This window comes from Halalkalibacter hemicellulosilyticusJCM 9152, assembly GCF_000513115.1.
GTDB lineage: Bacteria > Bacillota > Bacilli > Bacillales > Bacillaceae_D > Halalkalibacter > Halalkalibacter hemicellulosilyticus.
Genome location: NZ_BAUU01000023.1, coordinates 1 through 57,671 on the forward strand (window position 1 = coordinate 1; position 57,671 = coordinate 57,671).

At 40.0% G+C, this 57,671-nt stretch carries 55 protein-coding genes, 1 tRNA gene and 1 pseudogene (1 of these 57 running past the window's edge); 54 read left to right on the forward strand and 3 right to left on the reverse strand.

Annotation, left to right across the window (positions count from 1 at the left end; genetic code table 11):
• Window positions 1-252: 252 nt before the first annotated feature.
• The gene (locus tag JCM9152_RS14455; RefSeq protein ID WP_035345728.1) at window positions 253-723 is read right to left on the reverse strand and encodes a carboxymuconolactone decarboxylase family protein; all 471 of its coding nucleotides are present in this window, start codon (window positions 721-723) and stop codon (window positions 253-255) included.
• A gap of 184 nt (window positions 724-907) precedes the next feature.
• Here JCM9152_RS14455 and JCM9152_RS14460 point away from each other — a divergent pair, with 184 nt between their 5' ends.
• The 12 genes from JCM9152_RS14460 (at window position 908) to JCM9152_RS14505 (ending at window position 17,658) form a co-directional block, all read left to right on the forward strand.
• Complete coding sequence (locus JCM9152_RS14460; protein WP_035345731.1) at window positions 908-1,768, forward strand: sigma-70 family RNA polymerase sigma factor; 861 nt, start codon at window positions 908-910, stop codon at window positions 1,766-1,768.
• A gap of 447 nt (window positions 1,769-2,215) precedes the next feature.
• Window positions 2,216-4,582, forward strand: coding sequence for an AraC family transcriptional regulator (locus JCM9152_RS14465; protein ID WP_235715724.1), 2,367 nt, complete (start codon window positions 2,216-2,218; stop codon window positions 4,580-4,582).
• Window positions 4,583-4,596: 14 nt separating this feature from the next.
• A complete protein-coding gene (locus JCM9152_RS14470; RefSeq protein WP_035345733.1) occupies window positions 4,597-5,256 on the forward strand; it encodes a YesL family protein in 660 nt (219 codons plus the stop codon).
• A 376-nt stretch (window positions 5,257-5,632) separates the two neighbouring features.
• A complete protein-coding gene (locus tag JCM9152_RS14475; protein WP_035345846.1) occupies window positions 5,633-7,180 on the forward strand; it encodes an extracellular solute-binding protein in 1,548 nt (515 codons plus the stop codon).
• A gap of 548 nt (window positions 7,181-7,728) precedes the next feature.
• Window positions 7,729-8,655: an ABC transporter permease gene (locus JCM9152_RS14480; RefSeq protein WP_035345848.1), complete on the forward strand. Its 927-nt coding sequence runs from the start codon at window positions 7,729-7,731 to the stop codon at window positions 8,653-8,655.
• A 33-nt stretch (window positions 8,656-8,688) separates the two neighbouring features.
• Window positions 8,689-9,063, forward strand: a complete 375-nt coding sequence (locus JCM9152_RS24310; RefSeq protein ID WP_439644210.1) for an ABC transporter permease family protein — start codon at window positions 8,689-8,691, stop codon at window positions 9,061-9,063.
• Window positions 9,064-9,134: 71 nt separating this feature from the next.
• On the forward strand, window positions 9,135-9,557 hold the full coding sequence (locus JCM9152_RS24315) for a carbohydrate ABC transporter permease (protein WP_439644211.1): 423 nt from the start codon (window positions 9,135-9,137) through the stop codon (window positions 9,555-9,557).
• 395 nt (window positions 9,558-9,952) lie between these two features.
• On the forward strand, window positions 9,953-12,127 hold the full coding sequence (locus JCM9152_RS14490) for a glycoside hydrolase family 88/105 protein (protein WP_035345735.1): 2,175 nt from the start codon (window positions 9,953-9,955) through the stop codon (window positions 12,125-12,127).
• A gap of 19 nt (window positions 12,128-12,146) precedes the next feature.
• Entirely contained in the window at window positions 12,147-13,355 is a 1,209-nt protein-coding gene (locus JCM9152_RS23390) for a hypothetical protein (RefSeq protein ID WP_235715725.1), read from the forward strand.
• A gap of 1 nt (window position 13,356) precedes the next feature.
• On the forward strand, window positions 13,357-14,583 hold the full coding sequence (locus JCM9152_RS23395; protein ID WP_235715726.1) for a glycosylhydrolase-like jelly roll fold domain-containing protein: 1,227 nt from the start codon (window positions 13,357-13,359) through the stop codon (window positions 14,581-14,583).
• A gap of 514 nt (window positions 14,584-15,097) precedes the next feature.
• Window positions 15,098-16,186 carry a D-alanine--D-alanine ligase gene (locus tag JCM9152_RS14500; RefSeq protein ID WP_035345737.1) on the forward strand — a complete coding sequence of 363 codons (1,089 nt, stop codon included), beginning with the start codon at window positions 15,098-15,100 and terminating at the stop codon, window positions 16,184-16,186.
• 104 nt (window positions 16,187-16,290) lie between these two features.
• Window positions 16,291-17,658, forward strand: a complete 1,368-nt coding sequence (locus JCM9152_RS14505; RefSeq protein WP_035345739.1) for a UDP-N-acetylmuramoyl-tripeptide--D-alanyl-D-alanine ligase — start codon at window positions 16,291-16,293, stop codon at window positions 17,656-17,658.
• A 45-nt stretch (window positions 17,659-17,703) separates the two neighbouring features.
• On the opposite strand, the gene JCM9152_RS14510 is transcribed toward JCM9152_RS14505, so the two are convergent.
• Window positions 17,704-18,408: a GOLPH3/VPS74 family protein gene (locus JCM9152_RS14510; protein WP_035345741.1), complete on the reverse strand. Its 705-nt coding sequence runs from the start codon at window positions 18,406-18,408 to the stop codon at window positions 17,704-17,706.
• A gap of 196 nt (window positions 18,409-18,604) precedes the next feature.
• Between JCM9152_RS14510 and JCM9152_RS21980 the strand changes: the two genes are divergently transcribed.
• The 9 genes from JCM9152_RS21980 to rsmI all read left to right on the forward strand — a co-directional run bounded on the left by JCM9152_RS21980 (window position 18,605) and on the right by rsmI (window position 25,495).
• Window positions 18,605-18,772 carry a sigma factor G inhibitor Gin gene (locus JCM9152_RS21980; protein ID WP_158318443.1) on the forward strand — a complete coding sequence of 56 codons (168 nt, stop codon included), beginning with the start codon at window positions 18,605-18,607 and terminating at the stop codon, window positions 18,770-18,772.
• A gap of 127 nt (window positions 18,773-18,899) precedes the next feature.
• Window positions 18,900-20,345: an aminotransferase class I/II-fold pyridoxal phosphate-dependent enzyme gene (locus JCM9152_RS14515; protein WP_035345743.1), complete on the forward strand. Its 1,446-nt coding sequence runs from the start codon at window positions 18,900-18,902 to the stop codon at window positions 20,343-20,345.
• Window positions 20,342-20,974 (forward strand): dTMP kinase, encoded by a 633-nt coding sequence (gene tmk, locus JCM9152_RS14520; RefSeq protein WP_035345745.1) that lies wholly within the window; start codon window positions 20,342-20,344, stop codon window positions 20,972-20,974. Before JCM9152_RS14515 ends, tmk begins: the two co-directional genes overlap by 4 nt.
• Window positions 20,975-21,064: 90 nt before the next feature.
• Window positions 21,065-21,394, forward strand: coding sequence for a cyclic di-AMP receptor DarA (darA, locus tag JCM9152_RS14525; RefSeq protein WP_035345747.1), 330 nt, complete (start codon window positions 21,065-21,067; stop codon window positions 21,392-21,394).
• 13 nt (window positions 21,395-21,407) lie between these two features.
• The gene (holB, locus tag JCM9152_RS14530) at window positions 21,408-22,397 is read left to right on the forward strand and encodes a DNA polymerase III subunit delta' (RefSeq protein WP_035345749.1); all 990 of its coding nucleotides are present in this window, start codon (window positions 21,408-21,410) and stop codon (window positions 22,395-22,397) included.
• A gap of 4 nt (window positions 22,398-22,401) precedes the next feature.
• The gene (locus JCM9152_RS14535; RefSeq protein WP_035345751.1) at window positions 22,402-23,220 is read left to right on the forward strand and encodes a PSP1 domain-containing protein; all 819 of its coding nucleotides are present in this window, start codon (window positions 22,402-22,404) and stop codon (window positions 23,218-23,220) included.
• 16 nt (window positions 23,221-23,236) lie between these two features.
• Window positions 23,237-23,590 carry a DNA replication initiation control protein YabA gene (gene yabA / locus JCM9152_RS14540; RefSeq protein WP_035345753.1) on the forward strand — a complete coding sequence of 118 codons (354 nt, stop codon included), beginning with the start codon at window positions 23,237-23,239 and terminating at the stop codon, window positions 23,588-23,590.
• Between the two features lie 282 nt (window positions 23,591-23,872).
• On the forward strand, window positions 23,873-24,628 hold the full coding sequence (locus JCM9152_RS14545; RefSeq protein WP_035345755.1) for a tRNA1(Val) (adenine(37)-N6)-methyltransferase: 756 nt from the start codon (window positions 23,873-23,875) through the stop codon (window positions 24,626-24,628).
• Window positions 24,629-25,495, forward strand: a complete 867-nt coding sequence (gene rsmI, locus JCM9152_RS14550) for a 16S rRNA (cytidine(1402)-2'-O)-methyltransferase (protein ID WP_035345757.1) — start codon at window positions 24,629-24,631, stop codon at window positions 25,493-25,495.
• A gap of 64 nt (window positions 25,496-25,559) precedes the next feature.
• Here the strand turns inward: rsmI and abrB are convergent, their stop codons facing one another.
• Window positions 25,560-25,847: a transition state genes transcriptional regulator AbrB gene (gene abrB, locus JCM9152_RS14555; RefSeq protein ID WP_035345759.1), complete on the reverse strand. Its 288-nt coding sequence runs from the start codon at window positions 25,845-25,847 to the stop codon at window positions 25,560-25,562.
• A gap of 199 nt (window positions 25,848-26,046) precedes the next feature.
• On the opposite strand from abrB, the gene JCM9152_RS23400 reads away from it, so the two are divergent.
• The 33 genes and pseudogenes from JCM9152_RS23400 to spoIIE form a co-directional block, all read left to right on the forward strand.
• Entirely contained in the window at window positions 26,047-26,223 is a 177-nt protein-coding gene (locus JCM9152_RS23400) for a hypothetical protein (protein WP_235715727.1), read from the forward strand.
• Window positions 26,217-26,999 (forward strand): DNA double-strand break repair nuclease NurA, encoded by a 783-nt coding sequence (locus JCM9152_RS14560; protein WP_235715728.1) that lies wholly within the window; start codon window positions 26,217-26,219, stop codon window positions 26,997-26,999. The genes JCM9152_RS23400 and JCM9152_RS14560 overlap by 7 nt, the downstream gene beginning before the upstream one ends.
• Before the next feature lie 12 nt (window positions 27,000-27,011).
• On the forward strand, window positions 27,012-28,841 hold the full coding sequence (locus JCM9152_RS14565) for an ATP-binding protein (protein ID WP_035345761.1): 1,830 nt from the start codon (window positions 27,012-27,014) through the stop codon (window positions 28,839-28,841).
• Window positions 28,842-29,208: 367 nt separating this feature from the next.
• Window positions 29,209-31,185: a methionine--tRNA ligase gene (metG, locus tag JCM9152_RS14570; protein ID WP_035345763.1), complete on the forward strand. Its 1,977-nt coding sequence runs from the start codon at window positions 29,209-29,211 to the stop codon at window positions 31,183-31,185.
• Window positions 31,186-31,314: 129 nt separating this feature from the next.
• On the forward strand, window positions 31,315-32,085 hold the full coding sequence (locus JCM9152_RS14575; RefSeq protein WP_035345765.1) for a TatD family hydrolase: 771 nt from the start codon (window positions 31,315-31,317) through the stop codon (window positions 32,083-32,085).
• 223 nt (window positions 32,086-32,308) lie between these two features.
• Window positions 32,309-33,532, forward strand: coding sequence for a resuscitation-promoting factor (locus tag JCM9152_RS14580; RefSeq protein WP_035345767.1), 1,224 nt, complete (start codon window positions 32,309-32,311; stop codon window positions 33,530-33,532).
• A gap of 211 nt (window positions 33,533-33,743) precedes the next feature.
• Entirely contained in the window at window positions 33,744-34,301 is a 558-nt protein-coding gene (gene rnmV / locus JCM9152_RS14585; RefSeq protein WP_035345769.1) for a ribonuclease M5, read from the forward strand.
• Window positions 34,298-35,176, forward strand: a complete 879-nt coding sequence (gene rsmA / locus JCM9152_RS14590) for a 16S rRNA (adenine(1518)-N(6)/adenine(1519)-N(6))-dimethyltransferase RsmA (protein ID WP_035345771.1) — start codon at window positions 34,298-34,300, stop codon at window positions 35,174-35,176. Before rnmV ends, rsmA begins: the two co-directional genes overlap by 4 nt.
• A gap of 49 nt (window positions 35,177-35,225) precedes the next feature.
• Complete coding sequence (yabG, locus tag JCM9152_RS14595) at window positions 35,226-36,104, forward strand: sporulation peptidase YabG (protein WP_035345773.1); 879 nt, start codon at window positions 35,226-35,228, stop codon at window positions 36,102-36,104.
• Between the two features lie 296 nt (window positions 36,105-36,400).
• A complete protein-coding gene (gene veg, locus JCM9152_RS14600; protein WP_035345775.1) occupies window positions 36,401-36,667 on the forward strand; it encodes a biofilm formation stimulator Veg in 267 nt (88 codons plus the stop codon).
• Window positions 36,668-36,924: 257 nt separating this feature from the next.
• Complete coding sequence (locus tag JCM9152_RS14605) at window positions 36,925-37,101, forward strand: small, acid-soluble spore protein, alpha/beta type (RefSeq protein WP_035345777.1); 177 nt, start codon at window positions 36,925-36,927, stop codon at window positions 37,099-37,101.
• A gap of 154 nt (window positions 37,102-37,255) precedes the next feature.
• On the forward strand, window positions 37,256-37,615 hold the full coding sequence (locus JCM9152_RS14610; RefSeq protein WP_035345779.1) for a hypothetical protein: 360 nt from the start codon (window positions 37,256-37,258) through the stop codon (window positions 37,613-37,615).
• Window positions 37,561-38,385, forward strand: a complete 825-nt coding sequence (yidC, locus tag JCM9152_RS14615) for a membrane protein insertase YidC (RefSeq protein WP_035345781.1) — start codon at window positions 37,561-37,563, stop codon at window positions 38,383-38,385. The genes JCM9152_RS14610 and yidC overlap by 55 nt, the downstream gene beginning before the upstream one ends.
• Window positions 38,386-38,695: 310 nt before the next feature.
• Window positions 38,696-39,562, forward strand: coding sequence for a 4-(cytidine 5'-diphospho)-2-C-methyl-D-erythritol kinase (ispE, locus tag JCM9152_RS14620; protein WP_035345783.1), 867 nt, complete (start codon window positions 38,696-38,698; stop codon window positions 39,560-39,562).
• Window positions 39,563-39,617: 55 nt separating this feature from the next.
• Entirely contained in the window at window positions 39,618-40,460 is an 843-nt protein-coding gene (gene purR, locus JCM9152_RS14625; RefSeq protein WP_035345785.1) for a pur operon repressor, read from the forward strand.
• 4 nt (window positions 40,461-40,464) lie between these two features.
• Complete coding sequence (locus JCM9152_RS14630) at window positions 40,465-40,842, forward strand: RidA family protein (RefSeq protein ID WP_035345787.1); 378 nt, start codon at window positions 40,465-40,467, stop codon at window positions 40,840-40,842.
• 234 nt (window positions 40,843-41,076) lie between these two features.
• A complete protein-coding gene (gene spoVG, locus JCM9152_RS14635; RefSeq protein WP_035345789.1) occupies window positions 41,077-41,370 on the forward strand; it encodes a septation regulator SpoVG in 294 nt (97 codons plus the stop codon).
• A 205-nt stretch (window positions 41,371-41,575) separates the two neighbouring features.
• On the forward strand, window positions 41,576-42,940 hold the full coding sequence (glmU, locus tag JCM9152_RS14640; RefSeq protein ID WP_035345791.1) for a bifunctional UDP-N-acetylglucosamine diphosphorylase/glucosamine-1-phosphate N-acetyltransferase GlmU: 1,365 nt from the start codon (window positions 41,576-41,578) through the stop codon (window positions 42,938-42,940).
• 30 nt (window positions 42,941-42,970) lie between these two features.
• Window positions 42,971-43,921: a ribose-phosphate diphosphokinase gene (locus JCM9152_RS14645; RefSeq protein ID WP_035345793.1), complete on the forward strand. Its 951-nt coding sequence runs from the start codon at window positions 42,971-42,973 to the stop codon at window positions 43,919-43,921.
• An 85-nt stretch (window positions 43,922-44,006) separates the two neighbouring features.
• A complete protein-coding gene (locus JCM9152_RS14650) occupies window positions 44,007-44,639 on the forward strand; it encodes a 50S ribosomal protein L25/general stress protein Ctc (protein WP_035345795.1) in 633 nt (210 codons plus the stop codon).
• A gap of 135 nt (window positions 44,640-44,774) precedes the next feature.
• Complete coding sequence (gene pth / locus JCM9152_RS14655; RefSeq protein ID WP_035345797.1) at window positions 44,775-45,332, forward strand: aminoacyl-tRNA hydrolase; 558 nt, start codon at window positions 44,775-44,777, stop codon at window positions 45,330-45,332.
• Window positions 45,333-45,396: 64 nt separating this feature from the next.
• Window positions 45,397-45,624 carry an anti-sigma-F factor Fin gene (gene fin, locus JCM9152_RS14660; RefSeq protein WP_035345799.1) on the forward strand — a complete coding sequence of 76 codons (228 nt, stop codon included), beginning with the start codon at window positions 45,397-45,399 and terminating at the stop codon, window positions 45,622-45,624.
• Window positions 45,625-45,818: 194 nt separating this feature from the next.
• Window positions 45,819-49,352: a transcription-repair coupling factor gene (mfd, locus tag JCM9152_RS14665; protein WP_035345801.1), complete on the forward strand. Its 3,534-nt coding sequence runs from the start codon at window positions 45,819-45,821 to the stop codon at window positions 49,350-49,352.
• A gap of 155 nt (window positions 49,353-49,507) precedes the next feature.
• Window positions 49,508-50,047, forward strand: coding sequence for a stage V sporulation protein T (spoVT, locus tag JCM9152_RS14670; RefSeq protein WP_035345803.1), 540 nt, complete (start codon window positions 49,508-49,510; stop codon window positions 50,045-50,047).
• A gap of 197 nt (window positions 50,048-50,244) precedes the next feature.
• Window positions 50,245-51,840, forward strand: a complete 1,596-nt coding sequence (locus JCM9152_RS14675; protein WP_035345805.1) for a polysaccharide biosynthesis protein — start codon at window positions 50,245-50,247, stop codon at window positions 51,838-51,840.
• Between the two features lie 6 nt (window positions 51,841-51,846).
• The gene (gene yabN / locus JCM9152_RS14680) at window positions 51,847-53,313 is read left to right on the forward strand and encodes a bifunctional methyltransferase/pyrophosphohydrolase YabN (protein WP_035345807.1); all 1,467 of its coding nucleotides are present in this window, start codon (window positions 51,847-51,849) and stop codon (window positions 53,311-53,313) included.
• Window positions 53,310-53,567 carry an RNA-binding S4 domain-containing protein gene (locus tag JCM9152_RS14685; RefSeq protein WP_035345809.1) on the forward strand — a complete coding sequence of 86 codons (258 nt, stop codon included), beginning with the start codon at window positions 53,310-53,312 and terminating at the stop codon, window positions 53,565-53,567. The genes yabN and JCM9152_RS14685 overlap by 4 nt, the downstream gene beginning before the upstream one ends.
• Before the next feature lie 147 nt (window positions 53,568-53,714).
• Window positions 53,715-54,026, forward strand: coding sequence for a sporulation protein YabP (gene yabP, locus JCM9152_RS14690; RefSeq protein WP_035345811.1), 312 nt, complete (start codon window positions 53,715-53,717; stop codon window positions 54,024-54,026).
• On the forward strand, window positions 54,023-54,601 hold the full coding sequence (gene yabQ, locus JCM9152_RS14695) for a spore cortex biosynthesis protein YabQ (RefSeq protein WP_035345813.1): 579 nt from the start codon (window positions 54,023-54,025) through the stop codon (window positions 54,599-54,601). Before yabP ends, yabQ begins: the two co-directional genes overlap by 4 nt.
• A 19-nt stretch (window positions 54,602-54,620) precedes the next feature.
• Window positions 54,621-55,001: an FtsB family cell division protein gene (locus JCM9152_RS14700; protein ID WP_035345815.1), complete on the forward strand. Its 381-nt coding sequence runs from the start codon at window positions 54,621-54,623 to the stop codon at window positions 54,999-55,001.
• Window positions 55,002-55,076: 75 nt separating this feature from the next.
• A complete protein-coding gene (locus tag JCM9152_RS14705) occupies window positions 55,077-55,562 on the forward strand; it encodes a S1 domain-containing RNA-binding protein (RefSeq protein ID WP_035345817.1) in 486 nt (161 codons plus the stop codon).
• Window positions 55,563-55,912: 350 nt separating this feature from the next.
• Window positions 55,913-55,986: transfer RNA gene (locus tag JCM9152_RS14710), tRNA-Met, on the forward strand.
• Between the two features lie 411 nt (window positions 55,987-56,397).
• Window positions 56,398-57,671 (forward strand): annotated as a pseudogene (spoIIE, locus tag JCM9152_RS14715) (stage II sporulation protein E); it runs 1,181 nt beyond the window's last position.

Genomic DNA, 57,671 nt, shown 5'->3' on the forward strand with positions numbered 1-57,671 from the left:
ATGTGTACCAATGGTTAAGCACGAGGCGCAGAAGAGCTCTGGGATATTAAGCTCTCAAGATGAATAAAACTTAAAATTGTACATTTTCGAACCTAAAATAACTCAAAGAACTCTGCCTGCTATTCTGTTTTTTAATGGAGGGAGCTTTAAAAAGTTCTGATTTGTGTTACGGTAATTGTTGAAGGGGGCGTAACTTTATCGCTATTGTTCGCCCCAACTGACGTGCTTGATAAGCGTAGTCATTAATTGTATTTAATCGGCTGAATGCTCAACTATCTGTTTTGTAGGTATGTTAAGACGATTCCATAGGTTGGCTGTAGCTAACCCAACAATAAGAGTAGCTAACGCCTGTTCATCATAGTATTTTGTAGCTTCGTTATAGACTTCATCAGGCACAGGGTCTGTTTGATCGCTAAGTTGGGTAACTGCTTCGCTAAGTGCTAAAGCAGCACGTTCAGCATCGTTAAAGTGTCGTGTTTCACGCCATGCTGCAACAGTGAGGAGGCGGATTGTTGTTTCGCCTGCTGCAAGCGCATTACGTGAATGGAGGTCTACGCATACGCTGTCCCTATTGATTTGACTCACCCGAAGGTAGGAAAGGAAGAGAGTCTTACTCGGAATACCGGTCTTCTCTGCGGATGAAAACAAGGCTTTACCTAAGGATTGTAAGACTTGATTTACATCGGGTATGATCGTTACGGGATTATTCATTCTTGATTGCATATAAAAAACTCCTTTGTTTTTTATTGGAGCTAAAATCTGCCCCTTTACTACAATGACGTATCAAATATCAGGAATGTGACAAATCTTCAAAAGTCCGTAAATAAAAATTTAATATTTTGTCACATCAGTAAAGTTTAATTCGTCATAATTTATAAAGGCTAAATTTATTAAAGGAATTGATACAATGAGCGAACATGAATGGATAGCGGAGCAATTCGAAGTACATAGGAACCATATGAAGGAGGTTGCTTACCGAATGCTTGGGTCATTGAATGACGCCGAGGATGCGGTACAGGAAACATGGTTGCGACTCAGTCGTTCTAATATGAACAGTATTGATAACTTGAGAGGATGGCTGACCACAGTTGTTTCACGGGTATGTCTCGATATGCTACGATCTCGAAAATCAAGAAAAGAGGAATCAATTGAAACGCAATTGCCTGATATGATCACTAACCATCAGGCTAGAATTGATCCTGAATTTGAAACCGTGCTAGCTGAATCTGTCGGTCTTGCACTATTAGTCGTGCTTGACTCTCTGAATCCGTCAGAACGAATTGCGTTTGTTCTACATGATATATTTGGTATCCCTTTCAATGATATTGCTTCTATTGTAGGGAAATCTGAGACAGCAACTAGGAAACTGGCGAGCCGCGCACGTCGAAGGGTTAAAGGGGTGAAAGAAACGACTGTTGAACAAGATAGGCAAGGTGAACTTATCAATGCTTTTCTTACGGCGGCCTATTCAGGTGATTTTGAAACGTTGATAGCGGCACTTGACCCGGATGTTGTGCTCTATGATGATCGAAAAGGAGCAACCAAAGTAACCCGTGGTGCAAAGGCATTGGCAAAGCAAGTGTTAGGACGTGCACAGTCTGCTCAAATAGCCATTGTAAATGGGTCAGTTGGTGTCATTGTAGCACCTAGAGGAAGGCTGCTTTATGTACTTACATTTATCATTTCAAATGGAAAGATCACTAAAATTGACTTGGTCTCCTCTCCTGCACGTATCGAACAACTTGATCTGAAAGTGTTTAGGAGCTAGAGGATGTAATCGGAAAACAATAGAGGGATGAAAAGCTTGCTCTTATAGGGCAAGCTTTTTAATAACCAATAATAATAAATGAGGCTTATATCTTCGCTTCTCATTTTAAGTTTATTGTTAGTTTGCTCGCTCATCTATTTTGTATTTGCTTATAAAGATAGGAAGAATAGACAGAGCTACTGATTGAAAATCCAAATAAACAAACGTAGTGAGCATAAACAAAAAAGTGACATTGTCGGAAAAAAACGTTCATTATATGATTGAAAGAGATATATTAAAAAAGGAGAGGTGACAAAGAAAAAGAAGACCCTGGTCGAAATCGGAACCTCTGACATTAACAGGATTGTTAATGAAACAAGCTTTTACAATACAACTTTTCTAGTGTACTATAGTAGAAAAGAAAGGGCTTACAAAAAGCCGATTTCGTATATAATCGGGGGAATTGAGTTGATCAAAAATCTCAAACATTCTCAGAGAAATAAGTTTGGATGGAAGAGTCAATATTTCAGAAAAAATTTCATACTCATTCTCTTCATTACATTTATTCCAGGACTGATGATTGGGTTAGGGATTTATTGGTTTGGGGTGAATGAAGTAGAAGATTCATTAAAGGAAATGCATGAAAATCAAATATTTGAACGGGCGCAAAATATTGATGATCAATTTGACTATTTGGAAAAATCCCTTTCTCATTGGGCGTATGACCCACGGTTTAACTCTTCGTTACTAAATTTAAATTATGTTGTTGAATTCCAGGAGACACGTGATATTGTTCAAACGTTACATGTCCTGCAAGGATCACATCCACTTATTGACCATGTAGAATTATTTGTGGACTCAGCTGTTCCTGTACTGTTTAGTCCTCATTATAATGTGTTAGAGGCCGATGAATACGAGTTCTATCAGTCAATATTAGAACAGCATAAAAATATGAGCTGGAACCGCCTTTATAGCATACCAGAGGAATCAAATATTGAGGATCCACAACCACTTGTGCTTATTCATAGCATCCCTGGAAATAGTAACGCACCTTTTGGTTCGATTATTGTAACGTTAGACCGGCAGAAAGTGGCTGATCTAATAAAAACATTAACACCTTACAATGAAGGGGCTACTTTTCTATTAAATGATGCGAATCGTGTGCTAGTATCTGAGAATAGTACTGAGGAGGCTTCCTTCGTAAGTAGCTTGAGAGATAGTGTATTAGGGAAGGCGGATTCAGATCAGGAAGGTTCTTTTGTATTTAGTGGTCAGGATGAGACATTCTCTGTTTCGTATGGAACGATGAAAAGAATGGACTCGGAATGGACCTATGTTTCAGCAGCACCGATGTCCTCTATAACTTCTCCAATCGTTATTGTTTCGACGATGATTATTTCTGTTAGTTTAATCGGATTATTACTTGCGCTCATCCTATCATGGGTTGCATCAAAAACGATTTATAGTCCTATTGCTAAGCTTGTTAAAGTGTTAGATAAAGATTCAAAATGGACTGATCATAATCATAAAGATGAATTTAAGGTAATCGAAAATCAATTTAGAGAAATGTCAATGGAAAGTCAATCATTAGAAAATCGTTTAACGACTCAATTGCCACAATTAAAAAATAGTTTTCTATTACAATTAATTCAAGGTTATTTGTATCATTACAAAGAAGAAGAACTTAAAGAACGCATGCAAAATTACGGTTGGGAATTAGATAGTCATCAATTTGTTGTCATGGATATTCAAGTATTAGGGTTAAATGAGTCAAAAACGACGATTATGAAACAAGATGAAAGCCTTGTTGCTTTTGCTTTAACGAATATTACCGAGGAAGTGTCTCAGGAGTATTTTGAGCAATGTAATGTGATTAATTTCTATGATTTGTCTGCGGTTCTTCTTATCGTGTATCCCATTAATAATGAGGTAAGGAAGAGCTTACATGAATTCTCAAATCAAGCTATGGATGTTCTTAATCGCGTTTTAAAAAGGCAAATTACGATTACGATTAGTCAGCCAACAGAAAGCATTAAGCGCATTCCTTATTTATTTGAAGATGTTCGGAAAGGAAAACGCTACCGGAACTTTGAAAAAGAAAATCAAGTGATTGATCTTGAAACATTTGAAACATCAAATGATGTAAGTCAACTTCATTATCCGTTTGAAATCGAGAAGGAGATTTTACAGGCGATTCGAATGGGACAGATTCATGAATCAGAGCAGCTTATTCGAGAGTTTATCGAAGAGCTAAAAGGCAAAGGGGTTAAAGAGATTAATATCCAACCTTGCATCACACAGTTGTTTGGAAGTATCCAACATGAGATTTTGCACTCTAGTATTCACCCATATGACCTTTTTCAAGGAAAAAATATGTATGAGGAAATTTCCCATATTGGAGATCCTGAACAAATGATTAATTGGTTAACATTTGAAGTAATTACTCCATTCATTAAAGCGTTAGAAGGCAAAGTGAACATTGAGATGAAACAGCTTGTTGAAAAGGTGTGCACGTATATTAAAGAACACTATATGGAGGATATTTCTTTAGAAAGCTGTGCAGAGGAAGTTAATACAAACCCATATACATTAAGCAAAGCGTTTAAAAAAGTAATCGGTGTCAATTTCATTGATTATGTAACAAAGTTGAGGATCGAGAAAGCGAAGGAATTACTTTTAAATACGAATATGAAAATGAATGATATCGCAGAGCAAGTTGGCTATCGTCATAGTTATTTTAATCGTATATTTAAGAAGCATATAGGCATCCCACCTAGTCAATATCGAAAGCAGAGGATAAATGAATTTATCCAAGATGGCACCGAGCGAAAATAAAGGAGGGAATGCAAATGAACCAAGGATCGATGAGTGGATTTATTACGTATTTTTATCGGTTTGGCGATTATTTCATGGTTCTTTTATATGTGAATTTGTTGTGGATTTGCTTTACGCTTCTTGGTGGAATACTTTTTGGATGGGCACCAAGTACAACAGCTATGTTTGCAGTGTTACGAAAAAGAATTATGGAGAAAAATGAACCGATTTTTTCAGAATTTTGGAAGGTGTATCGTCAAGAATTTCTAAGAGCAAATGGTTTAGGATTAGTCGCTTTAGTAGTAGCTTATATTCTTGCTGTAAATATTCAATATTTTGCAGTAGAGACGGCTTGGTTGTTTATTGCTGTACGCTATATGATTATTGCGATTATGATCATTACGGCTATTATGCTCCTGTATGTGTTTCCTTTGCTCGTCCATTATGAAACGACGTTATATCATCATATAAAAAACTCTTTATTCTTAACGATTTATCAGCCGGTTCGAACAATTGTGACCGTAGGATTATGTTTATTAGTTGTCCAAATACTGGCGATCTTTCCGGTCTTTATTCCATTCTTTGGGGTAAGCTTATTTGCTTTCGTTGTCATGTGGACAACCTACTATACATTCCGGCATGTGGAAAGAAGGCAAAAGGAAATACAGGAAGAATTAGAGAATCAAGAAACGTAAACGAACATGCATGATTTAGTTGGGTGAAATGCCCAATTGAATCATGCTTATTTAAATTAAAGTTACTATCAAAAATGTACAACAACCTTTGTTAATCAACGATAAAACGCTGAGGCAACAGCGGTGCAAAAATGTTATAAAAAACAAAAAAATGATAAGAAAGGGCTTACATTATTGATTTCATGCGGATTTTCTGATTTTTAAAAAATGACCAAGAAATGAACATTGTCGGAAAAATGTAAGCGTTTTATATTTGGTGTGAACCAAGAGCTATTAGATGTGTAGCTAGTAACCAATAAGGGGGGACACTAGTAAAAAATCATTTTTGCTCATCACTATGGTTCAAAAAAATCAATGTAATCATAAGGAGGAACAAATGAAAAAATCACTACGTTTATTAGTACCGTTTTTCGCTTTCATACTATTAGTAGCACTTATTGGATGTAGTAATGATGCAAGTCAAGATGCAAGTGATGATTCCGGTGATTCAACTGAAGAAACAGAAGATACTTCTGAAGAAAGAATGGAAGTAACCATCATGACGACGGCTTTTGCTCCAGATCCTGTAGATAGTGATAGTCCTGCTTTACAAGCAATTGAAGACTATACCAATATGGATATTAATCTACAATTGGTTGCGAATGCTAATTATGATGACCGTTTTAATGTAACGTTGGCATCCGGTGATCTTCCTCATATTATGATGGCTACAAAAACAGCAAGTTTTATTAATGCAGCTAGAGACGGTGCATTTTGGGATATAACCGATTATTTAGATGACTATGATAATTTAAGTCAAGCAAATGAGATTGTTCTAAATAATATTTCAGTAGACGGGCGAATTTATGGTGTGTACCGTGAAAGGCCATTAGGGAGAAATGCGGTAACGATTAATAAAGAATGGTTAGATAATCTAGGCTTAGATATTCCTCAAACAATTGATGAGTTCTATGAAGTGTTGAGAGCGTTTACGTATGATGATCCGAACCAATCAGGTGAAGATGATACGTATGGAATGGTCGTATCTGAATGGCATGGACCATGGGATGTGATGCAACTATGGTTTGACGTTCCTAATGAGTGGGGCTTCGATGAAAATGGTGAATTGTTACCAGACTTTATGTTTGATGAATATATGGATGCTTTAAACTTCTTCAAAAAGATTTATGATGAAGGGTTAGTAAATGAAGACTTTGCAGTAATGGACTCAGGACAATGGTTTGATCCAGTTGTTAACGGTACAGCTGGTGTTGTAGTGGACGTTGCTGACCAAGCAAACCGCTTACAAAATCGCATAACAGAAAATTACACAGATGATGAAATTATATTAGATGTATTTGGTGCGGTTGAAGGCCCTAATGGATTCCGGAATAAGCCGACACCTGGTTATCATGGAATGTTAGCTATTTCAAGAACAGCTGTCCAAACAGAGGATGAGCTACGTCGTGTTTTACAGTTTTTAAATGACCTAAATGATGAAGTACCACAAAACCTATCTTACAACGGTGTCGAAGGTATTCACCATGAAATTATTGATGGAGAATTAGTGATTACAGCTCAGCAAGATGGTGGAGAGCTGTTTGATAAAGAAGTGATGGACCTTAATCAATTCCAAATGGGTATTCCTGAAGCTAGATTTCTAAAGGGTCCTCAAACAGCATTACAAGAAAAAGCGGACCAAGTAATGGAAGAAAACTTAGATATTGTTGTTCCAAACCCTGCTGAACCATTAGTTTCACCAACTTATACAGAAAGAGGGACACAATTAGATAATATTATTGAGGATGCCCGAATTATGTATATCGTTGGTCAAATTGATGAGGCTGGCTTACAAGATGAAATTGAATTATGGTTACGTTCTGGTGGTACTGAGTACATTGAAGAAATCAATGAAGCTTATCAAATTGCACAAGATGCACAGTAAGTAGACTAAAAAGAGGCTGGGACATTACAAAAGTGTTTAGTTGAGAATTCGAACATGTAGAGAACGTAGCGGATGAAATATACGTAGACTCCTTTGGGATTGAAGAGGCCACTGAAAAAGTCCTTTTTAGTAACTCAAAGAAGAGTAATGGCTCCGCTCGTTGCGCGCTTGATATGAGAAACCCACTCATATCAAGGCTTTCAAAATCGGGCAACGGCTACGCACACTACTTAAAGGCCTAAAAAAGTGAAAATCGCACTTTTTCAGCGGCCTCATGGAAAGTGAAGTATATTTCAGGAGCGATGAATGTGCTCCACTCTGTATTTGTTCGCTTTTTCATTTATTAAAATACTTTTGTCCCAGTCTCTTTTCTTAAAAGATAAGCATGTATAAATTCTTAGTCGTTTAATCAAAGTGGTGTCGGCTTCGTACGTTACACGTTGATCTGTAACGACTACGTACGATGCAATTGAGAAAAGACGCCGTGCTTTTTTCTTATAGAAAGGAGAAGGAAAATGCCGAAAGTAAATGTAAATCCATCGACACAAATGGAACCTATGCAAGTGCATAAATTGACAAAATGGCAAATGCTTAAAAGAGATAAATGGATTTATTTTCTATTACTACCTGGACTTATTTGGTTTATTGTTTTTAAGTATGTTCCAATGTGGGGAACGCTTATTGCCTTTCAAAATTATTCGCCCTTTTTAGGCTTTTGGGGGAGTGAATGGGTAGGATTTACTCATTTTGAACGGTTATTCCAAAACCCTGATTTTTACCGGATTTTACGTAATACATTGATCTTAGCTTTATATGAAACAATCTTTGTTTTTCCTGCGCCGATTATTTTAGCACTTATGTTAAATGAAATTCGGTTCAATCCATATAAACGAACGATTCAAACGCTAGTTTATTTACCAAATTTCTTGTCTTGGGTTATCGTAGCTAGCTTAACATATGTATTCTTCACAACAAGTGGTGGGATTGTCAATGTGATTGTTGAGAATATCACAGGGAACACGATTTTCTTTTTAGGAGATCCAGAGTGGTTCCGTACGATGATCGTTGGACAACAAATTTGGAAAAATGCCGGTTTTGGAACGATTATTTTCTTAGCGGCATTAGCCAATGTGAGTAAAGAACAATATGAGGCAGCGATTGTTGATGGTGCTGGCCGATTTAGACGAATGTGGCATGTCACATTGCCAGCGATCAGGCACGTTATTGTCATTTTATTAATTTTAAATATGGGGAACTTCCTTGATCAAGGGTTCCAGCAAATTTATTTAATGACGAACTCATTAAATCGTTCTGTTGCTGATGTGTTTGATGTGTACATTTATTTCTCAGGTATCACTCAAGGAGCGTTTAGCCATAGTACAGCAGTTGGTCTATTTAAAGGCGTTGTTGGAATTGTTTTAATTTTGACGACGAGATATATTGCTAAGAAGTTAAAGCAAGAGACATTATTTTAAATTGTCTAGCTTAGAAATGGAGGGATAGTGGTTATGAAATCACATAACACACCACTAGGAAGAGTTTTCGATGTGTTTAACCATATCATTCTAGCCTTAATTGCACTTGCGATGATTATACCGTTTATGTATGTGATTGCCGGTTCCTTTGCGACGGAAGCGGAGCTAGCGCAAAGACCGTTCTTTATTTTTCCAGAAACCTTTACGATGGGTGCTTATCAATATATTTTCTCAACAGCGACGTTTGTGCGAAGTATTGGTGTATCCGTCTTTGTGACAGTGGCTGGAACCGTTGTTAGTCTAGCCCTTACGTTAACGATGGGATATGCGCTATCGAAAGCACGAATTATTGGGCATCAATTTTTCATTTACCTTGTCATCTTCACGATTATTTTCCAGGGTGGATGATTCCAACATATCTCTTAGTACGTGATCTAGGTTTATTAAATTCGTTATGGTCACTGATTATGCCGATTGCGATGAACCCGATGTGGTTAATTATCGTTATTTCCTTCTTCCGCACACTTCCACGTGAGCTGGAAGAATCTGCACGAATTGATGGATGTACCGATATCGGTGTCTTTTGGAAGATTGCGTTGCCTTTATCAAAGCCGATTATCGCCACGTTTACACTATTTTATGCGGTGCAATATTGGGGCGACTATTTCAATGCGCTTCTTTATATTTCCGATTCCACGAAATATCCGGTTATGCTGTTATTGCAAAACATTATGACGATGGCTGATATGCGTTTCGGTGAAGTCGATGCGCTTATTGAGGCACCAGATGAATCGTTAAAACTGGCTGTTATTGTTGTCGCGACGATTCCAATTATGTTTGTTTATCCATTTTTACAAAAGCACTTTGCTAAAGGAATGCTGTTAGGGTCGGTGAAAGGATAAAGCTAGTAGGGAAAAAGCAGATGAAGAGGATAGGGGATAAGTAAAATGTCCCTCTTAAGAAGAACAATTAAATGGAAAAACATCCTGCTCTGATTACCGCTTCGGACATACACTCCGCTTTTTGCGGTCGGCTAGTGAGCCTCCTCATGCTAGCACTTTGCGGGGGTCTTATGAGGGCACCAAAAAAATTGAAAACCAACCTTTTTCAATGCCCTTCCTTTCCTCCCGCAGGAGTCTTCGTGTATGTCCTACGCTAGTATGGATGAGTCAACTTTCCCTTTGTGAGAGAGGAAATAAAGTTCTGAACGTTTTTATCGATCAAGTTAGAACTCTTATTGGTGAAGTTAAATCCTATCCTCATCTCTAGTTCCAATGATAGTGTGGGAGTGATAGATATGGAGAGCTATATTCATGTAAATGAAAGTCTTTTTACGAAAGTTAATCAGCAAATAGAAGAAGCATTGACGACGATTACGAATCGATATATTGGGCAAAACCCAGCGCATCCAATGGTCTATCGAGCGTTTAGTAACGATGGGTTGACGCGATTAAAGGATTACCGATATGAATTTAATTTTGGCGAACGATTCCCTCAGTGTCAAAATGGGCAGTTTATTTATGCGTGGGGAAAGCTCTGGCAGGATGAAGAGGCTGAATTCATGTTTGCGCTCAATTGCTTTGGTCCGGTGCATATTCATTTGAACGGTGAATTTGTGTATCGCTCAACGATTGTGGAGGAGTTAGATCCAAAGAAAAGGGTAGGCTTTCGTTTCACATTGAAAAAAGGCTGGAATCATTTTGTGCTTCGCTTTGAGAAAACCACATCAGGAATCGGCGGTATATTTGGAACGGGTTCATTTAAACGACATCCGATGCATGTTCTTTCTCCAACATATGAACGAGAAGGGCAGGAGGGGTGGATTTTCACAGAGCCACTCGCTCAACCGTTAGAATGCTTGCCTGATGAGGAGACGGCATCTAAGATAGACTGGCTTCCTGCTATCGATTGGATAGAAGATCAGCGCTTACAAATGACGAGAATGTTTGGAAGTGAGACCGGTCAAGTCGCTGTTGCATGGACGAAGCTAGTGGTCCCTTATACGAGTCAGCAAGAGATTACGTTAAAAGGGTATGCCTATGGTGCGTTGACACTATCGGTTAATGATCAAATTGTTTTTGAAACAAAGGAAGATCAAGAAATTGCAGTTTCTTTACCATTGTCTTATGGGGAGTACGACATAACGGTGATATGTACGTGTGTGAGTGAAGAGTGGGGCTTTGAGCTTGATCCTGTACAAGAGAATGTCTCCTTTACGCTTCCATACCCTGTAAAAGGGGCAAGAGAAAATTGGCTCTATTTAGGAACTTTTGCGACAGAGGAGAACGTGGATGTAAAAGAAGCGAAACGATTTGATACAGTCGTAGAAAGTACAAAGGGCCCAACGTTTTGGCGCTTAGATCAACCGAATACGTGGGTGAGGCCCTATTTAGAAAATCGTCTATTTGGAAAATGGGATTATCCGTTAGGGGTGACGCTATACGGCCTTATCCAAACAGGGAAAGAATTAGAGCGAACGGATATCGTCCATTATGCGCTGCAACATATTGAGACGAGCACATCATTATATCAATACTCTTTGTGGGATAAGGAGCAATACGGTGCAGCCGGGGTGAATAATCAGCTGTCGGCGATCGACAGTCTGGATGATTGTGGTTCTTTCGGTTCAACGATGCTTTTGGCAACCGAAATAAGAGACATTCGGGATGCGAATAGGATTGCCGATGATATTGCTCATTATATAACGAATGTCCAAGATCGACTATCTGATGGAACGCTTTATCGGCGCTTTGGTAGTGTTTCGTTCATGAAGGATACGATTTGGTGTGACGATCTTTATATGAGTACGCCATTCTTATGCCGCTATTTTAAAAAAACTGGTGAGCTCTCCTACTTAGAAGATGCTGCCAATCAGTTTCTCCATTATAAACAATTAATGTATATGCCGGAAGAGAAGATCATGTCGCACGTGTATGATTTCAAGTTTGATACGGCAACGAAAGTACCGTGGGGACGAGGAAATGGTTGGGTATTATTCTCACTTTCAGAATTGCTAGAAGTGTTACCAGAAGATCACTCAAAGCGCCCTGCATTAATCAGCTTCTTTCGTGAGCTATGTGAAGGCTTCCTTGCCTTACAAGGGGAACATGGCTTATGGCATCAAGTATTGACTGATTCAACATCATACGAAGAAACATCTTGCACATCGATGTTCATATATGGGTTTGCACGGGGTGTGCGTCATGGCTGGTTAATCGATCCCAAACCGTATATAGAGGCATCCTTTCAAGGCTGGGAAGGGATGACCAGAAGAGCGATTGATCAATATGGCAATGTGTATGGTGTCTGTCAAGGCTCTGGGTATGCGTTTACGATAAGCTATTATCGTGATGATTTATCGTGGATTTTAAATGATACGCACGGAATTGGGATTGTCCTGTTAGCTGGAATTGAGCTATTAAAGTTAAAAAAGTCATTACATGAACGTAATGCAGTATTGGTTGAACGATAAAATGGAACCGAGGTGACCTATGAAATTAGACTTACATGAAGCCTTTCAAAACCCGGGTCATGAATTTTCACCGATTCCGTTTTGGTTTTGGAATGATCAATTAACGAATGAAGAGATTAAAAGGCAAATTCACGAGATGGACGAGAAAGGGGTCAATGGCTTTGTGCTACATCCTCGTATCGGCATTCCTAAGGATATCGGCTATTTGACTGATGCCTTTATGGGTTATGTGAAAGTCGCTGTTCAGGAAGCGAAGAAGCTAGGGATGTCAGTGATTTTATATGATGAGGCGATGTATCCCTCTGGGTCGGCGAAAGGGATGGTCGTCAAACGTAATCCGTCATTTGCTAGTAGAGGGTTACAGGTTATCGAGCTACCTTGTGAGGTAGAAAAGGAACATACGATCGATCTAACTGAAGAGGATCGACTGATTGCCGTTTTTGCTGCGGAGAAAGTAGCTGAAAACGAACTGGAGCCAGATTCGATACAAGAGCTTGAGCCTCATGAGCAGACTGTTCGATTTGATGCGCCTCAAGGTGATGGACGATGGGTCATTCTGGCTTTTATCGAAACGAATTCGGGGGGGAATATACGAGGTATCCATTTCGGTGAGGACGATGGAGAGGAGCATGCTCCGCCATCTGCTGATTTACTAAATCCCGAAGCGGTTAAGGCGTATATCGATCTCACGCATGAGCGTTATTATGACGCGCTTCAAGACGAGTTCGGCCAAACGGTGATCGCGATGTTTACCGATGAGCCTGATATTGTAGGGCGCAATGCCAAGGAAGGCATCAAGCCGTGGACAGGTGGTTCATTTGCCTGGTATGAGCAATATGGAGGCAAGAAGAGTGACCTACCAGCATTATGGTATGACGTGGGAATAGAAACGGCCTCCATACGTAAGCGTTATGAGCAAGCGGTCTATCAACGACTTTCAACCGTGTATTATGAGCCATTAAGCCGCTGGTGTGAAGAGCATGGGATTGCTTTAACGGGTCACCCAGCGGAAAGTGATGACATTGGCTTACTCGACCATTTTCAAATACCTGGACAAGATGTCGTTTGGCGGTGGGTCGCACCGGAAGATAACAAAGGAATAACGGGACGCCATTCAACGGCCGGAAAATGCTCCGCCGATGCTGCACGACACCGTGGGAGAAGAAGAAATGCCGATGAAGTGTTGGTGTTTGTAGCAAGAAGGTGGATGGGATCTTTCCCCTGGTGATATGAAATGGTATTTCGATTGGCTATTTGTCAGAGGAGTAAACCTGATTATCCCCCATGCCTTTTATTATTCCATTGATGGCAAGAGACGGAGCCATGAGCGTCCGCCAGATGTTGGGATGCATAGTAGCTGGTGGCCTTACTACCGGTTTTTTAGTAATTATATTAAGCGTGTAAGCTGGCTTATGACCGATAGTGTGAACACGACGAAGGTCGCGGTTCTTTGTCGAGAGAATCACTTGCCGTGGGAAATGGTGAAGCCCTTCTATGAACAGCAAATTGAATTTAATTATGTCGAGGAAGCCCTCCTGTTGTCTAAGGCTGAAATGGCGGCTGGCTTGATTCAAATTGAGGCACAATCGTACTCGACCGTTGTTATAGACGGGCGTTATTTGCTTGAGGAAAAGACAAAGCAACAGTTACGAGACTGGATAAAGCAAGGGGGTACGGTGATTACCGTTGGCGAAGAACAAATCGTGGAAGGAGCGATCATCGTTGCAAAACCTGAAGAAGGAGCGAATCGGTTAATCGAGTCCGAACAGCAAACGGTTCGATTAAATCCACGATGCCCCGACATTCGGATCAGTCATGTTGAAAAGGGAGATCGCTTCTTCTACTTGCTTGTTCATGAAGGCGAAGAGTCATTCAATGGTACGGTCACAATACGTGAAACAGGTACAGTTGAGTTGTGGGATGCATGGAAAGGAACGATAGAGGAGCTTGGTCAAGCGAAGGAGGTTCCTCTCACCTTACATCGACGTGAGAGTATCATCCTAATGGTCGATCCGAATAATCGAGAGTCGATCATTAGAGATCCTGAGCCAATAAAGGAACCGATTAAAATGATCGAACTCAATCAAGAATGGACGGTAACAGGAGAAGCATTCGAAAGACAGACGACCGCGTTACAATCATGGACAGAGTGGCCGCAAATGACCTATTACTCAGGAACGCTCACCTATAGGACGACTCTTCACTTGCAGGAACCGATTGAGAAGGCCGTTATCGATTGTGGTGAAGTCGAAGAAATCGTCAAGCTGACGGTGAATGGAGAAGAAATAGGTGTGAAGATGTGGGCACCTTATTCGTTTGAGGTAGCGGGTTTGTTACGTGAAGGAGAGAATGTGATCGAGCTAGCTGTGACGAACAGTAAGGCTAATGAAATGGATCGGTTGGCTTTGCCTTCCGGGTTGATCGGGCCAGTTACGGTTGAGGTGTTTGGGGAGTAACATCCTATATTGATGGACTTGAATATCAGATTTCAGGCAATCTTAAGAAGCTGTGGGAGCTGAAGAGGAAGGGTTTAATAGCCTTGTGATGATCAATAAACTTATTATGTAGTTGTAAATCATTGATTCAAGCACATTCCCACTCAAATTTGGCCAACCATAAATCGAGAGAGCTTCGCAAAGCAAACAGCAGCTATCTACGTATATTTCATTTGCTACGTCCGCGCATTGCTCAGATTTCTCAGCTGAACACGTTTTAGTCTTCTTCTCTACATTTCTTTACAGTCTAATCATTTAGGGTACTAGGTTCAAGTCTATATCTTTCACTTTATTACACTCTTTGTTTTACACAAAAAACTTCCCCAAATTCATCCCAAAAGAAAATGTTTTGACATACATTAGTGAATAATAGGCTAATGAACTAGTGTGAGCGTATAAATGAATGAAAAATGAGTCTTTCATTTGGGAGCGGTAGTGTTACAATATAAAGGGAAAATGGATGTGGAGGTTGAATATGAAAATAAAACTTGGGTTATTATACGGTGGGAAATCGGCTGAACATAAAGTATCATTACAAACAGCAAAGGCAGTTATTCAAGCATTAGACTTAACCAAATATGAAATTCATCCTATATATATTTCTGAAACAGGTGAGTGGATCAGAGGAGAGCAGCTACAACGTCCAGTCGAGGATGTGAAGGAGCTCCAATTAAAAGAAGGAGAAGTCGTTTCTCCAGTTGCACTAAACTCAGAAATCTTCCCGGTTTCAATCAACCATGAAACGAAGGCTGATAAGATTGATGTTGTTTTTCCATTGCTTCACGGTCCGAATGGGGAGGATGGGACGGTGCAAGGCTTATTAGAGCTGTTAAATCTCCCTTATGTTGGCAATGGCGTACTAGCATCTGCTGCTGGTATGGATAAAGTAATGATGAAAAATATTTATGAGCAGGCAGGAATTAAGCAAGCGAATTATGTATCCTACATTCGACCTGATTGGGAAAAGGACACGGAAGTAGCGTATCAAAACGTCGAACAAACACTTGGATACCCGTGCTTTGTGAAGCCAGCGAATTTAGGCTCAAGTGTTGGGATTAGTAAATGTAACGATCGAGAGAGCTTAGAAAATGCTTTTAAGGAAGCCTTTGAATATGATCGTAAAATTATAATTGAGGAAGGAATCGACGGACGCGAAGTGGAAATTGCCGTTTTAGGAAACGATGACCCGCAATGTTCAGTTGTTGGTGAAATCGTCCCGAAAACCGATTTCTATGACTATAAGGCGAAATATGAAGATGGAGACACGGGACTTATTATCCCTGCTGACATTACTGAAGCGGAATATAAAGAAATCAAGCGTGTAGCGATACAATCGTTCAAAGCGCTCGACTGCTCTGGGCTCGTTCGTGCCGATTTCTTTTTGACGAAGGACGGTGACGTGCTCATGAATGAAGTGAACACGATGCCAGGCTTTACACCATTCAGTATGTTCCCGATGCTGTGGCAAGAATCAGGCGTGCCATACTCCGAGCTCATTGAGAAGCTCGTTCAGCTAGGAGTAGAGCGTCATGAGGAGAAACAGAAGATTAAATATACCTTTTAAGACACATATATAGTAATGAGGTTGACTCGATAGTGAGTCAGCCTCCTTTTACATAACGTATAATTAGAAGTGGATGAATCATTTTTCCATAAGGAGCGATTGCAATGATAAAGAGGACATTTAAGGATATTGCTAAATGGGTGAACGGTGATGTGGTTGAAGGAGATATTAGCTCTGTAGAAGCAGTAGGCGTTTCGACAGATACAAGAACGATTCAAAGAGGGAACCTATATATCCCTATCGTTGGTGAGAACTTCAATGGTCATGACTTTGTTAGTACTGCTATCGATAATGGGGCAGCTGGAGCACTTTGGCAACGAAATCAGCCGAATCCCCCTGCTCATATACCGCTTATTTATGTAGAGGATACGCTATTGGCGTTGCAAGACTTAGCTAAAAGCTATATGGCAAGCCTGTCTACAAAGGTCGTTGGTATTACGGGTAGCAATGGGAAAACAACGACGAAGGATATGGTCACGTCTGTACTCGCGACGATGTATAAAGTTCAGAAAACAGAAGGAAATTACAATAACCATATAGGATTACCGTTAACGATTTTGCGATTAGAGGGAGATACGGAAATTGCCGTGTTGGAAATGGGCATGAGTGGGCGTGGAGAAATTGAACTTCTTTCGTCCATTGCTAAGCCAGACGCTGCGATTATTACAAATATCGGAGAGTCTCACTTACAGGATTTAGGCTCTCGTGAAGCGATTTCCGAAGCGAAGTTTGAAATTACAGCAGGCTTGCGGGAAAGTGGAATGCTTATCATCGATGGTGATGAACCATTATTAACAGAAAAAGTCGTAAATAGCCCGTATCAGGTGACGACGGTTGGTCGTTCTAAGGAAAGTGACTATTACCCAATGCAAATAAAGCAGAAGAGCGAAGGTACTTATTTTACGATAGATGGTGAGGGAGAGTTCTTCATTCCTGTTCTCGGTAAGCATAATATTCATAATGCTCTTTCAGCGATTGCGCTTGCGAAGACGTTAGCGGTATCGAACGCTAATATTAGAAAAGGGCTAGAAATGATGAAGATAACAGGGATGAGAACGGAATTGCTCGAAGGAAAAGCTGGAGTGAGGGTCATTAATGATGCGTACAATGCTAGTCCAACTTCCATGAGAGCTGGGATTGAACTGCTGCAGGATTTACAGGGCTATAAGAAAAAAATAGTTGTGCTCGGTGATATGCTCGAGCTCGGTGAAAAGGAAGAATCATTCCATTATGATGTGGGAAAAGGGATTGACAAAGAGAAAATCGATTATGTTATCACATTTGGTGCACTCGGCAGAAAGATTGCGGACGGGGCGAAAGAGAATTTTTCAATTGAGAGGGTCCATGCTTTTAATGACAAACAAGCATTGATTGAAACATTGAAGCGGATCGTTGAAGAGGGAGATATTGTCTTAGTGAAAGGATCCCGTGGTATGAAATTAGAAGAGGTTGTTGATGCATTGGCTAAATAGTAAATAAGGATCTTGGCATATGCCAGATCCTTATTTGTATATTTTTTAAGATGACGCTGAGCTTGAAGCAGCGACTACTGCTGTGGTTGTCACACTTGTTATAACGGCTGCTTGCATGGCTTGCATCGTATCAGAAACGGCTTTGCCGTGTGGGCTCTTTTTCATCAACCTGTTAATCTTTTCTTTTGCTAGCTTGTATTCGTCTTTTGAGAAGAGTTGCTTGTCAATTTGGCATGCTTTTAGTAAACCAATTAAGCTAAAGATTTGCTCTTCCATCTCTTGATCTTCATTGGATAGGACGGCCTTTCTCAATTTTTCACGAATGCTATCTTCTCTGCCAGACTGAGTGGAAGGATACACGTTTCTAGTGAAAAGAAATAACACCTTTTGTTCATCCTTTGTAAGAATTCCTTTTTCAATTAGGCGTTCAATGAAGGGGATATGTTTCTTATGCCAGTTTATGTGAAATCCGAGTGTTTGTACAACACGTTGCAGCTTAGGTGTTTTTCCGTGGTATTTGTCTTTTAAATAAAGCAAAGAGTCGTTTAAAAGCTCATCTTTACAATTAGCATTCTGTGGAATATGGATGGTTTTGTCTTTTTCATTATAATCTAAGCAACGTTGCATTGTTAATTCCATTAAAATCGCACCAGCTAAGCCATAGTGAATGGATTGTGATGCATTCATGTTTATTTTCCCTGTTTGATCATCTAAAGCAATTAATAATAGTTTTTCGGCAAGGGTTAACATACGTCCAACCTCCTTAATGATAAAGGCACTAAAAAAGGTAAAAACCAACCTTTTTCAGAGTCCTTTCCTATACTAAATATACGAAAAGATTAGAAGGAAGGTTTCAGGTATGGATAGGCACAAAGCATATTCCTGCGAATAACGTATAGTATGAGACTTTCCTTGTTTGCCGACAATGGAGTAAGAGGTGATAAAGGTGGTTCGTATCCAATGTAGTGTGTGTAAGAAATGGTGTGTTGAAACGATCACGTTTCGGTCTGTTTCCCTTTGTGATGAGTGCGAAAAGATTGTCGTTCAAACGGAGATGGGTGAAGGGGCTTATGATCAGATCGTTCATACATTTAGTGAAACGATGAAAAAATAATATGGAAAATGCGTAACCCAACTATGATACATTATAGTTGGGTTATAAAACGTGTACAGTTGTTTTAAAAAGGTTTAATACCGATCCTTTTGAGCAAGTGTAAAAAGAAAGAAATAAGGTGAAGGGAATGAAGCAATCAATGCCATTAATTACGGCGATTCAACAGCATATAGAGCAGCAACCTCTCTCGTTACATGTTCCAGGACATAAAAATGGTCACGTTTTCTCACACGCGTTGCAAGGTGATTTTCAATCTGTGCTACCGTATGATGTAACGGAGCTAATAGGGCTTGATGACCTCCATGATCCAACTGGCCCAATTGCTCTGGCACAACAGAAGGCAGCTCATTTTTATCAAATGAGTGAAACTCATTTTCTTGTTGGGGGGTCAACAGCAGGGAATATTGCGATGGTGTATGGTTTATTTGAGCGAGGAGATACAGTCCTTTTGCAACGCAATAGTCATAAGTCGCTTTTTCATGCATGTGAGATTGCAGGAGTGACACCGATCCTAGTGACACCGGAGTATGATGAGCATTTAGGGCAAGGCGTTGGAATAACAGCAGCTATTGTCAGACAAGCTCTGGAGCAATTTCCACAGATCAAAGGTGTCATATTGACGTATCCCAATTATTTCGGTGTGAGTATGGACATTCAAGAGGTGATTGAGGAGGCGAAGAGGCGGGGATTAGTTGTACTAGTCGATGAGGCTCATGGGGTTCATTTTGTCATTAGTCAGCAGTTTCCCCCATCAGCGTGTGAATTAGGAGCAGATGTCGTTGTTCAATCTGCACATAAGATGCTACCAGCGTTAACGATGAGTTCTTTTTTACATATAAGTAAGCACCTTCCTATGGAGGCTGCTCATAGAATAAAAGAAGCACTAACGATGTTCCAGTCAAGTAGTCCATCTTATTTATTAATGGCCTCATTGGATGGTGCTCGCGAGTTTGTTGAAAGATTAACAGAAGGGGATATTGCAGAGATCTTAGCAGGGATTGAAGCGATTAAGCGAGAATTAAGTACTATACAACAGATTAAAGTGATAGAGTCGAATAATCAAAGCTATCATTATGATCCGTTAAAAGTTACAATTAGATCAAGAACTGCATTATCAGGCTATCAGCTGCAGGATGTGATGATGGAGTGTGGCATGTACGTTGAATTAGCAACAGAGCGAGATGTTCTGCTCGTGTTTGGCCTGGCTCCCTTACGTTTGGACACAGGTGTGCTAGATAAGCTAAGAGAAAAGCTTTCTACCTATTCTGTCGTGAACGAGAAAGATTCCATTTCTCTCTCCTCATGGGCGTCAGATGTGCGCTTTACTGAAATGAAATTAGGTCGAGTTCATAAACTTCAGCAAACAACAATTCCACTCACCGAAGCGTCTGGACGAATGTCATTAGAGTCGATTATTCCGTACCCTCCTGGTATTCCCGTATTACTGCGAGGAGAGGTGATTCAGCAAGGAACGGTTGATTATATTCAACAATTAGCCGATGCAGGTGCTCGTTTTCAAGGGAAGAAACGAGTGGATGAGGTTTTAGTAGTAGATTCGGAGGAAATAGAATGAGTAAAGGTTTGTTTATAACAGTAGAAGGTGGAGAAGGTGCGGGGAAGACGACGACGCTTGATCGCCTTGAGGAAGAGCTTGTCGGAAGAGGTTATGACGTACTACGGACGCGTGAGCCAGGAGGTATTCGAATTGCCGAACAGATTCGCGAGGTGCTATTGAATACAGCCCATACAGAAATGGATGGTCGAACAGAGGCACTCCTCTATGCTGCAGCGAGAAGGCAACATTTAGTGGAGAAGGTCTTACCAGCTATTGAGGCGGGGCAAGTCGTACTGTGTGATCGATTTATCGATAGCAGCTTGGCCTATCAAGGATATGCGCGAGGTATTGGGGTGGATGCGATCCAGTCAATCAATGACTTTGCGATTGATGGGTGTATGCCTCAATTGACGCTTTTCTTTGATGTTGATCCGAATATAGGATTACAACGGATTGCGGCTAATCAGGAGCGAGAAAACAACCGCCTTGATCAGGAAAAGAAAAGCTTTCACGATCGTGTTCGTCGGGGCTACGAGCTATTGTTAGAGCAATACCCTGATCGTATAAAGAAAATAAATGCTAATGAAGATGTTGAAACGGTTTATCGTATGGCTTTGGCAGAGGTAGAGACTTTATTAAAAGAGTAAGTAAATGGTGGGGGTGCTTTTGGGGTTATCTGAAAGCCGCTTTCACGAAAAGTCACGAATCGATCATTCAAATGACGGGAGCTGAGAGTTATGAAGTTAATTATGGCAGTTGTGCAAGATAAGGATAGTGTGAAATTATCTGATGCGCTAGTGAAAGCTGATTATCGAGCGACGAAGCTTGCGAGTACAGGTGGGTTCTTAAAGGCTGGAAATACAACTTTTCTCATTGGAACAGAAGATGAGAACATACAGGATGTTATGCGAATAATAAAAGAGAACTGTGAAAGTCGTGACCAGCTCGTTGCCCCAATTTCACCGATGGGTGGGAATGCTGATTCATACGTTCCATACCCTGTCGAAGTACAAGTTGGCGGTGCTACGGTGTTTGTGTTACCGGTTGAACAGTTTGAACAGTTTTAAGGAGTTATAATATATGAAAACATGGCAGCAGTTAGCAGAAATACAGCCGAGAGTCATTGACATCCTCATGAGAACGTTACAAAAGAACAGATTAGCTCATGCTTATTTGTTTGAAGGTAGTAAAGGGACAGGGAAAAAAGACGTAGCTCTTCAATTAGCGAAGAGCTTCTTTTGCGAGAGTCTTGAAGAAACTGAGCCGTGTCAGCAGTGTTTGTCATGTCGGCGAATTGAACATGGCAATCATCCAGATGTACATATCATCGAACCAGATGGGCAATCGATAAAAAAACAACAAATTGAGCATTTACAAAAGGAGTTTGCGTACCGTGGTGTCGAATCTATAAAAAAGGTCTATATCGTAGGAGATGCTGATAAGATGACGGCAAGTGCGGCGAATAGTATTTTGAAATTTCTTGAGGAGCCAAATGGAACAACGCTAGCCGTGCTTATGACCGAGCAAGGGAAAAATATATTGCCGACGATCCAGTCAAGAAGTCAGCTGCTAAGCTTTGCCCCGTTAGCAAGAGAGCCATTTATCCAATTTCTGATAAATGAAGGCATTTCTAGAACAAATGCTCATTTATTGGCTAGCTTAACAACAAGTTTTGACCAAGTGAAGGATCTCGTTCAAGAGGATTGGATTGCACAAGCACGAAGCGTAGTGATACAATTGATGGAAGAGCTTTACGGTCGACCTTCACAGTTGCTTTTTACGATTCAAGAAAAGTGGTTGGGAACGTTTAAAGACAAAGCTCAGCAAGAAATAGGGTTAGATATGCTCCTATTATGGTTTAGGGATCTTTTGTTTGCCAAGCTCGGCAATTTAAATACGGTTTCCTTTATCGATCAAGTCGATTCATTAGAGAAGCAAGCGCTTCAAAGCTCCCAGGAGCGACTTAGTCGTCACATGGCTGCTGTGCTCGAGGCAAAGAAGCAATTGCATGCGAATGTGAATCCGCAATTGGTAATGGAGAAGTTAATGCTTTCGATACAGGAGGGATAGAAGATTGCATCAAGTTGTAGGTGTACGCTTTAAAAAAGCAGGCAAAATCTATTATTTCTCTCCAGGTACGTTTCAGTTAGAGAAGGGTGAAGATGTTATCGTTGAAACCTCACGTGGAGTGGAGTTTGGACGAGTCGTAATTGAAACGAAAACAGTCGGTGAGAATGACGTCGTTCTACCTTTAAAGCAAGTAATTCGAATAGCAACAGCTAAGGATAAGCTTGTGGTAGAAGAGAATCAAGAAGCAGCGAGAAAGGCATTTCTCGTCTGTTCAGAGAAGATTAATGAGCATCAGCTTGATATGAAGCTTGTGGATGTTGAGTATACATTTGATCGAAATAAAGTTCTATTTTATTTTACTGCCGATGGTCGAATTGACTTTCGGGAATTAGTGAAAGACTTAGCATCTGTCTTTCGAACACGAATTGAATTACGACAGATTGGTGTTCGAGATGAAGCGAAGATGCTCGGCGGGATAGGACCTTGTGGAAGGGTGTTATGTTGCTCGTCCTTTCTCGGGGATTTTGAGCCTGTTTCGATTAAAATGGCAAAGGATCAAAACCTTTCACTAAATCCGGCTAAGATTTCTGGATTGTGTGGCCGACTCATGTGCTGTCTGAAGTATGAAAATGATATTTATGAGGAAGCGAAGAAGGTGCTTCCGGATGTTGGGAAGATTATTCGTACGCCGCATGGAAAAGGGAAAGTGACAGGTTTAAATTTACTAGAGCACCTCGTTCAGGTTGAGTTAGCTGATGGTGAGGGGATAGTTGAATTTACATTAGAAGAATTAACGAATAAACCGGTTGAAGCCACGGAATAGTGGGGTGGAGTACATCGTGGATAAGAAGGCTGTATTTACGCAGGTGAGTCAATTAGAAGAGCGTCTTGGTGAATTGCATCATGAGTTAAGAGGGTTGAAGGAACAATTAGCCTATTTAATTGAAGAAAATCATTATTTGCAAATGGAAAATGAAAAGCTTCGCGAACGTCTTGATGTTGACGTCCAGGAGGATGATTCCGAGGAGTCACCTGGAGAGGATAAGAAGAAAAAGCCATTTGTTGGTGAAGGTTACGATAATTTAGCAAGGCTCTATCAAGAAGGATTCCACGTATGTAATACCCATTATGGTAGCATTCGCGCTGAAGGTGAGGATTGTTTGTTTTGTCTCTCTTTCCTCCATCAGAAATAATGGTTTCAACATCATGAAGTGCCCTTAAAAGGTTAGGGATTTACCTTTTAAGGGCCTTTTTTAAAAGGTAAGAATGTATAAAATTCGAGGCAGGCAGAGAAGAACCGAAGAAGCTGTCGGGGAAATTCAATGAAGAGCGTTGGCTTCGCTCGTTATGCGTTTTTATGAAATTAACCTCACTTTCATAAAAACTTGAACCCGTTGTAACGGCTTCGCACAACGCAATTAAGAAAAGACGCTTTCGCGTTTTTCTTAAAAAATTAAAAAGTTAGGATATAGATGATGGAAATAGAATTATTAGAAGGTGAGCGTCTAGATCGGATCGCTGGTACAGAGCTCCAAATTATACAAAGCAGTGATGTTTTTTCTTTTTCAATTGACGCAATCTTGCTTTCGCGTTTCGTTCAAGTCCCGATTCGTAAAGGAAGGATTCTTGATTTGTGCTCAGGGAATGGAGTGATTCCAATCGCCTTGACGACTCGTACACAAGCTCAGATTGTCGGTATCGAAATACAAAAGCGTCTCATTGATATGGCTCGTCGTTCGGTGTTGTTGAATCAATTGGAACATCGCCTTTCGTTTGTGCATGAAAATGTAGTTGATGTCCAATTAGAAGGCTCATTTGATGTTGTCACGTGTAATCCTCCCTATTTCCCGACCAACACAAAACGAGATCAAAATATGAATGAATACGTTGCAATTGCTCGACATGAAATCCATTGTACATTAAGTGATGTCATTCGTGTGGCAAGTCGTTATGTTAAGCATGGAGGGCGCGTGGCCTTCGTTCATCGTCCAGAACGGTTAACGGACTTACTGAATGAAATGCGAGTATGCAAAATAGAGCCGAAACGAATTCAATTTGTTCATGCGAAACCGAGTAAAGAAGCGAATATTGTACTCGTAGAAGGGCGTAAGGAAGGTCGGGCTGGCGTCACTTGTTTACCCCCTATTTTTGTTTACAATGAAGAGGATAGATATCATGAAGCTTTTTTACAAATATATGAAGGTGAATTTCGTACGAAGGTAGGGATGTAGATGAAGCAACAGAAGAGCTTTTTAAATGACGAAGGATCAGGTCTCCTCTATTTAGTGCCTACGCCGATTGGAAATTTAGAGGACATGACCTATCGAGCGGTTCGGATATTAAAGGAAGTGGACTTGATTGCGGCTGAAGATACGCGACAAACGAAGAAGCTCTGTCATTATTTTGAGATAACGACTCCATTAGTGAGCTATCATGAACATAATCGAAAGGAAGCTGGAACGAAGCTCATCAATGAAATGAAAAGCGGGAAAAAGGTTGCTTTAGTGAGCGATGCGGGAATGCCGGCTATATCTGATCCTGGGCAAGAGCTCGTACGAGAGTCGATTACGGAACATATTTCCGTGATTCCATTGCCTGGTGCGAATGCGGCCTTAATGAGCTTAGTTGGTTCAGGTTTATCAACGGATTCTTTTCAATTTGTCGGTTTCTTACCTCGTCACGAAAAACGGAAAAAGGAAGAGCTTGAGAAGCTGATCCATCAAGAAGCGACACTTTTATTTTATGAGTCGCCACATCGTTTAAAGGCCACGTTGACGACGATGAGAAACGTGTTTGGAAATCGTCCTATTAGTGTATGTCGGGAATTAACGAAGAAATTTGAAGAGTACATAAGAGGGACGTTAGATGAAGTATTGGAGTGGACTGTAACGGGGCAAGTGAAAGGGGAATTTTGTATTGTCGTTGAAGGCTTTCGCGGTGAGGCTGAAGCTAACGATTGGTGGGAATCCTTTACAATAAATGAACATGTTGATCATTATATGGCGGCTGGTCTGACGTCGAAGGATGCGATTAAGAAGGTTGCATTAGAACGTAAACAACCTAAACGTGAGATTTATGCTAGTTATCATCAAAATTAAAAAAAGAATGTATCAAAGGGGTATGTCCCTTTGGTACATTCTCTATCATAATTCCTTATAGTTATTACCCTTTGTTTGATGCTAAATATGACTGTAAATCTTTTAGAATCTCTTCTGCACCTTGTGGGCTAAGGATGATCTTTCCGTTTGCGATAGAAAGGTTATCATCAGATACCTCACCAGTAATTTGACAGGTCATGTTAGGCTTGTATTTCTTTAAGATGATACGATCGTGATCAACATAAATTTCTAATGCATCCTTCTCAGCAATATCAAGTGTACGGCGTAATTCAATCGGGATTACGACACGACCTAACTCGTCAACTTTACGTACAATACCAGTAGATTTCATAGTATATGTCTCCTCTCAAACTCAGTTTGTTTTATTAGTTTTATTTAGTCATTATTCGACATAATTCTTTCTTTTCTTAGAGTACCAGTGTTTCCAAAACAAGTCAAATACTTTTTTACATTATTTAAAATATTTTATTGCTAATTGACAGTGAAAAACCTTAGAAGTAAGTCAATCTCGTAATAGGAGGTGCAAAAGTATGATCCAACTTAATCCAGATTTACTAGAAAAAATGAAAGAAATTAATCATCATTTGGAAGAAACCTATGCTTTTTTAACCAGAGAAAAAGATATGATTCGACAAAAGTTAACGAATATTCATACTGACCATAGACAAATCAACCGATTATCAGTTGAACAGCTGACGGAATGGTAGATGGTCAAGAAGTAGCGGCTGTAGATGGATCAGTGAATCAAACAAAAGGCGAGTACCCGCACGTTCTTTATTTTTTCCAAGCGTTAGCGAAAACGACAACTGGCCACCAATGTATGTCTGCAGAAGTCTATACCCCATTAATGGAAATGGAAAACAATGAACAAACAACAGCTCAGATGCGTTCTCATATGTTAGCTAAGCATGAACTAGAAGCGGCTTATAAGCTTATAGATGAGAGGAGAATACGACTACTATTAATGGATGGGGCGCTTTATCATTATCGTATTGATGCGCCAAATGAATGGGAGAAGCTTCGACAAAAGGCATTAAAGGAAGACGTCTTACTTGTTGGTGTATCTGAGGAAATTACGACAGAGAATTTGGTGAAGCTAAGTGAATTCTCTTCATATGAACGATATCCCCACACATATGATCGAGATCTATTATTCGGTGTGCTCAAGCAAGGCGAACTATTGTATATTGAAGAGATTCAGCACAAGGCTGGCTTGCAGTCGGTTTGGGTTAGGCTAAGTACAGACCCTGCGATAACAGGGTTTGATATTTTGATGGAGCAAGCCGAGTATCGGGATAGAATTGCAGAGGTGTTGCTGACATTAACACCGAAGGATGGACGTGGTATTCCACTCTGGTTAGATATGATTGATCGTGAAGTACGTGTAACAGATGCATTAGTTGAAGCGATGGTAGAGCAATATATTCACCCACAATTAAAGCAACGTTTCTTTACGAAGAAACGTACTAGTAGGCCTTATTAAGGAGGAAATCGAATGCAAATAGTAGGTGTAACGACACAGCATGAAGTGTATGTTGCTTCAAAGACACATAAATTTCGTATGAATGAAATGCTCGTTATCGAAGATGATTCTCTCTATCAGCCGAAAGGAGAGGTAGTTGAGACCTTTTCTTATAATCGCTATATTCCGATGGGCTTTGATAAAGGTATTGCTGATGACCAAGTGCTAAAGACGTTAGAGCAAATTGGTTATGATATTGGCTCAGATGATATCCACTTAGCAAAGGCTCGGCTGTTTGAAGAAGCGATTCAACCTATTCAAACAGGGGCCCAAGTGAGACACCCTCACTTTGAGGAAATTCAACATTTACTAGTGAAGGCTCAGCCGGAGGATGGGTTAATTCTTGGAGAAGTGAAATCAACTGATTTCATTTCAGAGACGTTACCGTCACCGTTAACAGGCTTATTATCAATCCATGATCATCACGGCTTACGTGAACAAAATGGTGTCCCTTTTATCTTTGATATTCGTTCCATGCAGCAATATCCTCATATTGGCGTATTTGGAGGGTCTGGTTCAGGGAAGTCCTTTGGGTTACGTGTCATGCTTGAGGAATTAATGAAGCTTCACATTCCTAGTCTTGTCTTCGATCCTCATTTTGAAATGAACTTCGCCGCACAGACAGAAGGGATAGAGGGAAGAAGCTATGAACAAAATTATACGGTTGTCCAAATTGGAAAAGATGTCGGTGTAGATTTTTCAGCGCTTACGACTCGAGATGTAGAGCGATTGTTAGCAGCAGCAGGTTCATTAACAGAGTCGATGATTAACGTCATCCAATCCATTCATAAACGCAAGGATAGCTACCAGTCATTTAGTGATCGGATCGCCCATTTAGCAGAGGCTCTTGAAATGGGTAAACAAAAGGTGGAGGGCTTCTTACATGATGGCGGTATGACAAGAGAAGAAATGGAGCGTTATCAATTATTTAAGCGACTGCTCGATCAATATGGCAGTTTGCCACTTGCATCGGTAAAAGGAATTCAATGGCGAGTTCATCGTCTCCACCAAGCGGGGTTGTTCCAGCAAAACATTCGGGCGATTGAAGAAGGAATGTATGCGGGAAAGCTTGTCGTCGTACAAGGTGCCGTTTGGTTATTACAAGTGTTCTCTAGCTATGTGATTGGAGCACTATATGGGAAGAGAAGAGCGTATCGTGATGCAAAGCTTCAGCATATGCAAGGAGAGTTCTTCCCGCCTTTTTTAGTCGTAACAGATGAAGCACATAACTTTGCACCAAAAGGGTTTGATGCGCCTGCTAAATCAGTCTTGAAAGAAATTGCTCAGGAAGGACGTAAGTATGGAGTCTTTCTTATATTTGCTACACAAAGACCGACATTACTTGATGAGACGATTACGGCACAGCTGAATACAAAGTTTGTTTTTCGAACGGTACGTGGAACGGATATCCAAACGATTAAAGAGGAAACCGATTTAACGGCAGAGGAAGGAAAGCGTCTGCCCTATTTACGATCTGGTGATGCGTTTGTATCATCGGCGATTATGGGACGAACGATGGCAATTCGAATCCGAATGGCTCATTCAACGAGCCCCCATACGCTGAACCCGTTTGATGAACTTGAGCAAATGAATGCAAAAGGAGTCGATGAGCTTATTTCTGTATTAGATGAGCACCTCCCATTTGCTGAGATGGACATAATGACATTATTACCTCATTTAAATACTGCAGCGAAAAAAAGCTGGGATGTACAAGCGTGGAAAAAGGAGCTTGAGCGACTTAGTGAAGACGGCTATATAAAAAAAGAGAAAACACCTTTTGCAACCATGTACACACGATCTTGACGACACAGCGTAAATTCGGTATATTTTGGTTATACTATAAAAGAATTTGATAGAAAAAGTCCGATGAAGGGATGAGTACATCTCATTTGTCTATAGGTAGCATGTGCTATGCAGAGAGCTGGGGGAGCTGAAAACCAGTATAGATGATAGGTGGAAGATGGTCCAATGAGGAATGATATGTGAGTGCATAAGCATAAGCATATGACGTTGCTGGCGTTAACAGAGAAGTTCATAACTTCGTAAGCCTTTTTTCTGTGAGGAATAAAGGGAATTTGGGTGGTACCACGTGAGCGATGCTCTCGTCCCGTTGTGGATGAGGGCTTTTTGTATGCAAAAAAATGTATCAAAAATAAGGAGGACATGGGTTATGTCGACAAACAAAACCTTTTATTTGACAACACCGATTTATTATCCGAGTGATAAGCTACATATTGGTCACGCGTATACAACGGTAGCAGGCGATGCGATGGCGAGGTATAAGCGTTTAAGAGGATATGATGTTCGCTATTTAACAGGAACAGATGAACATGGACAGAAAATTGAAACGAAGGCGAAAGAGAAAGGACTGACGCCACAACAATTTACCGATGAAATTGTAAGTGGTATTCAAGCGCTATGGAAGAAGCTCGATATTTCGTATGATGATTTCATTCGTACGACAGAGGAACGACATAAGAAAGTCGTTGAACAAATCTTTGAACGGTTAATTGATCAAGGAGATATTTACTTAGATGAATATGAAGGCTGGTATTCAATTCCTGATGAAACGTTCTACACGGAGTTACAGCTAGTTGATCCGGTTAAGGATGAGAACGGGAAGATTGTTGGGGGGAAAAGTCCAGATAGTGGTCACCCTGTTGAAAAGGTTCGCGAACAATCGTATTTCTTTAAAATGAGCAAGTATGCGGATCGTTTGTTGAAGTTTTATGAGGATCATCCAGATTTCATTCAACCGGAATCACGGAAAAATGAGATGATTAATAACTTTATTAAACCAGGGCTCGAAGACCTTGCTGTATCGAGAACTTCCTTTACTTGGGGTGTGAAGGTGCCACGTGATCCAAAGCATGTTGTGTACGTTTGGATCGATGCGTTATCGAATTATATTACGGCTCTAGGCTACGGACACGACGATCAAAGCTTATATGAAAAGTACTGGCCTGCAAATGTCCATATTGTTGGTAAGGAGATTGTTCGTTTTCATACGATATATTGGCCGATTATGTTAATGGCTCTTGATTTGCCACTCCCTAAGAAGGTGTTCGGTCACGGTTGGTTACTAATGAAGGATGGCAAGATGTCGAAGTCAAAAGGAAATGTTGTCGATCCTGTACCATTAATTGATCGATACGGATTAGATGCTCTTCGTTATTATTTATTACGTGAAGTTCCGTTTGGTTCTGATGGCGTATTTACACCAGAAGGCTTCGTTGAACGTGTCAACTATGACTTAGCAAATGATTTAGGAAATCTCCTAAACCGAACGGTTGCGATGATTAATAAGTATTTTGACGGTGTCATACCTGCGTATGTGAAGGATGCTACTCCATTTGATCGTGAGCTACTGGAATCCGTTGAGGCGGCTATTACTAAGGTGGAAAATGCTCTAGAGGATATGGAGTTTTCTGTCGCATTAACGGCCATTTGGCAGCTGATTAGCCGCACGAATAAATACATTGATGAGACACAGCCGTGGATGCTCGCTAAGGAAGAGGAGAAGCGAGAAGAGCTTGGTTCTGTCATGTATCATTTAGCTGAATCGTTACGGATTATTTCTATTATGTTACAACCATTTATGACCGAAGCTCCAAAGAAGATCTGGCAGCAATTAGGCGTTGTTGAGGATGATACCGATTGGTTGACGATTCATTCATTTGGCAAGCATACAAGTGGAGCAAAAGTCGAAAAAGGCAATCCTATTTTCCCACGATTAGATGTCGAGGAAGAGGTTAAATATATTGTTGGTCAAATGGGTGGAACGATAAAATCGGATAACAAAATAGAAGAAATTGAGGACGAAAATGAAATTACGATTGATGATTTCTCAAAAGTAGAGTTAAAGGTAGCAGAAGTTATAAAAGCAGAGAAAGTCGATGGTGCTGACCGTCTATTGAAAATTCAGCTCGATGTTGGTAGTGAGAAGCGACAGGTTGTGTCAGGGATTGCTAAGTTTTACTCACCTGAGGAATTAGTTGGTAAGAAGGTGATTTGTGTCACGAATTTAAAACCTGTAAAATTACGTGGAGAATTATCCCAAGGGATGATTTTAGCAGGGACTAAAGGAAAGAAGCTCCAATTAGCGACAATTGATGGTTCATTACCAAATGGAGCAAAAGTAAAATAAAGTATAAAGGCTATAGTATGATGAAGGGCACTGAAAAAGTTTGGTTACCGCTTTTTCGGTGTCCTCGTATGTTGCTCTTTATTTAAGCTTTATGATACTCGAATATTATTACGTACTAGGAGAATGAAAATGTTATTTGATACTCATGTACATTTAAATGCTGATCAATTTGAAGAGGATTTAGACGAAGTTATAAAGAGAGCAGAGGCTGCTGGCGTTAAGAATATGGTTGTGGTTGGGTTCGATGAAAAGACGATCAAAAGAGCGCTAGAACTGGTCGATACTTATGAATGGATGTACGCCGCAGTTGGTTGGCATCCTGTTGATGCGATCGAGATGACCGATGCACATTTAAAATGGCTCGAGGAGCTTTCATCTCATCCGAAAGTCGTCGCTCTCGGTGAAATGGGACTTGACTATCATTGGGAAAAGTCACCAAAAGAGGTACAAAAGGATGTATTTCGCAAGCAGATCGCATTAGCGAAACGGGTCAAATTACCTATTATTATTCATAATCGTGATGCAGATCAAGATATTGTTAATATATTGAAAGAAGAAAATGCCTCCGAGGTCGGTGGTATTATGCATTGCTTCGGTGGTAGTGTAGAAATTGCGGAACAGTGTATGAACATGAACTTCTATATTTCATTAGGAGGACCTGTGACATTTAAGAATGCAAAACGACCGAAACAGGTTGCAAAAGCGATTCCTTTAGAGCGGTTATTAATTGAAACTGATTGTCCATATTTAGCTCCTCATCCAAATCGTGGGAAGCGTAATGAGCCTGCATATGTCCGCCTCGTTGCTGAGCAAATCGCTCAGTTAAAAGAGATGGATTTGGAAGAAATTATGAAGGTGACAACAGCTAATGCAAAAGAAATTTTCAACATAAAACCCTAACAATTATTGGAGATGCTTGTAAGTTTGTGTCAAATGATCAATCGTTTCGAATTGGTTCTACACCGTGGTGTCATTGCATAAATTGGACTTGTCGATAAGTTTTTGTTTTCTTTTGGGACACCTTCATAGATAATAAGGGAGATGTGTCAATCAAAAACAATCAGTTGACAAAGAGGAGGTACAGTGTTTATAATTCGGACGATACCAAAGAGGAGGGCATATCATGGATTTAAACAGGATAAAGTTTCTTCCCAAGAAGCTATTAGGGAAGAAGACGATTATATCCTCGATTAGTCTAATACTCTTCGTAAGTTTGATCACATACGCTGTATACGAAACGACAAAAGCAACGGTAACCGTTATGATTGATGGTGAAGAAACCGTTGTTGAGACACACGCTAATACAGTCGCAGATCTGTTAGAAGAGTATGAGTGGGAAGTCCAATCATATGATCATATTGAACCTAGTGTCGATACAGAGATAGAGAATGAAATGACAATCACCTGGGAGCAAGCGAAGCAAGTTTTCACGATGATTGATGGTCAAGAGGATGCAGTATGGACGACGTCAAAGACGGTCCAAGAACTAATAGACGAGTTAGAAATTGAATACAAAGAACACGATGTAGTAGAGCCTGAATTAAGTGCAGCAATTGAAGAGCAAATGGAGTTAATCTATGAATCTGCTTTTCAAGTTGAACTAATTAGTGACGGTGAGCAACATGAGATTTGGACAACTTCGACGACTGTCGCTGACTTTTTAGAGAGAGAAGAAGTAACGTTAGATGAACTGGATCGAGTAGAGCCAGACTTAGATGAACGATTAGAAGAGGAAACATCGATTCAAGTCGTACGTGTAGAAAAAGTCACCGATGTGGTGGAAGAAACAATTGACTTTGCAACAGTTACTCGTAAGGATGATGACTTACTTTCAGGAAGTGAGGAAGTCGTACAATCGGGTGAGGATGGTAAGGTCGAAAAGCATTATGAGGTTATCCTTGAAGATGGTGAAGAAGTATCTCGTGAACTTGTGAAAGAGGAAACGGTTAAGGAAAGCTCAGATCGAATTGTTGCTGTTGGAACAAAGGAGCCTGCTCCGACACCTTCAAGAAGTCAATCTACAACGAGTAGTAGTGATAGTACATCGACATCTAGTGGTACAACGCTGACGGTGGAATCTACTGCGTATACGGCAAATTGTAGTGGATGTAGTGGAGTAACGGCAACCGGTATTAATTTAAATAATAACCGGAATATGAAGGTGATTGCTGTTGATCCGAATGTCATTCCACTCGGTTCAAAAGTGTATGTAGAAGGGTATGGAACGGCTGTTGCCGGTGATACAGGTGGTGCAATTGTTGGTAATAAGATTGATGTGCATATGCCAACGAAAGCAGATGCCCACAGTTGGGGTACTAGAACGGTTGAGATTAAGATATTAGATTAATAAATTGGTTAGACACAGAGTTGCGTTGTGACTCTGTGTCTTTTGTTATAAGATAAAAAAGTGTAAATGGCTGGCTAGTTTAGGATGGGGGCGGTAAGAGGCTGATTGAGCCTCACTGACTCTATTTCAGTTTTAGAACGAAAAGACTCTTCATGTTTCATATGAGTTGGATGTAGAAGATAGCTAACAAAGAGTGATTAAGGAGAAGGAAATGAAAATAAAGGAAGTCATCGTAGTGGAAGGTAAGGATGATACAGTCGCTATTAAACGCGCTGTCGATGCTGATACGATTGAAACGAATGGCTCGGCCATTGGAGAACATGTGTTGGCTCAAGTCGAATTGGCGCAAAAGCGAAGAGGTGTCATTATTTTGACCGATCCTGATTACCCAGGAGAGCGGATTCGTACCATTATTAGTCAGCATATTCCTGAATGCAAGCATGCATTCTTACCTAAAGCTGAAGCGATTGCGAAACGAAAGGGCAGTGTTGGTGTGGAGCATGCATCTCCATCAGCGATTCGGGAAGCGCTGCGTCATGTCCATGTAGAAAAGGAATATGTTGAAGCTAGTATACCGCTAAAGGATCTTCTTGATGCAGGACTTATTGCCGGGGCGACGGCGAAACGGAGGCGAGAGCGCTTAGGAGAGCTTCTACATATTGGTTATGCGAATGGGAAACAATTACAGAAGCGTTTGCAGATGTTTCGTATTTCACAAACGGAGTTTTCATTGGCGATGAAGAAAGTATTTGAGGAGGAACAGTGTTGAATAAGGATATTGCTACCCCGTTACGAACAAAGGAAATTTTAGAGAAGTATGGATTTGAGTCTAAAAAAAGCTTAGGTCAAAATTTTTTAATCGATTTAAATATACTACATAATATTGTGAGAGCTGCAGCTATTACGAATGAAACGGGTGTTATTGAAGTAGGCCCGGGAATTGGGGCTTTAACGGAGCAGTTGGCGAAGCAAGCAAAAAAGGTTGTTTCATTTGAAATCGATCAGCGTCTTTTACCTGTTCTAGAAGATACACTTTCTTCTTATCAGAATATCGATATTGTTCATTCAGACGTACTAAAGGTCGATCTTCATCGATACATCGCTGAACACTTTCAAGACGTAAACGATGTGATGGTCGTTGCAAATCTGCCATATTATGTGACGACACCGATTTTAATGAAATTATTAGAAGAGAAGTTGCCTATTCGAGGTATTGTCGTGATGATTCAAGCAGAAGTTGCTGATCGTATAGCGGCGAAGCCAGGAACGAAGGATTATGGCGCCTTATCGATAGCGGCACAATATTTTGCGAAGGCGGAGAAGGTGATGACCGTTCCAGGGTCCGTCTTTATCCCGCAACCACGTGTTGATTCTGCTGTACTACGCTTAACAGTGAGAGAGAAGCCCCCTGTAGAGCTCATTGATGAGGCCTTTTTCTTTCGCGTGTTTCATGCATCCTTTGCCAATAGGCGTAAAACACTACTTAACAATTTAACGCATAATTTATTATCGAAAGCGGAGAAAGAAATAATCGAGGATGTGTTGATTGATATACAAATCGACCCACGTAGACGTGGAGAAACATTGTCATTGGAGGAGTTCGCTTTATTAAGTAATGCTCTTTACAAAAGGGTCATGGACTAGCACCTTCTCCCTTTTCACAACATAGGGTAAGTGGAGAGGGGGCGTGGTTATGAAGCTTAATAAAGGGGATCTCGTCACTCGACTGTCTTATAATCGAGATCTATTATTTCGAATATCTGAGATTCGTTCGACGGTTGTTGAACTTGTAGGTGAGGATATGCGTTTATTAGCGGATGCGCCAATAGAAGACCTTGTGCTTGTTTCAGAAGAAGAACGAACGAAAATGCTTCAAAAGGCGAAAGAGGTTGAAGAAAGTTCTTATCATCTTTTTCGACAAGATGCTAAGCTATTAAAGCAACGTGGTGAATATGAAGTCACGTCTGGATATGCTAGCGATATTAATTTTTTTGAATTGCGTGGACGTGTACTTCATATAGATGGTGATAGTCTGTATTTAAAAAAGTGCACAGCTTTGTATGAAAAGCTTGGTGTACCTGTTTATGGCGTCCACCTACATGAGAAGGAGATGCCGGAACAAATAGGGTCATTGATCGAGATAGTCCAGCCCGATATTATTGTTGTTACTGGTCATGATGCGTATTTAAAGTCTAGGGGCAATAAGGATGATATGCGGTCATATCGTCATACGAAATATTTTGCGGAGTGCGTTCGGATTGCAAGGAGTTATACGTGGCATCGGGATGACCTTGTGATTTTTGCTGGAGCATGTCAATCGCACTTTGAAACGCTTATTAAAGCAGGGGCTAATTTTGCTAGCTCACCAGAACGAGTGAATATTCACGCGCTAGATCCTGTGTATATCGCTTCTCGCATTAGCTTAACGTCCTTCATGGATCGGATTCATTTAACTGAGATTTTGCGAAATACGATAACAGGTGAAAGAGGACTAGGAGGCATTGAAACAAAAGGTGTCATGAGGCGCGGGATGCCTTTAAAAGAAGGTTATAATCGCATATATAGAGAGTAATCATGATGGCTGAATAAATAGTCGATCATTGAGACTATCGAAAAAAGGTAAAAAACTAACTATACACATAGTGTAAAAAGAAATAGTCGACCTGTATGTTCATATTCATGCAGTCGACTATTTTATACATATTTTTTTAATTTTTTTCACATACTAGCGGAGAGTTATGAAAAATGTGTGAAGCAAAACGAGTAAAAGCATTGACAGAGGAGTTGAACCCTTGTTATAATTTTACGTTTGCTTGACTTGTTGTGTTGGTTGTGGTATGATAACTATACAGTGAGGTGGGTGTTCGAATGCCAAAAACGTTGGTTGATATTAAACGCACATTAGATGCTAATGTTGGAAAGCGCATTACAATTAAGGCGAATGGTGGTCGTAAGAAGACATCAGAACGTTCAGGTTTGCTTGAGGAGACGTATCCTTCTGTTTTTATCGTGAAGTTAGATGAACAGCAAAATGCTTTTGAACGCGTGTCTTATAGCTATGCTGATATTTTGACCGAATCAGTAGAATTGTTATTATGTGAAGAGGGTTCTGAATTAACGGCTCTGAAAGCATAAGGTGTATATGATAGTGCCAAGAGGATGCTTACCTAATGGATAGATTAGGTGGGCATCTTCTTGTGTATCATGGCACATAATAAGGATGCTGGGACATAACAAAAGTGTTTAGATGAGAATCCGAATTTCTAGAGAACGTAGCGAAGTATATTTCAGGAGCGGTTCATGTGCTTCACTATGTGTTTATTCGGTTTTCATTTATTAAAATACTTTTATCCTAGCCTCAATTTATCTTCTGGATAAGGAGTTGTTAAGGCATGAGTAGACGTCGTGGTGTCATGTCAGATCAATTTAAGGAAGAGCTTGCCAAGGAATTAGGTTTTTATGATACAGTCCAAAAGGAAGGCTGGGGTGGCATAAGAGCCAGAGATGCAGGTAATATGGTGAAGCGTGCGATTGAAATAGCTGAACAACAACTAGCTCAGAAGAAATAACAGCAAAGGCACCTCTAGAAAGAAACGAAAATGTTTCTAGAGGTGTCTTCTTTTTTTAAAAGGTAAGAAAAGTTGAAATGATAACCATTTGACTTCATTAAGGAATTATACGATGATAAGTGTATCTTGTATGCTAACAAGGAGGTGAATATAGATGTTAGTTGAATCATTTCAGGACATCATTCCACTGTTGCTCTCAATGAGTATCTTTTTGACTGTTGCAAGCTATAAAGTACTTCAGTATATGGAACGGTCCTTAATGATTAAGCAACGCATGTTAACGAAAAGTAGTTTATATTCGTTTGATGTGTTCGTGCCAAGTCAAATAGATCCTATCGGCCCAATGCAACGTCGTCAAACGTGGCTAACTTGTTTGACAAAACGAAAGGAATCTCCTGAAGATGATGGTGACTATGTAAACTCTTCGTTTATGAATGAAATCATACGAGGAGGATTTATATGGAACGATCATCTATATTCACGTCATCATATAAAAGGATTTATATCATACTAGTCATTATTGGCTTATTCATGATTTTAAGTGGATGTCAGGCTACGACAGAACCGATTAACGCGGAAACGACGGGAGTCTTTAATCATTACGTTGTGTACCCTTTTTCTTATTTAATAAAATCGATAGCGATGCTTTTTAATGGGAATTACGGCTTATCGCTTGTGCTAGTAACGTTATTGGTTCGTATCGCTCTTATGCCACTTATGCTAAAGCAATACAAAAATCAATTGACGATGCGTGAGAAAATGAGTGTGATTCAGCCAGAAATGAAGGAGCTGCAAGAAAAGTTTAAGGATAAAAATGACCCGGAAAATCAGAAGCAATTTCAAAAGGAAATGATGGAGCTTTATACGAAGCATCAATTTAATCCAATTGCCTCGATTGGATGTTTGCCAATGTTGATCCAGTTCCCGATATTAATTGGATTTTATTATGCCATTATGAGGACACCGGAAATAGCTGAGCACTCTTTTCTTTGGTTCAATCTAGGCGAAACCGATTTTATTTTACCGTTCCTTGCGGCTTTTGTTTATTTAATTCAATTTAAGGTTTCACAAATGGGAATGGAAACGCAGCAGTCAAAGCAGTTTGCTGTTATTGGATATATAGCGCCTGTTTTAATGGGAGTGTTTTCATTTACGGTACCAGCAGCACTTCCGCTATATTGGACGGTAGGGGGCTTGTTTTTAATTGTTCAAAGTCTGCTTTCAAAGGCGATTTATAAGTCTAAACCGACTCAGTCTACTCATGAGGTCGTTAGTGAAAAGTAACGTTGTTATCCGGATTAGCACAGCCGTGCATAAATCCGGATTTTTTTAAGGATCATTTGAGGAAGGAAATGTGAGAAGAACTGAAGAAGAGAGTGGAACCATTCAATGGAGAGCGTTGGCTTCGCTCGTTACGCGTTTTTCTAAATGAACCCCACTTTCATAAAACGTAAACCTGTTGTAACGGCTCCAGACAACGCTAATAAGAAAGAACGCTACCGTGGTTTTTCTTATAAAAATGATTAGGCTGTGGTATGATGTTTAGACTAATGATAAAATAACGTAAGCAAAAGGAATATAGAAGGTGACTAGATTGAAATGTTCGGTGAAAGCTCCTGCGAAAATTAACTTATCGCTTGATGCGGTAAAAAAACGTGAAGATGGATATCATGAAGTAGAGATGATTATGACAATGGTGGATTTAGCCGACCGCATTGATCTCACCTTAACGGAGAGTGGCAACATCAAGGTGGAGGTATCAGAAGGCTTTGTGCCAAATGATCATCGTAATTTAGCTTATAAAGCGGCTGAATTGCTAAAGGAACGTTTTGATGTTCGTCTAGGTGTTGATATATACATAACAAAATGTATTCCCGTAGCCGCTGGTTTAGCTGGTGGTAGTAGTGATGCGGCTGCAACGTTAAAAGGTCTTAATAGACTGTGGAAATTAGGGTTAAGTCTAGATGAATTGGCAGAATTGGGAGCGGAAATTGGCTCGGATGTTTCGTTTTGTGTTTATGGGGGCACGGCATTGGCGACAGGAAGAGGAGAAGTTATTCAATCGATACCATCTCCACCCTCATGTTGGGTCATTTTGGCGAAACCGCCGATTGGTGTATCGACGGCTGATGTGTACAAGCGGTTAGATTTACGTCATGTAGAGCATGCGCCAACAACGGAAATGCTAAAAGCCATTGAACAGCAAGATTTTAAAGCGATATGTCATAATCTTCACAACGTATTAGAGTCAGTTACATTAGATTTGTATCCTGAAGTGAGAAGGATTAAGGAGCAAATGGCACGCTTTGGGGCGGATGGAGTACTGATGAGCGGAAGTGGACCAACTGTTTTTGGACTTGTTGAGCATGAGTCACGTATGCATAGAATTTATAACGGTTTACGCGGCTTTTGTCACGATGTTTATGCTGTTCGGTTAATTCGTTCAACGAGCTCTTGCTAAAAGCCGGACAAAAGTGTTATGTTTATAAAAAATATTCGGTTTTGGTGGAGGTAGCATGAAAAAAATAAAGCGCAGTGGTCGTTTAGTAGATATGACTTATTTTTTACTGCAACACCCACATGAGGTCATATCTCTCACACACTTTTCAGAGCGTTATCAATCTGCAAAGTCTTCAATTAGTGAAGACTTAGTCATTGTCAAAGATATATTCGAGGAAGAAGGATACGGCTCATTATTAACGATATCAGGTGCAAGTGGCGGAGTGAAATTTATTCCGCGTATTGAAAGTAAGCAAGCGGGGCTACTAGTAGATGAAGTGATTGATTCGTTGGCAGTACCTGAACGAATATTACCTGGTGGCTATTTATACATGATGGATCTATTAGGAGATCCAACCTTTATGCAGCGTGTGGGCCGAGTATTCGCCTCTATTTTGGCCTCTGAAAAGATTGATGCAGTTTTAACGGTTGCAACTAAGGGAATCCCATTGGCTTACGCAGTTGGACAACAACTAAATGTACCTGTAAGTATTGTACGCCGAGATCACCTAGTGACAGAGGGTTCAATGGTTAGTATTAATTACGTGTCAGGTTCGTCGAAACGAATTCAAACAATGACGCTTGCGCGTAGAAGTTTGGCGCCTGGCTCTCGTGTTTTCATTGTTGATGATTTCATGAAAGCTGGTGGAACGATTCGTGGGATGATGGATTTACTAGAGGAGTTCCAAGCGGAATTGGTTGGTATTGGTGTGTTAGTGGAGACTGTTGGAGTGGAAGAGCGTTTAGTTGATGAGTATATGTCGATTACTCGTTTGTCAGAAGTGAATGTCCGCGATAAATCAATTAAAGTAGAGCGTGGAAATGTATTAGATTTATTAAAAGAAGCAGAGGAGGAATAATAAAATGAAAACTATTTATACATCAGATGCACCGGATGCCATTGGACCATACTCGCAAGGGGTAGTCGTTAATAATATGTTCTATAGTTCAGGTCAAATTCCATTAACGGCAACAGGGGAACTGATTCAAGGTACAGTGGAAGAGCAAACTCATCAAGTATTCAAAAACTTACAGGCTGTCCTTAAGGAAGCAGGAGCTTCTTTAGAAACGGTTGTTAAGGCAACGGTATTTATTAAAGATATGAACGATTTCCCGCTTATTAATGGTGTGTATGGTGAATATTTCGATACGCATAAGCCTGCCCGTTCTTGTGTAGAAGTAGCAAGACTACCGAAAGATGTTCTTGTTGAAATTGAAGTGATTGCGTTAGTGAAAGAGTAGTTCAGAATAGATGTAGGAAAGAAGGTGATGTTGTCGCCTTCTTTTTTTGTGTCAAGAAAATACAAAATTTTGTCATATCTTTCTCAATGGCGTTTTGTTTACGGTCTAAGACTACAAAGTCGTTTTCCTTATAAATTCAAAAAAATAAAAAAAGTTTCGAAAAAAAGAAGGAAATCCCATATTTTTAGAGAAATGTCTAAGTATGAATAAACATTCCTATAGGTGGTGACTTAAATGCAGGTGACAGATGTGAGATTACGTCGTGTAAATACGGATGGACGAATGCGTGCCATTGCTTCTATTACAATTGATCACGAGTTTGTTGTCCATGATATTCGTGTTATTGATGGTAATAATGGTTTGTTTGTAGCAATGCCAAGTAAAAGAACTCCAGATGGCGAATTTCGAGATATTGCCCACCCAATTTCTTCGCAAACAAGAGAGAAGATCCAAACAGCTGTTTTAACGGAATATGAAAAGGCTGGCGAAGTAGAAGAAGTGGAGTATGAAGAAGCAGGTGCTTCGTAGTCTCGTATTATCGATAAGCAAAACCACTATGATCGAAGTACATAGTGGTTTTTTGCGTCTGTTTTTTTCAAAAAGAGGAGAATAGCATGGATCGACTTTTGTCGGATATTAATAGCATATTTGTGAAGGTTACCGATAAATCCTTGAAATAGCCTTAGTTTTAGAGTATATTCGTAATGGAAAATGGAAGATCTGGAGGGAAACCATGAGCAATCGTTATGCGGTTATTTTAGCAGCGGGACAAGGGACACGGATGAAATCAACGTTATATAAAGTGTTACATCCTGTATGCGGGAAGCCAATGGTTCAACATGTTGTTGATCAAGTCGCAGCTTTAGGAGTGGAGGAGCAGATTGCTGTTGTCGGTTTTGGCGCTGAAGTTGTACAAGAGCAGTTAGGTGAACAGGTTTCATATGTTGTACAAGAGGAGCAGCTAGGCACAGGGCATGCGGTCATGCAAGCTGCTGATTTACTTGAGCAAAAAGAAGGCATTACGCTCGTTTTATGTGGAGATACACCCCTTCTGACAGCACATACGTTGAATGAATTGTTAGAATGTCACGAACGTGAAAGTGCGAAGGTGACTGTATTAACAGCAAAGGCAGAAGATCCTAGTGGTTATGGACGGGTTATTCGAAATGAGCATGGACTTGTTGAGCGTATTGTTGAACAGAAAGATGCTTCAAAAGAAGAACTTGAGGTACAGGAGATCAATACTGGTACGTATTGCTTTGATAATGCTTTGCTCTTTAAAGCATTGAAGCAAGTTGGTAATGATAATGCACAGGGTGAATATTATTTACCAGATGTTATTGAAATTTTGAAGAAGCAAGGTGAAGCCGTAGCTGCCTATCAAACGCCAACGTTTGATGAGACATTGGGAGTAAATGACCGGGTAGCGTTATCTCAAGCTGAGCAATGGATGAGAAAGCGCATTAATGAGTATTGGATGAGACAAGGGGTTACGTTAATTGACCCGGAAAATACGTATATTTCAGCACAAGCAATGATTGGGCAGGATACAATCATTTATCCTGGCACACACTTACAAGGAGATGTGTCAGTGGGGCGTAATTGTATCATTGGTCCAAATACTGAAGTTAAAGACAGCTTAATTGGTGATGAGACAGCTATTAGGCAGTCTGTTGTCCATGATAGTGAGATTGGCAAAATGGTTTCGGTTGGTCCATTTGCTCATATTCGCCCACAGTCAAACATCGGGGATGAAGCGCGAATTGGCAACTTTGTTGAAATTAAGAAATCAAGCTTAGGTCATGGGAGTAAAGCTTCGCATTTAAGTTACATAGGGGATGCAACGGTTGGATCAAATGTGAATTTTAGCTGTGGCGCTGTAACTGTAAACTACGATGGTAAGAATAAATTTAAGACGATTATTGAAGATGGTGCCTTTATTGGATGTAATGCGAACCTGATTGCTCCCGTAACGGTTGGTAAGCAAGCGTTAGTTGCTGCTGGTTCCACGATAACGGATGATGTACCAGAGTCGTCTCTCTCCATCGCACGCTCTAGGCAAACGAATAAACCTGATTACATCAACAAGAAAAAATAGATAAATAAGTTATTTCGGAGGGAAAAAAAGATGCCCAAATACGGCGATCCACGGTTAAAGATTTTTACACTTAATTCAAATCCTGATTTAGCACACCAAATTACAGAGCATATCGGTGTCCCAATGGGAGATTGTTCTGTTACACGATTTAGTGATGGGGAAGTCCAAATCAATATTGAAGAAAGTATTCGTGGCTGTGATGTTTACTTAATTCAATCGACATCTGCACCTGCAAATGAACATATTATGGAGCTTCTCATTATGATTGATGCATTGAAACGAGCATCTGCCCATACAATTAATTTGGTTCTCCCATACTATGGTTACGCGCGTCAAGACCGTAAGGCGCGGGCAAGAGAGCCAATTACGTCAAAGCTTGTCGCTAATTTAATGCAAACAGCTGGGGCAACAAGGGTATTAACTCTAGATCTGCATGCGACACAAATACAAGGCTTCTTTGATATCCCAGTTGACCAATTAGTAGGGGTACCTATTTTGGCTGATTATTTTCAAGATAAGAAGTTAGAAGATATTGTTATTGTCTCTCCAGATCATGGAGGAGTGGTTCGGGCACGTAAAATGGCTGATCGCTTAAAAGCACCAATTGCGATTATTGATAAGCGTAGACCGAAGCCTAACGTATCTGAGGTTATGAATATCGTTGGGCATATTGAAGGGAAAACAGCGATTATTATTGATGATATTATTGATACGGCTGGTACGATTACATTAGCGGCTAATGCGTTAGTTGAATCAGGTGCCAAGGAAGTATATGCATGCTGTACACACCCAGTTCTATCAGGTCCAGCAATGGAACGTATTAATAATTCAAAGATTAAAGAGCTTGTCGTCACAAATTCAATTCCACTAACTGACGAGAAAAGAAGTGAAAAGGTTACAGAGCTTTCGGTCGCAGCCTTACTTGGGGAAGCGATCATCCGTGTTCATGAGCACGCATCCGTCAGTAAGTTATTTGATTGATTTGAAAAAGTGGTTTGAAAAGGTCGTATTCGGGGAAAACATGAAATAGAGACATCTAAAAATCATATTAGAGGTGGTATAAATCATGGCAACCGTTTTACAAGCAAATCCGAGAGAAGACTTAAGAGGTTCTGCAACGAGAAAAATACGTAAAAAAGGATATGTACCTGCTGTTATATATGGAAGTAAGACAGAGAGTCAGCCTGTGTCAGTTGAAGGAGTAGACCTATTAAAAACGATTCGGGATGTAGGTAAGAACGGATTATTTTCCTTGGATATTGAAGGGAAGTCAAAACACCAAGTGATGGTGCACGACATTCAAGTCGACCCGCTTAAAAATGAATATTTGCATATTGATTTCTTTGAAGTGGATATGCAATCTGAAATTGTGGCAGAGGTATCTGTACGACTTGAGGGGGAAGCGCCTGGTGAAAAAGAGGGTGGCGTTGTCTCTCATTTATTGTATGATATATCAGTGAAATGTTTACCAGCTGATATACCTGAAGAAATTGTTGTAGATGTATCAAATTTAGCGATTGGTGATTCGATTCAGGTAGCCGATATTCGATCTTCTCTTAAGGCTGAGGTCGTGAATGAAGATGAGGAAACGATCGTAACCGTTCAAGCACCTGCAGCTGAAGTTGAGCCAGAAGGAACGGAAGCTGAGGAAGGTGCGGAGCCAGAAGTCATTAACGAAAAGCCTGATAATGAGGAATAAGGATATCTATATTATGAAAATAGCCTGTAATGAGATATACTCATTATGGGCTCTTTTATAGTGGATTGTGAGGGGCTTACCAAATGTGGGGTAGATATGAGCTGCCACATATGGATCGTAAGGGAGAGAATAGCCTTGAAATTAATTGTTGGACTTGGAAATCCAGGTGAAAAATATCGAGGAACACGCCACAATGTAGGCTTTGACTGTATTGATTATTGTGCGAAAGAGCTAGGAATTGAACTTAATCAATTGAAGTTTAAAAGCTTATACGGTAAGGGGCTTGTGAATGGTGAGCAAGTGATTCTAATGAAGCCACTAACATATATGAATTTGTCTGGTGAAGCGATACGAATGATTCGTGATTATTACAAATTGTCCATTGAAGATCTTGTTGTCATTTATGACGATATGGACTTACCACCTGGTAAAATTCGCTTACGGCAAAAAGGTAGTGCGGGTGGTCATAATGGGATTAAGTCTACCATTCAACAGTTAGGCACGAATGAGTTTAACCGAATTCGAATTGGGATTAACCGACCTGAGCCAGGTCAATCGATTGTCAATTATGTTCTCGGTAGTTACAAGCCTGAGGAAAAAGAAGATGTATCAAATGCTGTGAAACAAGCTGCAAAAGCGGTAGAGGCATGGACAGAGATACCTTTCATACAAGTGATGAATCGGTTCAATTAGTGTATAGGTCGTGTTCAATTTGCTCATACTAATGACAAGTATACGGGTGAAAGGAGCGCTAGTATTGGCTATCCATTATCAATGCAGGCATTGTCATGCAAAGGTTGGGACGATTGAACATTCTATACATGCAAACGTATTAGGCTTTGATATGCTCACGAGTACAGAGCGAACCGAGATGGTATCATATTTGGAAAATGGCGATATACACGTAAAGGTCATTTGTGAAGATTGTCATGAAGCGCTTATTCGAAATCCTGATTTGCATGAAGTCGATATTGTCGTACAATAGAGGGAGACTCTATTTTAAAATGAGAGGATTATTACAAGGCTTCGAAGGTATCTCAAAGGATAACGTGCCCTTTTGAGATGCCTTCCTTTTCTATGGCAGGAACTTTAGTTGTAGAGCACGAATACAAAAGAAATAGCATTCATACATATATTATCATGTTGAACGTGAGGTTAAGACATAACAGGGGGAGAAGCATGAAAGGATTGCAACAGTATTTTCGTACAAGTGAAGATATACAAACGATTGCTACAACAGTTAAATCGGGAATGAAGGAGCAGCTAATAACGGGACTAACAGGTTCATCTCGAGCGCTGTTTGCTTCGTCATTGTTTTTAGAAACATCACAGCCGCTGTTGATCGTCACACATAATTTATATCAAGCGCAGAAGCTATATGAGGACTTTATTGAATTTTTACATGAGGATCAAGTTTTGTTATATCCTGTAAATGAGCTAATTTCAGCCGAAATAGCCGTTGCTAGTCCTGAAATGAAAGCGCAACGCATTGAGGTGTTAAATAAGCTTGTACAATCATTTAATGGTGTGGTGATTGTCCCTATAGCTGGAATGAGAAGGCAGCTTCCTCCAAAGCATGTCTGGAAGCACCATCAGCTTGAATTGAAAGTGGGAACGGATATAGGTGATACGACAAAGCTGCTAGATCAGCTTATTACAATGGGTTTTCAAAGAGTGGATATGGTCGCCTCACCAGGTGAAGTGAGCGTCCGTGGAGGTATTATTGACCTGTATCCGCTTACAGTTACGAATCCGATTCGAATTGAATTATTTGATACAGAGATTGATTCGATTCGTAGCTTCCAAGTTGAAACACAACGTTCGGAGGAGGAAATGCAAAGTGTCCTCATTTCTCCGGTGCAGGAAGTGCTATTACGTCATGACGATTATAAGCGAGCAGAGGAGCGTTTAAAAAGTAGGCTTTCTAGTACGTTAACAAAAATTAAATCTAAGGAAGTAAAAGAAAAACTAACACAGCATATATCTTTTGAAGTCGGACAATTAAAACAGCAAACATCATTTCAAGGAATGTATAAATACATGTCTCTTTACTATGAGGAAGAGTATTCGCTTGTATCCTATTTACGAGAAGATACGTGTATTTTGTTTGATGAAATGTCACGAATTAAAGAAATGGCTGATCATTTAGACCAAGAGGAAGCGCAATGGAGTATGGCGTTATTAGAGCAAGGAGAGATGGTTCATGACGTTAGGATGTCTCTCCCTGTATTTGAAGAAATTAAACAAAAGCGTTTCTCATCTATCTATTTATCTTTATTTCTAAAGCATGTTCCTTCGACAAACCCGGAAAACATCATGTCTATTACATGTAAGTCGATGCAGGAGTTCCATGGGCAACTACCTTTATTAAAATCTGAAGTGGAGCGTTGGCTGAAACAAGATCAGGCGCTTGTCTTTTTAGCGAGTTCAACTGATCGAGCAAAGCGCCTAGTTTTACAGCTTGAAGAAGAAGGGATCGATAGTCAGCTTGTTGAAGATCAGACGAACTTAATCTCTGGTAAAGTTCACATGATGGTCGGTGCACTTCATAAAGGCTTCGAGTTATCAAAGAGCAAACTCGTTGTCATTACAGAGGAAGAGATTTTTGCGAAAAAAGCGGTCAAACGGCCACAGCGTAAGAATAAATTGTCAAATGCTGAACGTATAAAGAGTTATTCTGAATTAAAAGTGGGAGATTTGATTGTTCACACGAATCATGGGATCGGGAAATACTTAGGTGTAGAAACGTTAGAGATAAATGGTCTTCATAAAGATTACCTACATTTACGTTATGCTGGAAATGACAAGCTGTATGTACCAGTTGAACAAATTGACCAAGTGCAAAAATATGTTGGCTCAGAAGAAAAAGATCCGAAAATATACGCATTAGGTGGGAATGACTGGAAGAAAGTAAAGAAAAAAGTACAATCATCTGTAGAAGATATAGCTGATGATTTGATTAAATTGTATGCTGAGCGTGAGGCGAGTAAAGGCTTCGCTTTTTCAAAGGATACTGAGGAGCAAAGAACGTTTGAGTCATCGTTCCCTTATCAAGAAACGGAAGATCAAATTCGAGCAAGCGATGAAATTAAAGAGGATATGGAAAAAGGGCGTCCAATGGATCGTCTACTATGTGGAGATGTAGGTTACGGGAAGACTGAGGTAGCCATTCGTGCAGCATTTAAAGCGATCATGGATGAGAAGCAAGTAGCCATCTTAGTACCAACAACGATTCTAGCGCAACAGCACTATGAAACGATCAAGGAGCGTTTTGCTGATCATCCTATTAATATTGGTGTATTAAGTCGTTTTCGCTCTCGAAAGGAGCAAAATGAAACATTAAAAGGATTAAAGGCTGGTTCAATTGATTTAATTGTAGGTACTCACCGTTTGTTATCAAAAGATGTGGAATATAAGGACCTCGGCTTGCTTATTGTTGATGAAGAGCAACGATTTGGAGTCACGCACAAAGAAAAAATAAAAAAATTGAAGGCGAATATCGACGTATTGACGTTAACCGCGACACCTATTCCTCGTACGTTACATATGTCGATGTTAGGTGTTCGTGATCTATCTGTTATAGAAACACCACCAGAGAATCGATTTCCTGTACAGACATATGTCGTTGAATATAATGGAGCATTAATACGTGAAGCCATTGAGCGTGAGCTGTCACGTGGAGGTCAAGTTTACTTTTTATACAATCGGGTTGATGATATTGAGCGGATGACTGAGCAACTTTCGATGCTTGTTCCAGATGCGCGGATTAGCTATGCACATGGACAAATGAATGAAAGGGAGCTAGAGACGATTATGCTGGACTTCCTTGAAGGCAATAGTGATGTACTTGTAACGACGACGATTATTGAAACAGGTGTCGATATTCCAAATGTTAATACGCTTATCATCTATAATGCAGATAAGATGGGTTTATCTCAGTTGTATCAAATTCGTGGTCGAGTCGGTCGTTCTAATCGAGTTGCTTATGCGTACTTTACGTATCAACGTGATAAAGTTTTAACAGAAGTAGCAGAAAAACGGTTGCAAGCGATTAAGGAATTTACTGAGCTAGGTTCAGGATTTAAAATTGCGATGCGTGATTTGTCCATACGTGGTGCGGGAAATTTATTAGGAGCACAGCAACATGGGTTTATTGAATCAGTCGGATTTGATTTGTATTCACAAATGTTAAAAGAAGCCATTGATGAACGAAAAGGTGATAAACCGACAGAGAAGCCTTTTTCAGTGGAGTTAGATGTGAAAGTTGATGCTTATATTCCTGAAAGCTTTATTCAAGATGCCCAACAGAAGATCGAGATTTATAAACGATTTAAAGGGGCTAGTACGGTCGAAGATATTAGTGATTTACGTGATGAAATCTTTGATCGCTTTGGAGAATATCCCAAACAGGTTGATTTCCTGCTACGGTTAACGAAAATGAAGCTGATCGCAAATAAAATGCAAATTGAAAAGGTTTCCGAACAGAAGGACCAGATTGAAATTTTGTTATCTGAGGAAACGACTCAAACAATCGAAGGTGCCAAATTAATGGAGCTTATTCTTCCCATTGGAAGAGAGGTTAATATTGGTACGAGTAATCGACAAATCAAATGTACGATTAAGACAAAATCATTAACGGACGAGCAAATACTGGATCGAATGGAAAAAATAATCGACTCTATTCCAAGAGCTCAAAAAAACCTCACTACATAATGAACCACTTGGGAAATTTAGCTAAGTGGATAAAATGACTAATTGGTGAATAGTTCTTTTTTTACGAAAGATACTATAGCTAAGAAAAGAAATGGATATTTTTCTTACCACTTACCATCAAGTGAAAACATCATTAGAAAGTGAGGCAATAACGTATGAAAGCTACAGGTATCGTTCGTCGTATTGATGATTTAGGGCGGGTTGTTATTCCGAAAGAAATTAGGCGGACTCTTCGTATTCGTGAAGGTGACCCTTTGGAGATCTTTGTTGACCGTGATGGGGAAGTTATTTTAAAGAAATATTCACCAATATCGGAACTTGGCGATTTTGCGAAGGAGTATGCAGAAGCTCTCTATGATAGTTTGAATCATTTTGTATTAATTGCTGATCGAGATACTTTTATTGCTGTGGCGGGTGCACCGAAAAAGGAGTTCTTAAATAAAGCGGTTGGTCAGGTGATTGAAAAAGTAATCGATGGTCGAAAAACCGATCTTGTGACAACTCAAGGTGATTATAACATCGTCAGCGATCATCAGGATGATTTGAAGGGGTATGTGGCAACGCCAATTATCGCTAATGGCGATCCGATTGGTGCGGTTGTGATTTTTAGTCGCGACGAAGAGTTGGCAGGTGCGATGGAGCAGAAGTTGGCTGAAACTGCTGCTGGTTTCCTTGCTCGACAAATGGAGCAATAAGTAAGGAAGAGAGAATATTTTCTTGAACAGCCTGTTAAAGTCTTAATATTTCAATATTATATTCTCTATATGAAGGTCGTTACAATGTTTTTAATTGTAGCGACTTTTTTAGTTGGGATATTCCTTTATTTCCTTTGCCGTTTTGTTCAACTTTCAGTATGATAATACATAACGGAAAAAAGTGAGGAGAATGGCTAGTGCAGGAACAACAGCGAATGATGAAAGGGCTAGCCTTTGTATCAATAGCCGCATTAATAGCAAAAGTGTTAAGTGCGATTTATCGTGTGCCTTTTCAAAATTTAGCAGGGGATGTAGGCTTCTACGTTTACCAACAGATTTATCCATTATATGGGATAGCCATGGTGTTATCCATGTACGGGCTACCTGTCGCATTATCAAGAAAGAGAGTGGAGCTTCTTGAATTAGGTAGGAAGCAGGAAGCGAGACAATTAACGGCTTTATTTTTTTATAGTTTATTACTAATGGTTGTGCTCGTATGGTTATTCATTTATTTCAAAGCAGGAACCATTGCAACAATAATGGGAGATGAACAGTTAAAAGAACCTCTTCAAGCAATGAGCTTTATTTTATTTGTTATTCCTTTTTTAAGTGTTGGGCGCGGTTATGCACAAAGTGAAGGGGAGCTCATATCGACAGCTGTTTCACATATTGGTGAACAGTTGATTCGTGTGTCAGTCATTATCGGCGTTACAATATATTTTGTATACTATGGGTTCGATGCTTATCAAATTGGAGCAGGAGCAGCTTATGGTTCGTGGATAGGAGCGGGGTGTGGCGTCTTCTTGCTATTAATCATGACAAGAGGTCATTGGTTCAAACAAGTCTGGATTTTTCAGTTGCACTCTACTTCGTTTAAGCAGTTGTTGCCTACATGCCTTTCACTAGTAAAGCATAGCTTCTATATTTGTATAAGTGTTCTTGTCCTTATTTTGTTTCAGCTTGTTGATGCATTAACAATCATTCGTTTACTAGAGTCCTCGGGTATGGATTCATTAACAGCATATATTGAAAAAGCGGTCTATGATCGTGGACAGCCTCTTATTCAAGTAGGGGCTGTGTTAACGACTACATTTACATTAGCATTGGTTCCGATGATGACTAGGGCTGTTACAGCGGGAAAATTGAAAGAAGCGAAGCGCCACCAACAGACTGCTTTTCGGTTAACATTCTTAATAGCAGGAGCGGCAACGGTTGGCTTGTTCATCATTATGAACGAGACGAATCATATGTTATTTACAGATGAAAAGGGTTCAGATGTCCTTAGAGTATTAGCACTTGTCATTTTGTTGCAATCTCTATTTGTCACGATGTCGGCCATTTATCAAGGGTATTCCTTCTTACATTTACCCTTTATTGCCGTGCTTGTAGGACTTGCGATCAAGGTAGCTGGACAGTTTCTTTTTGTCACTCACTTTGGTGTAATGGGAGCGGCATGGTCAACCGTTATTGGGTTTGTCTGTATGTTCGTCTATTTAATGTATAATGGTTATAAAAAAGGGATTCTTTCGTTTGGTCGTATTCGTTCATATTGTACCATTCTTATTGTATTAATAGGGCTGGCGGTTAGTAGCTTAGCATTTAAGCAATGGCTTAATCTGTTTATACAAGAATCGAACCGCCTCTATGACACTCTTATAGCTGTTTCAACCTCGGTCGTTGGTATGGTGGTCGTTATGGTTACAATTAGCCTCCTGCCCGTATTTAGCAAAAGTGAGTGGGGGATGGTACCTGTGTTAAATAAAGTGAGAACAATCGTCATGAAAAGAAGGTGAAATAAGATGAAAAAAGTAACAGTCATTGGCTTAGGTTCAGGTGATCTTGAACAAATGCCATTAGGTATATATCGTTACATAGCTAAGCACAAAAAACTCCTTGTACGGACAAAGGATCATCCGGCGATCAAGGAGTTGGAAGCTGAAGGGATTGTCATTGAGTCGTTTGATCATTTATATGAAGAATATGATGATTTTGAAAGGGTTTATGAAGCGATTGTCGAACAATTAAAAGAAGAGAATGGTACAGAATTGATCTATGCTGTGCCAGGTCATCCATTTGTTGCAGAAAGAACGGTTCAATTATTAAAGGATGATCAAGACGTGACGCTACACGTATTAGGAGGACAAAGCTTTTTAGATGACATGTATACAGCGTTACAAATTGATCCAATTGAAGGCTGTCAGATTATTGACGGGACAAGCATGAATAGAGATGAGCTTGAGCTGACCCATCATATGATTATTGTACAAGTGTATGATTCATATATTGCTTCAGAAGTGAAGTTAACATTGATGGATCGCTTACCTGATGATTATAAGGTAACGATTGTGACGGCAGCTGGCTCTCGTAATCAAATCATTAAAACTGTACCTTTGTATGAGCTCGATCGTGATCTAGCTCTTTCTAATTTAACGGCTATCTATGTCCCCCCCGTTAAGAATGATCAGTTATTATATGGGGAATTTGTGACGTTGCGTCAAGTGATCACTAAGCTTCGTGGGCCTGGTGGCTGTCCGTGGGATCAGAAGCAGACTCATGCTTCATTAAAGAAATATTTATTAGAAGAAGCGTATGAAGTATTAGAAGCGATTGATCAAGAGGATGATGAACATTTAATCGAGGAATTAGGCGATGTCCTCTTGCAGGTCATGCTGCATGCCCAAATTGGTGAAGATGAAGGTTATTTTTCTATTGACGATGTTGTCCGTTCGCTAACAGAAAAGATGATACGGCGTCACCCTCATGTATTCGGTGATGTGAAGGTTAAGGGCAGTGAAGATGTGGTCATGAATTGGGATGCAATCAAGCAGCAAGAAAAGGGGCGGCAACAGCCTGTGGAGCTGCTATTAGATGCGATTCCAAAAGGAATTCCCGCTTTAATAGAGTCGAAGAAGCTTCAAAAGCAAGCGGCAAAGGTTGGCTTTGATTGGTCAGATGCTGCGCCGATTCTCGTCAAGCTACAAGAAGAAATTGGTGAATTTTTACAAGAAGTGAAGTACGAGCGTATGAATGAAATGACGAAAGAACTTGGAGATATGTTGTTTGTCGTAACGAACTTGGCTCGTTTTTATGAAATAGATGCCGAAGAAGCGTTATTAGGAGCTAATCAGAAATTTAGAAGGCGCTTTAATTATATTGATACGGTTACACGAGAACGGGGATTGGTCATGTCGAATCTGACGTTGGAGCAATTAGATGAAATTTGGGAAGAAGCAAAACAATTAGAGAAAGAAGGGGATGTAACATGAGACTCGATAAATTTCTTAAAGTATCTCGAATTATTAAAAGAAGAACATTAGCAAAAGAGGTTTGTGAGCAAGGGCGCATAACAATTAATGACCAAGTGGCAAAAGCCGGTTCGAATGTGAAGCCTGGAGATATACTTGTGATTCGTTTTGGACAAAAGCTCGTAACGGTTGAAGTTAATGATGTGAAAGATGTTGTTCGTAAGGAACAAGCAGGTATGCTGTATACAATTGTAAAGGAAGAGCCTGTATCGTAAGGTTGAGACGACCAAAAAAGTTAAAATCAATCTTTTCCAGTGCCTTTAAATGTAGGAGTGCGAATTTGTTTATCTGAGAGAGCTTGTTCTAAATAAAATTCTTTGTTCATACATTTCATTAAAGAAGTGAATGGAGGAGGAATGAGCATGGATAATCAATATGAACACGGTACTCCAATGGGGAGAAAAAGGGAAACCAATGATCACGATATTCGTTTAATTAGTAGGAAACAGCTAGATATTACCGGAGTGAAACAGGTAGAGAGCTTCGATAATGAGGAATTTTTACTTGAAACGGTTATGGGATTTCTATCAGTCCGTGGACAAAATTTGCACATGAAAAACCTAAATGTTGATCAAGGGATTGTGTCTATAGAGGGAAAGGTATATGATCTCGTTTATTTAGATCAAAGTCAGCAAGAGAAGTCTAAAGGATTGTTTGGGAAGTTATTCAAGTGAATGTTACCATTCAATTTTATACAATCCTATCCATGATTGGTATGGGTCTTTATATTGGAGCGGCTATTGATACGTACCATCGTCTCCTTAAGAATAGGACGACATATTATTGGCTTTTTGCTTTAAATGATGTTTTATTTTGGTTCATTCAGGCATGTATCGTATTTTATGTTCTCTTACATGTGAATAATGGTGAAGTGCGTTTTGTGATGTTTGTTGCCCTTTTTTGTGGTTATGCAGCGTATCAAGCTCTTTTCCAACGAATTTACCAAAGTTGTTTAGAGTATTTGATTCAAAAGATCCTATCCATATATCGAATGATCGTTCGATTATTTGTTATTCTTCTTATAAACCCTACTAAGTATCTATTGAAAGTAGCCTATTCATTGTGTATGATGGTATTATCGATAGTCTTGACGATTTTGCATGGATTGTGGAAATGTATTTGGAAAGTAGGCTATTTATTAAGTATTCCGCTATTTAAATGGACAGGTCTTCGATCTCTTTTTGAAAAATGGCTGCCTTTTTTGAAAAGAATAAAAGGATTTTTGCTATTTAAGAAGAAAAAAGATTAATATAAGGGAGGGAATTATCATGGTCACTAACCGAATGTCAAGAGTAAGAGAATTAGACAATCAGTATATTCAGCAAAAAGAGCGTGAATTGGAACTAGCCACAAAGAAACGTCGTGGTCTCATTCGACGTTTAACGGTTATCGGAATAGCAACGGTTGTATTACTAGGCTTTGGTGGTGTGACCATTTCCTCTCAACTTGCAGTAGTAGATGAAAAAAGGCAGGAGAAAGCAGAGCTAGAAGTTTTTCTAGCTGAGCTTAAGCAAGAAGAAGATCGTTTGCATGTAGATGTGGAAAATTACCAAGATGTTTATTACATAGCTGAAATTGCTAGGCGTGATTACTTCTTGACCATGCCAGGTGAAACGTTGTTTAAAATACCTAACATACCAATAGATTGACACATTTTTTTCGATTCGAGTATAATGTAAACAAACGAATATTTTTAAGATTTCTTAAGGAGGATCTATTTTTTCATGTCAATCGAAGCAGGCAGCAAGTTAGAAGGCAAGGTTACGGGGATTACACATTTTGGAGCTTTTGTAGAGCTTCCAGGTGGTTCAACGGGTCTTGTTCATATTAGCGAAGTCGCTGATAACTATGTTAAGGACATTAATGAGTTTTTAAAGGTTGGAGATGAAGTAACAGTTAAGGTTGTGAACGTTGAGAAGGATGGGAAGATTGGTTTATCAATTCGTAAAGCTCAGGATCGTCCTGAACGGTCAGAACGTCCTGAACGACCAGCCAACTCAGAACGTCCAAATCGTCCTTATCAGCAAAGGTCGAATCGCCCACAAGGTGGTAGCCGTGGGGGAGGTCAACGACAAAACCAATCACGACCGTCTACATTGTCTTTTGAAGATAAAATGAGTCGTTTCTTGAAAGATAGTGAAGAGCGCATTTCTACCTTAAAACGTCAAACGGAATCTAAGCGTGGAGGTCGAGGCGCACGAAGAGGATAACTTGCTGCTATAGCTCATGATAAATCAACACCGAGGTATTTGTCCCTCGGTGTTTTTGGTTACTCTTATAGAGTTAGATTTTCACCGAATCGACTTTTTCAGTATCTTTCATTTGATTAGCAATGGCTTCATTCGTTGCTCGCTTGATACGAGAAACTCATTCAAGTTTTCCAATACAGGCAACGGTTTCGCTCAATCATCGCTTAAAGGGCACCGAAAAAGTTGAAACTCAAACTTTTTTAGTCCCTCTGGCTTTTCCTTTTTTGAATGACCTCTGTCATAAATCATGTTGACTTAGAGAAATGAATATAGTATATTATTACTTGTCGTGATTAAGAAACATGAAATATGGCGGTGTAGCTCAGCTGGCTAGAGCGTACGGTTCATACCCGTGAGGTCGGGGGTTCGATCCCCTCCGCCGCTACTAAAGTAAAAGCTATCTCAATTTCTGAGATAGTCAAACCGTAGAAAAACGCCTTTGAGAAATAATTCTCAAAGGCGTTTTTTCGTGCATCGCTGTGTATTTGTTTGGTTTCACATTTATTAAAATATTTTTGTCTCAGTCTCATGAGACGCATGCAAAAAAATATACCTCTTATTTTTAATCTCGCCTGTTTTTCTTTCCCCATCATGTTCAATAATCTCCTATATTTGGAGGATTTCTTTGCTGATGAAAGCAGTAGTTTTGGTATGTGTACCTATTTTAGCCGAAAAGAGTCGAACACTTTTTGTGTATTGAGTCTCCATTTTGACAAAAACTGTGCATCACAATCGATATAATGAAACCACGATTTTAAAAGAGGTGGTGGAAGTAAGAATGAGAAAAGAAGCGGTGATGGAACAAGCCTGGATACATGGAGGACATATTTTTAGACAAATTAAAATGTGGATGAGATCTTTATTTTTCCAGTATGGATTACTTATTGCAGTAGTAGGTTTTTTGCTTGGGAGAGCAATGATCTTAGCAGAATTGGCCCCATTTGCACTTCCTTACTTGGCAGCCATTTACATTTTAAAGAAGGAACGTGTTGCAATAGCGGCTATTTCGCTCGTATTAGGAGCATTATCAAGTTACCATGGACAAGCTCTCTTTATCGTTATTGCTATATTCACCTATGTGATTATTTATAAGCTCACCACTCGCTTTGTGACTGACTCGGTTAAGTCTTTGCCTTATATGGTATTTGGTGCAAGTATACTAACGAGAGTAGGAATGGTCTTTTTAGTTGAAGGGGCCGTCAGTCAATATGTATGGATGATGTCCACAGTAGAGGCGGGATTAAGCTTTATTTTGACTATGATCTTTATGCAAAGTGTGCCGTTAATTACACAGAGGCGATTTCAGCAGCCGCTAAGAAATGAAGAGATTGTATGCTTAATTATCCTATTAGCATCTATTATGACAGGGATCGGTGGGCTGGGCCTTTTATGATGTGACAGTTGAGCACGTGTTGGCGAGGTATCTTGTGTTAGTCTTTGCTTTTGTTGGCGGAGCTGCAATTGGTTCGACAGTTGGAGTTGTGACCGGGTTGATTTTAAGCTTAGCGAGTGTGGCTAGCTTGTATCAGATGAGTTTACTGGCTTTTGCAGGTTTGTTAGGTGGTCTGTTAAAAGAAGGGAAGCGTGTGGGTGTCGGACTCGGTTTACTTGTAGGGACATTATTAATTGGTCTTTATGGTGATGGTGGATCTGCGTTGTCTGTGACACTACTAGAATCGTTGTTTGCCATATTGGTTTTCTTTTTAACACCTAAAGGATTTGTCTACTATCTTGCTCGTTATATTCCGGGAACGGCAGAATATTCAAAGGAACAGCAGCAGTATTTACGGAAAATAAGAGACATTACAGCAGGGCGTGTTGAGCAATTTTCAACGTTATTCCAAACATTATCGAATAGCTTTCAAGCGTCTGATCGCGTTTCAACTGAAGAAGATGAAGAAAGAGAAATGGATTATTTATTAAGTAATGTAACAGAGAAAACGTGCCAAACGTGCTTTAAAAAAGAGAGGTGCTGGGTAAAGAATTTTTCAAAGACATATGATTCTATGCAACGAATGATGGTTGAGATGGAGCATCAAGGAGAGATAAAAGACCAAGTGCTAATGGCTG

What these genes read in the sequence shown, in the direction of transcription:
- JCM9152_RS14580 (WP_035345767.1), top strand. Translation starts at nt 32,309, where the DNA reads ATGGATTTAAACAGGATAAAGTTTCTTCCCAAGAAGCTATTAGGGAAG.
- JCM9152_RS14490 (WP_035345735.1), top strand. Translation starts at nt 9,953, where the DNA reads ATGGAGAGCTATATTCATGTAAATGAAAGTCTTTTTACGAAAGTTAAT.
- veg (WP_035345775.1), top strand. Translation starts at nt 36,401, where the DNA reads ATGCCAAAAACGTTGGTTGATATTAAACGCACATTAGATGCTAATGTT.
- JCM9152_RS14685 (WP_035345809.1), top strand. Translation starts at nt 53,310, where the DNA reads ATGAGACTCGATAAATTTCTTAAAGTATCTCGAATTATTAAAAGAAGA.
- yabN (WP_035345807.1), top strand. Translation starts at nt 51,847, where the DNA reads ATGAAAAAAGTAACAGTCATTGGCTTAGGTTCAGGTGATCTTGAACAA.
- JCM9152_RS14610 (WP_035345779.1), top strand. Translation starts at nt 37,256, where the DNA reads ATGTTAGTTGAATCATTTCAGGACATCATTCCACTGTTGCTCTCAATG.
- JCM9152_RS14565 (WP_035345761.1), top strand. Translation starts at nt 27,012, where the DNA reads ATGCAAATAGTAGGTGTAACGACACAGCATGAAGTGTATGTTGCTTCA.
- JCM9152_RS14515 (WP_035345743.1), top strand. Translation starts at nt 18,900, where the DNA reads ATGAAGCAATCAATGCCATTAATTACGGCGATTCAACAGCATATAGAG.
- JCM9152_RS23390 (WP_235715725.1), top strand. Translation starts at nt 12,147, where the DNA reads ATGAAATTAGACTTACATGAAGCCTTTCAAAACCCGGGTCATGAATTT.
- JCM9152_RS14650 (WP_035345795.1), top strand. Translation starts at nt 44,007, where the DNA reads ATGGCAACCGTTTTACAAGCAAATCCGAGAGAAGACTTAAGAGGTTCT.
- JCM9152_RS14545 (WP_035345755.1), top strand. Translation starts at nt 23,873, where the DNA reads ATGGAAATAGAATTATTAGAAGGTGAGCGTCTAGATCGGATCGCTGGT.
- JCM9152_RS14505 (WP_035345739.1), top strand. Translation starts at nt 16,291, where the DNA reads ATGATAAAGAGGACATTTAAGGATATTGCTAAATGGGTGAACGGTGAT.
- yidC (WP_035345781.1), top strand. Translation starts at nt 37,561, where the DNA reads ATGGAACGATCATCTATATTCACGTCATCATATAAAAGGATTTATATC.
- yabG (WP_035345773.1), top strand. Translation starts at nt 35,226, where the DNA reads ATGAAGCTTAATAAAGGGGATCTCGTCACTCGACTGTCTTATAATCGA.
- rnmV (WP_035345769.1), top strand. Translation starts at nt 33,744, where the DNA reads ATGAAAATAAAGGAAGTCATCGTAGTGGAAGGTAAGGATGATACAGTC.
- JCM9152_RS14510 (WP_035345741.1), bottom strand. Translation starts at nt 18,408, where the DNA reads ATGTTAACCCTTGCCGAAAAACTATTATTAATTGCTTTAGATGATCAA.
- spoVG (WP_035345789.1), top strand. Translation starts at nt 41,077, where the DNA reads ATGCAGGTGACAGATGTGAGATTACGTCGTGTAAATACGGATGGACGA.
- JCM9152_RS14460 (WP_035345731.1), top strand. Translation starts at nt 908, where the DNA reads ATGAGCGAACATGAATGGATAGCGGAGCAATTCGAAGTACATAGGAAC.
- spoVT (WP_035345803.1), top strand. Translation starts at nt 49,508, where the DNA reads ATGAAAGCTACAGGTATCGTTCGTCGTATTGATGATTTAGGGCGGGTT.
- JCM9152_RS14630 (WP_035345787.1), top strand. Translation starts at nt 40,465, where the DNA reads ATGAAAACTATTTATACATCAGATGCACCGGATGCCATTGGACCATAC.
- JCM9152_RS14645 (WP_035345793.1), top strand. Translation starts at nt 42,971, where the DNA reads ATGCCCAAATACGGCGATCCACGGTTAAAGATTTTTACACTTAATTCA.
- JCM9152_RS14700 (WP_035345815.1), top strand. Translation starts at nt 54,621, where the DNA reads ATGGTCACTAACCGAATGTCAAGAGTAAGAGAATTAGACAATCAGTAT.
- mfd (WP_035345801.1), top strand. Translation starts at nt 45,819, where the DNA reads ATGAAAGGATTGCAACAGTATTTTCGTACAAGTGAAGATATACAAACG.
- purR (WP_035345785.1), top strand. Translation starts at nt 39,618, where the DNA reads ATGAAAAAAATAAAGCGCAGTGGTCGTTTAGTAGATATGACTTATTTT.
- glmU (WP_035345791.1), top strand. Translation starts at nt 41,576, where the DNA reads ATGAGCAATCGTTATGCGGTTATTTTAGCAGCGGGACAAGGGACACGG.
- JCM9152_RS14455 (WP_035345728.1), bottom strand. Translation starts at nt 723, where the DNA reads ATGCAATCAAGAATGAATAATCCCGTAACGATCATACCCGATGTAAAT.
- JCM9152_RS24310 (WP_439644210.1), top strand. Translation starts at nt 8,689, where the DNA reads ATGAAATCACATAACACACCACTAGGAAGAGTTTTCGATGTGTTTAAC.
- JCM9152_RS14705 (WP_035345817.1), top strand. Translation starts at nt 55,077, where the DNA reads ATGTCAATCGAAGCAGGCAGCAAGTTAGAAGGCAAGGTTACGGGGATT.
- JCM9152_RS24315 (WP_439644211.1), top strand. Translation starts at nt 9,135, where the DNA reads ATGAACCCGATGTGGTTAATTATCGTTATTTCCTTCTTCCGCACACTT.
- rsmI (WP_035345757.1), top strand. Translation starts at nt 24,629, where the DNA reads ATGAAGCAACAGAAGAGCTTTTTAAATGACGAAGGATCAGGTCTCCTC.
- abrB (WP_035345759.1), bottom strand. Translation starts at nt 25,847, where the DNA reads ATGAAATCTACTGGTATTGTACGTAAAGTTGACGAGTTAGGTCGTGTC.
- yabP (WP_035345811.1), top strand. Translation starts at nt 53,715, where the DNA reads ATGGATAATCAATATGAACACGGTACTCCAATGGGGAGAAAAAGGGAA.
- JCM9152_RS14575 (WP_035345765.1), top strand. Translation starts at nt 31,315, where the DNA reads ATGTTATTTGATACTCATGTACATTTAAATGCTGATCAATTTGAAGAG.
- holB (WP_035345749.1), top strand. Translation starts at nt 21,408, where the DNA reads ATGAAAACATGGCAGCAGTTAGCAGAAATACAGCCGAGAGTCATTGAC.
- JCM9152_RS14560 (WP_235715728.1), top strand. Translation starts at nt 26,217, where the DNA reads ATGGTAGATGGTCAAGAAGTAGCGGCTGTAGATGGATCAGTGAATCAA.
- JCM9152_RS14480 (WP_035345848.1), top strand. Translation starts at nt 7,729, where the DNA reads ATGGAACCTATGCAAGTGCATAAATTGACAAAATGGCAAATGCTTAAA.
- tmk (WP_035345745.1), top strand. Translation starts at nt 20,342, where the DNA reads ATGAGTAAAGGTTTGTTTATAACAGTAGAAGGTGGAGAAGGTGCGGGG.
- JCM9152_RS14500 (WP_035345737.1), top strand. Translation starts at nt 15,098, where the DNA reads ATGAAAATAAAACTTGGGTTATTATACGGTGGGAAATCGGCTGAACAT.
- JCM9152_RS23400 (WP_235715727.1), top strand. Translation starts at nt 26,047, where the DNA reads ATGATCCAACTTAATCCAGATTTACTAGAAAAAATGAAAGAAATTAAT.
- JCM9152_RS14470 (WP_035345733.1), top strand. Translation starts at nt 4,597, where the DNA reads ATGAACCAAGGATCGATGAGTGGATTTATTACGTATTTTTATCGGTTT.
- darA (WP_035345747.1), top strand. Translation starts at nt 21,065, where the DNA reads ATGAAGTTAATTATGGCAGTTGTGCAAGATAAGGATAGTGTGAAATTA.
- JCM9152_RS14605 (WP_035345777.1), top strand. Translation starts at nt 36,925, where the DNA reads ATGAGTAGACGTCGTGGTGTCATGTCAGATCAATTTAAGGAAGAGCTT.
- JCM9152_RS23395 (WP_235715726.1), top strand. Translation starts at nt 13,357, where the DNA reads ATGAAATGGTATTTCGATTGGCTATTTGTCAGAGGAGTAAACCTGATT.
- JCM9152_RS14475 (WP_035345846.1), top strand. Translation starts at nt 5,633, where the DNA reads ATGAAAAAATCACTACGTTTATTAGTACCGTTTTTCGCTTTCATACTA.
- metG (WP_035345763.1), top strand. Translation starts at nt 29,209, where the DNA reads ATGTCGACAAACAAAACCTTTTATTTGACAACACCGATTTATTATCCG.